The sequence below is a fragment of the Heyndrickxia coagulans DSM 1 = ATCC 7050 genome, from assembly GCF_000290615.1.
In the GTDB taxonomy this organism is placed as follows: domain Bacteria; phylum Bacillota; class Bacilli; order Bacillales; family Bacillaceae_C; genus Weizmannia; species Weizmannia coagulans.
The window spans coordinates 1-47,955 of the sequence record NZ_ALAS01000070.1 but is presented as its reverse complement, the minus strand read 5'-3'; the positions used below and the strand labels follow the sequence as shown (position 1 = coordinate 47,955).

The window sequence follows — 47,955 nt, the reverse complement described above, 5'->3', positions numbered from 1 at the left end:
GCAAGTGAAGCACGGTAGTCGAAAGTGTACAAAAAGAGTGTCTTGGAATACCCGATATTTAAACCTTGTCGAGAAAAACTTGACACATACTAATGATGGCAGATAAGGACAGATTCCTGTAAACGTGTTATACTATTGTCTTGCATGGTTGTGTGAATGAAGGCGGTGATTACGATCGAATTAACGAAAAGGCAGGAACAGATTCTCGAGATCGTCAAAACGAACGGGCCGATTACAGGCGAGCACATCGCCGAAAAGCTGAATTTAACGCGGGCAACGCTCCGGCCGGATCTTGCTATTTTGACAATGGCAGGTTATTTGGATGCACGCCCGCGCGTCGGCTATTTTTATACCGGAAAAACGAGCACGCAGCTTCTTACGGAAAATTTAAAACATATTTACGTAAAAGATTACCAGTCTCTGCCGGTCGTGGTTAACGAGAATATGTCCGTGTACGATGCCATCGTAACGGTTTTTCTTGAAGATGTCGGCACGCTTTATGTCGTCGACAATGCATCCCATCTGATCGGTGTTCTGTCGCGGAAAGATTTGTTGCGGGCAAGCCTTGGAAACAAAGACTTATCCGCATTGCCGGTGCATATCATTATGACAAGAATGCCGAATATTACCTGCTGCAAAAAAGATGATCTTCTGGTTGATGTGGCAAAAAAACTGATTGAAAAACAAATTGACTCGGTGCCGGTTGTGAAAGAAACAGAAACCGGGCTTGAAGTGACCGGACGGATAACGAAAACGAATATCACGAAAGCATTCGTTGAACTTGCAGACGGCGATTAAAAAGGAAGTGATCACTTTTGGCAAAACCCTATATTTACATTGTTTCAGACTCGGTCGGAGAGACGGCGGAGCTCGTCACAAAGGCGGCCATCAGCCAGTTTGAAAACCAGGACGCAGAATTAAAACGCTTCCCGTATGTGGAAGATACGATCCATATTGATGAAGTGGTTTCGCTTGCATCTATGAATTACGGCATGATCGTTTATACGCTTGTGAAGCCGGAAATGCGGAAATACATGAATGACCAAGCCGTAAAACACGGCCTTGCTGCTGTCGATTTAATGGGACCTCTCATGGACCGGCTGCTCGAATTGTATGAATCCAAACCGCTCTATGAACCGGGGCTCGTCAGAAAATTGGACGAAGCTTATTTTAAAAAGGTGGAAGCAATCGAATTTGCGGTGAAATATGATGACGGCCGGGATCCGCGCGGCATTGTCCGGGCGGATATTGTCCTGATCGGTGTTTCCCGTACATCCAAAACGCCGCTTTCACAATACCTGGCGCATCACCACTATAAAGTTGCGAATGTGCCGATTGTGCCGGAAGTGGATCCGCCGGAAGAACTTTTTCGTATTCCTTCCAAAAAGTGTATCGGTTTAAAAATTGATCCCGACACATTGAATCATATCCGGAAAGAACGGCTGAAAACACTCGGGCTTGATGGTTCGGCAAGTTATGCGACCATTGAGCGCATCAAATATGAACTGGATTATTTTAACCAGATAGCGGAGCGGCTTGACTGCAAAGTGATTGATGTTACCAACAAAGCGGTTGAAGAAACGGCAAATATTATTATGGATGAAATGAGAAATTAAAAGCGGCCAAAGGCGCGGGGAGCGCGCGCCTTTTTCGCGGCATCGGCCGGATGAAAATAAACCATTTGAAACGGGGGAAGCAGGCTAAAACGGTCTTTGTTTCCGCCCGTTTTTTTAGAATTTTCTTTTGAAAAAACGAGGCATATTTTTTTCTGCTTTTCAGTATTTATTTATAGTCAAAATGAAGCAAGTGTACTATAATAAAAAATTGTGATAAAAATGTATGATACGGGTTTAGAGTAGGCTATTAGGGAATAAACTATTTATAGTAAATGTCAAGTCTGAATTTGAATAAATTTCGACAGGGCCAAAAAAATTATGGGAAGAAGCGCAAAACATGCAGGATTCTGTGGAGCGATGTAGAATATTTGATGTAGAATATTTTAGGATGAAAAGAAAAACAGCAAACGAAAGCATGCATTGCCCGCATCCCGGATGAAATGCTGTTGAATAAAGGTGGAGCAGAAGGGATTGTTTGATGACAGGGATGATTCCGAATGAAAAAATTGATGAAATCCGCCGGTCTTCCGATATTGTGGAGGTCGTGAGCGATTATGTACAGCTCAAAAAAAAGGGACGCAATTACTTCGGCCTGTGCCCGTTCCACGGCGAGCATACGCCGTCATTTTCCGTATCCCCCGACAAGCAGATTTTTCACTGCTTTGGATGCGGCGCAGGCGGCAATGTGTTTACTTTTCTCATGGATATCGAAGGCATCTCTTTTCAGGAAGCGGCAGAAAAACTGGCACAAAAAGCGCATATCGAGCTTGGCGTCGTTTTACGGCACGAAGAGCAGAAAAACATCGATCCGAAGCGCCGGCAGATGCTGGAAGCACACGAACTGCTACAAAAATTATACCACCATTTGCTTTTGCATACAAAAGAAGGGGAACCTGCGCTAAAGTACCTTCGCGGGCGCGGGTTTACAGACGAAGCAATCGAAAAGTTCGGGATCGGGTATGCGCTGCCTGCCTGGGATTTTGCCGCCAATATGCTGCAAAAGCGCGGTTTTCCCCTTTCCGTGCTGGAAGAAAGCGGGCTTGTCATCCGCAATGAAAAGGACGGCAAATATTTTGACCGTTTCAGGGACCGGATCATGTTTCCAATCATGGATGAAAAGGGAAACGTGGTAGCATTTGCCGGAAGAGCTGTCCGGAAAGAGGAACACCCGAAATATTTGAACAGCCCTGAGACGCCGCTTTTTAACAAAAGCAAGCTGCTTTTTAACCTGAACCGGGCAAGAGGGCCGATCCGCAAAAAACAGCAGGCGGTCATTTTTGAAGGCTATGCAGACGTGATCTCCGCCGACCGTGCTGGCGTTGAAAACGGCATTGCCACAATGGGCACATCGATTACAGCGGAACACGTCCGGATGATAAAAAGGCTCACGGACGGCGTCGTCATTTGTTACGACTCGGACCAGGCCGGCTTCACTGCGGCTTTCCGTGCAGGGAAAATGCTCAGTGAAAACGGCTGTGAAGTGCGGGTTGCGCAAATGCCGGACGGACTGGACCCTGATGACTACATAAACCGGCATGGCGGAGAAAAATTCCGCAGGGATGTAATAGGGGCCAGCCTGACTTTTATGGCTTTTAAAATGCAATATTTCCGCATGAATAAAAATCTCCAAAATGAAGGAGAAAAGCTGGCGTATATAGAAGAAGTCATTCAGGAAATTGCCAAGCTGGAGAATCCGGTGGAGAAAGATCTTTACTTGCGCCAGCTGTCCGAAGAATTTTCGTTGTCTTTGGATGCCCTGAAAGAGCAGGAAAGGCAATACGGTTCCCGTGAAACCGGAAACCGGAAGAGAAGCCGGCCTGCAGGGAATCCGGCGCCTGTGCATGAAGAAGCCCGGATGCTGCCTGCCAATATGACCGCGGAGAGAAGGCTGCTTTGGCATATGCTGCGGGACGGGGAAGTTGCCTATAAAGTGAAAGATTTCCTTGGCGAAAACAGCTTTTACGGGGACGAACACCAGGCCATTTTTACTTACCTGCTTGGCTGGTACGAAGAAGGGAATCCGCCTGATACGAGCGCTTTCCTTTCTTATTTGCCCGATTCAAAATTGCAGAGGATTGCTGCCGAAATCGAAATGATGACGGTAGGCGGGGAGCTGACGGATGAGGAATTGGAAGATTATGTGCAGTATGTACTGAAACACCAGAAATTGTTGCGCATTCAGGAAAAACTGAGGGCACAAAAAGATGCCGAACGGCAAAATGATTTCCAAAAAGCGCTGCAATTGGCGGGTGAAATCGTGGCACTGAGAAAGTCCATGACCTGAAATCTCTGCTTTTTATAAATGATCAAGCTGCTGTTGGATCATTGAGTGTGTTGAAATTGTCGGAAGGAGGGGAACATATGGCTGAAAAGTCAGCACGTTCCAAAGAAGTAGAAGAAAGTGAGTTTACAGTGGAAAAAGCAAAAGAGCAACTCGTTGAACGCGGAAAAAAGCGGGGGGTTCTCACTTATGATGCCATTTCCGAAAAACTCGGCCATTTTGATTTAACATCCGACCAGATGGATGAATTTTATGAATTGCTCGGCGAACAGGGCATCGATGTGACAGATGAGGCCGGCGACGAGGATGCACCTTCCCATCTCGAACTGGAAAAAGAGAATGACGAAGAGTTTGACCTGAATGATTTGAGTGTTCCCCCGGGTGTGAAAATCAATGATCCGGTACGCATGTATTTGAAAGAAATCGGGCGGGTCGACCTTCTTTCCGCAGACGAAGAAATCGAACTGGCCAAAAGAATCGAACAGGGCGATGAAGAGGCAAAACGCCGGCTCGCTGAAGCCAACTTGCGCCTTGTTGTCAGCATTGCAAAACGGTATGTCGGCCGCGGCATGCAGTTTCTGGATTTGATCCAGGAAGGCAATATGGGCCTCATCAAGGCGGTTGAAAAATTCGATTATCGAAAAGGCTACAAATTCAGCACCTATGCCACATGGTGGATCCGCCAAGCCATCACGCGCGCGATTGCAGACCAGGCGCGGACGATCCGGATTCCGGTCCATATGGTAGAAACGATCAATAAACTCATCCGCGTGCAACGGTCACTGCTTCAGGATTTAGGCAGGGAACCAACACCGGAAGAAATTGCTGAAGAAATGGATATTTCTCCGGATAAAGTCAGGGAAATCATTAAAATCGCCCAGGAACCGGTTTCACTTGAAACTCCGATTGGCGAAGAAGATGATTCGCATCTTGGAGACTTTATTGAAGACCAGGATGCCACATCGCCTTCTGACCATGCCGCTTATGAGCTGCTGAAAGAACAGCTGGAAGATGTGCTTGATACATTGACCGACAGGGAAGAAAATGTGCTCCGCCTCCGGTTCGGGCTTGATGACGGGCGCACCCGGACCCTTGAAGAAGTCGGCAAAGTATTTGGCGTCACAAGGGAACGGATCCGGCAAATTGAAGCAAAGGCTTTGCGGAAACTCCGCCATCCGAGCAGGAGCAAACGCCTGAAAGATTTCCTTGAATAAGCCGGAAAAGAAACAGGCACGGCGCTTGTGCATCTATTTTTACAGGCGCCTTGTTTTCAGTTTACTTCCTCGGGAAGTAAACTTTTTTCTTGTAAAAAAAGGATTTTCCACCCGCCTGTCGAATAGGTTACACAGGATGTGTTGAAAAATGGACGATAAGAGAAAACAAATCATTGTCAACGAAATTAAAATGTGGAAAGAGACCAAAATGATTCCACAAGAATACTGCGATTTTCTGCTCGCGATCTATACGGAGGGAACTGAAGGCAATACCCGCAAACAAAACGGCGCAGGGAAATCCGTTAAAAAACAAGCTGCGGTTTCTGCTTTCATTCTTGCACTCGTTGCAATCGCTGTATTTGTCATTTATTTTACTGAATTACATTTTATTTTGCAAACAGGGATTTTGACAGCTTTTGTCGGATGCTTACTTTTTCTGGGAATTCATTATGCTAATAAAGAAATTTTTTACCCGGTTTTCTTTGTTGGCGCTGCGCTTATTTTGCTTCTTTTCAGTGTGTTTTTGAATGAAAAGTTATTTGGAAATCACCGCTATACTTTATATTTGCTGCTTTTTGCCAACTGCGGGCTCTGGCTTGCCGCCGGAAAGGCATACAAACTGCTGTATTTTACCCTGTCGGGGCTTCTCGGTCTTGCCATCTTGCTGGTCTCTATTGTAATATAATATATAATTTTCAGTTTTCCTGCTGCTTTTTTCCGGCTGCCAGCAATTGTATCATTTTATTGAATTTTTTGCCGCTTTTATTATAATACAAGATGAAAGCGCATTCAAGGTGTTATTTTTGAATGGGAAGGCTTTCTTTCGAAAGAATTTTCAGTTAAAATGAAAGAGATGGGCGCGGTAAATACGCTGGAGAAGCGGAAAAACAAGGGGGGGAACGCATTGAAAAGAAATCCTGTCATCCCATATGTGCTGATTATGGCATTCGGGCTTGCCCTTATCTTTTTTCTTTCCGTGAAAGGGATCGGGGATGCGAAGGAAGTGGCCAAAGAAAAGGAGCATCCAAAGCAAACCGAAACCGCTTCCTCGGAAAAGTTTGATCCGGAGAGCTTTGCCAAAAAGACTTGCGTGACCTGCCACGGGAACAATTTGCAAGGCGGGGCCGGGCCGAATCTCCATGGCATCGGCAAGAAATTGCCCAAAGATAAGATTAAAGATGTACTCAGGAACGGCACGAGCGGTGGCATGCCGGCCGGACTTGTCGAAGAGGACCATATTGATGAAATGGCGGACTGGGTATCAAAGCTAAAATAAGAGGCAGGTTCGCCGTACGGGGGGCATCCCCCTTTTTTTTATGGCAAAAAGTGGCTACAATAGAAGTATCACATGTAAAGTGGTGAAGAAATGAACAGTGGGAAACTTTCAAAAAGGCTTGAGTCGGTGGCGGCTTTTATTCCGGCCGGCACTGTATTGGCAGATATCGGGTCTGATCACGCTTATTTGCCCGTATTTTGCGTGAAGTGCGGCAGCGTAGCAGAGGCGGTTGCCGGGGAAGTGGCGGAAGGGCCGTATCATTCGGCGCAAAAACAAGTGGAAAAAGCAGGGCTGGCCGGAAAAATCAGCGTCCGGAAAGGAGACGGGCTTGAAATCCTGGCTCCAGGGGAAGCGGGGTGCATTACGATTGCCGGGATGGGCGGCGCGTTAATTGCCTCCATCCTTGATCGCGGAAAAGCAAAACTAAACGGCAAAGAAACGCTCATCCTGCAGCCGAATACCGGATCGCACATTGTCCGCGGATGGCTGGCGGAAAACGGATGGGCCATTACAGGAGAAGACATTCTCGAGGAAGACGGAAAAATATATGAAATTATTGCAGCAGAATATGCGGGCGCGCTTGTGGCGCTCACGGAAGCGGAACGCCTGGTGGGCCCGGTTTTAATCAAAAACCAAAATGAAGCTTTCCGGAAAAAATGGCGCAATGAAATCAAAAAATGGCAATCCGTGCTCAGCCATCTGGAGCAGGCAGGCGCAAGCCCGGAAATTGAAGAAAAAAAGGGCGTCTATCGCCATTTGATTGCTTTGGTAGAGGAGGTTTTAACATGAAGCATGCGAACGGGCATGATGTCATCCAGCTATTTGAGCAGTTTGCACCGAAAAAGTTTGCAATGGACGGGGATCCGGTCGGGCTCCAAATCGGGCAGTTAAACGGGCCGGTGAAAAATGTGCTGGTGGCGCTTGATGTTTTGGAAGATGTGGTGGATGAAGCGATTGAAAAGGATGCCCAGCTGATTATCGCCCACCATCCTGCCGTTTACCGGCCGTTAAAAAACATGGCGACGGATACCCCCCAGGGGCGGCTGATTGAAAAATGCATCAGCCACGGGATTGCTGTATATGCCGCCCATACAAACCTTGATATTGCAGAAGGGGGCGTGAACGACTTGCTGGCGGAGGCGCTAGGGCTCCGTGATACGGAAGTATTATCGCCTCTTTTTGAAGACAAATTGAGGAAACTGGTTGTTTTTGTCCCGGTATCCCATGAAGAGGCTGTAAGAACGGCGCTTGGGAATGCCGGCGCGGGGGCGATCGGGAATTACAGCCATTGTTCTTTCTCCGCCCGCGGTACCGGCCGTTTTCTGCCGGGGAAAGGGACAAACCCGTTCCTCGGGGAAGCGGGCAAACTCGAGGCAGCAAGTGAAACAAGGGTTGAAACGATTTATCCCGCATCGATTGAAAAACAGGTGCTCGCCAGCATGTTTGAGGCGCACCCGTATGAAGAGGTTGCCTATGATATTTATCCGGTCGTAAATGAAGGCCGGAAGTTCGGGCTAGGCCGGATCGGCGAAATCGAACGGGAAATGGCACTGCGGGAATTTGCGGAACATGTAAAAAAAACGCTCGAAGTTCCGGCATTGCGCGTCGTCGGAAATTTGGACGAAAAAGTGAAAAAAGTGGCTGTTCTCGGCGGAGACGGCAACAAATATTTTGCTGAGGCAAAAAGGGCGGGGGCCGATGTGTTTGTCACCGGGGATTTTTATTACCATAACGCCCACGATGCACTGGCGCTCGGGCTGAATGTCGTAGACCCCGGGCATAACGTGGAGAAGGTGATGAAAAAAGGGGTTGCGGCCTATATGCGAAAAGCATGCAGGGAGCATCAGCTCGATGTCCGCTTTATTGCATCCGAAGTAAACACAGACCCGTTTCAGTTTCTTTAAGAAAACGCCGGGGCCGCTGAAAGCAGGGAAAAGGCGGCCTTTTTTAACCCGGGCCGCGTTATCCTTTAAAGATTGCGATGGCTCATTTTCATTCTTTTTGCCGGTGCCCCGTTGCATCCCGTATGGATGCCTTCCTGAAAATACGTGCCAACGGGTATTCATTTTCATTCCGGTGCTGCAGTCGTTCCAGCATGGATAGTTAAAGGCAAAAGGGCGGATGCCCACCGGACTCCGCCCTTTTGCCTTTATTACTTTTCCGGCCGGAAGCGTTCCAACCGGGTTTTTATGCTTTTTGGCCGGAAGAAGGGTGCGGCGCTTTGACTTTCGGCAAAATTTTGTTTAATGGTACGTTCCGCTTTCGTTCCCAGGTTGATTCGTCTTCCGGGTCGAATTTCTCAAGAAATGCAATGACTTCACGCACGATCGGCGTCGGCGTCGATGCCCCTGCCGTTACGGCAACTTTTTGTACACCTTCAAGCCATGCCAGCTCAATTTCTTCGACATCGGCAATCCGGTATGCTTTTGTGCCGGCGATTTCTTCCGATACTTGCGCGAGGCGGTTTGAATTGTTGCTGCGCGGGTCGCCGACTACAAGCAGCAAATCGGCCTCCCCGGCCTGCCTGGCAACGGCTTCCTGGCGAATTTGCGTGGCATGGCAGATTTCATTGTACGTTTCCGCATGCGGGTATTTCTTTTGGATGTGTTCCATCAAATCCGCCACGTCCCATTGGCTCATCGTCGTCTGGTTTGTTACAATAATTTTATCATTGCGGATATCGAGGGCTTCCACGTCTGCTTCCGTTTCGACGAGATGGACAATCGCGGGTGCGACACCGGCTGCCCCCTCGGGTTCCGGATGGCCTTTTTTTCCGATATAAATGACATCATAGCCTTCTTTTTCTTTTTCGCGGATTAAATCATGGGTTTTCGCCACGTCCGGGCATGTGGCATCAATGGCCGTCAAGCCTTTTTTTCGGGCAAGTTCGCGCACTTCGGGGGAGACGCCGTGCGCGGTAAAAATAACGGTGCCTTTTTCCACCTTTTCGAGAATTTCTTTGCGGTTTTTGCCGTCGAGCGTAAGGATCCCGTCTTCTTTAAAGGCATCCGTCACATGCTGGTTGTGGACGATCATGCCAAGGATATAGATGGGACGCGGCAAAGTTTTATCCATTGCGGCGTTGCGGGCAATGACCATTGCGTCAACAACGCCGTAGCAGTAACCCCTGGGGGAAATTTTCAGCACTTCCATCGCGATCCTCCTAACAGGGTGCCGGAACGCCGGCATCCGGGCTGGGAAATGAGTCTATTACATTTGTATTATATCGGAATGCGGCAAAGAATACAAAACGGGTTTTTGCACAGCCGGCCGTGCCTGAAATAGGGCGCGCTTCCCCGGAAGGATGGAAACGCACGGGCCGGTGCCAGCTTTTAATAGAAAAAACCGTCTGCACGCGGGTACAAACGGTTTTGGCGTCTTAAATAAACAATTTTGGCACGGAAGCCCCTTTTTCCGGGCGTTTTTCGCCATTTGTGCTTTCTGCGGGTTGAGATGATGCGTTACGACCCGCCTGCCGGTTGCTTTTTTTCTCTTTTGCCGGTTCAGTTTTTTTCTCTTTGCTGCTTAATTCGCGGTTCTCCTGCCCCTCCTCTTCCGGGGCATTTTTCAGGCCGCGGTACAATTTCCACATCGCCGGCAGATTTTTGACGAGCGGGCCGACCTGCTGGATCTGCTGGATCATCGGGCCGACCTGTTGCGCGGTTTTCAGGACGTTTTGTGTATTGTTTAAAAACGAACTGATCGAAGAAGGATTTGTGATGGATTTGAAAAGTGATCCGCCTCCCCCGGCGGTACCCCGCTGGAAGGCGGCTGCCGGGTTGGCGGCTGCTGTTTGCCCGCCCCTTTGGAACAGTCTGGATAAAAACCCTCCGCCCCGTCCTGCAGTTGCGCCCGCTCGGCCCGGAAATCCCGGCATTTGCCCTCCGGCTCTGAATTGCCCGGGCATGCCCGGCCCGCCCAGGCGGTTCCCGGCAAACAGACTACGCTGCATTCCGCCGAACGGGGGCGGGTTTTGCCGGCCGAAAACCGGCGGCATATTTCTTGGCGGCATCCATTTGACCCCCTTTCTGTTTGGCTTTTGCGTTCAATATTACAATATGCAGGCCAAACGGAAACGTCTGGCATGCAAAAAAAGTTTCTTTCTGCCCGTAAACGGCACAAAAATTTCCATTTGCATACCGGGGCATGCGGAAATTGGCATTTTTCTCGGATGTTGATTATAATAACAAGACGTTCTGCTGCATGAGAGAAGGAGTGGAAACATGAACGGAACAAAATGGAAAGATTTCGGTTTTAAACCATTTATCGAAAAAGCGATCGAACATAAAGGCTTTGCCGAACCGACGGAAATACAGCGAAAAATGATCCCGCTTGTTTTGCGTGGGGAAAGTGCCATTGGACAGTCGCAGACGGGAACGGGGAAAACACATGCTTATGTGCTACCGCTCTTGCAAAAAACAGACCCGTCTCTTGCGGAAGTCCAGGCGGTGATTACGGCCCCGACGCGGGAACTGGCGGCACAGATTTACCATGAAATTCAGGAAGTATTAAAATGGGAAGAAACAGGCCGGATAACCGCCAAACTGTTTATCGGCGGAACGGACAAGCAGCGTGATATCAGCAAACTGAAAAAACAGCCGCAAATTGTAGTCGGCACGCCGGGCAGGGTGAATGATCTTGTGAAAGAGCAGGCGTTGTTTGTCCATACAGCAAAAACGTTTGTTGTCGATGAAGCGGATATTATGCTCGATATGGGCTTTATCGTGGATGTCGACCAAATTGCGGGGAGGATGCCTGAAAAACTGCAAATGCTCGTGTTTTCGGCAACCATTCCCGAAAAATTAAAGCCGTTTTTAAAAAAGTATATGGAAAATCCGAAATTCGAGCAGGTAGCGCCGCGGCAAATCGCAGCAGAAAAAATTGAACATATTCTGATCCCGAAACGCGCGCGGGAGAAAATTGACGTGTTGCATGATGCCCTCGAGGCGTTTAACCCGTACTTGGCGATTGTATTTGCAAACACAAAAGCGATGGTGGAAGAAATTGCTGCAGGGCTCTCGGCAAAAGGGATGAAAACGGCCCGTATCCACGGAGACCTCTCGCCGCGGGAACGGGCGAAAACGATGAAACAAATCAAAAACCTGGAATACCGGTATATCATTGCCACTGATCTGGCCGCGCGCGGGATTGATATCGAAGGGGTCAGCCATGTCGTAAACTACGAGCTGCCAAAAGATTTGACGTTTTACGTCCACCGCGCCGGCAGAACGGCCCGCGCCGATCTATCGGGCATATGCGCAACCATTTACGAACCTTCCGATGAGTTTGCCCTCACGCAGCTTGAGAAAATGGGGATTGCCTTCATCTACCGTGATGTGCGCCGCGGCGAATGGGTGGAACTGGGCGACCGGAACCGCCGCAAAAAGCGTGTGAAAAAAGCGGATAAAACGGAAACCGCGGCGAGAAAGGCAATCGGCAGGCCGAAAAAAGTGAAGCCGGGCTATAAAAAGAAAATGGAACGGCAGATCGAAATGCTGAAAAAACGGCAAAGGAAATTGCAAAAACGGAAATAAAAGGGGAGAAACACCATGCTTAAAATTGGTTCACATGTCTCGATGAGCGGCAAAAAAATGCTGCTTGCGTCAAGTGAAGAGGCGGTTTCATACGGCGCCAACACATTTATGATTTATACCGGCGCACCGCAAAATACAAGGCGGAAGAAAATTGAAGACTTGAACATTGAAGCAGGCCTTGCCCATATGAAAGAACATGGCATAGAGGAGATTGTCGTCCATGCGCCGTATATTATCAATATCGGCAACACAACAAATCCTGCGACATTTGAACTCGGTGTCCGTTTTTTGCAGTCGGAAATTGAGCGGACGGAGGCAATCGGGGCGAAGCAGATCGTTTTGCATCCGGGCGCCCATGTTGGAGCAGGGCCGGAAAAAGCGATCAAGAAAATCATTGAAGGGCTGAATGAGGTGCTCGTTCCGGGGCAAACCGCCCAGATTGCGCTTGAAACGATGGCCGGCAAAGGATCCGAATGCGGCAGGACGTTTGAGGAACTGGCGGAAATCATAGACGGCGTCAAATACAATGACAAGCTTTCCATTTGCTTTGACACTTGCCATACCCATGATGCCGGCTATGATGTGAAAAACCGGTTTGATGAAGTGCTGGATGAATTTGACCGGATCATCGGCATCGGTCGCCTGAAAGTACTGCATATCAATGACAGCAAAAATGAAGCCGGCTCGCACAAAGACCGGCATGAGAATATCGGGTTTGGCCATATCGGATTTGAAGCCCTTGACTATATCGTGCATCACCCGGCGCTTCAGGACATCCCGAAAATTTTGGAAACCCCTTATGTCGGCGAAGACAAAAAGAACCGCAAGCCCCCGTACAAATACGAAATCGCCATGCTTAGAAACAGGGAATTTGACGAAAATCTGCTGGCCAAAATTGTGGAACAGCCCGTTTGAATCCCGGCCGGGTTTTAAAGCCGCTGAAAAAGGCCAAATAAAAACATAAAAACGGCGGGACACCACCATTCATCGTGCCCCGCTGTTTTTTTGCATCTATACCGTTTCAAAGCTTTTGGTTTTGCCTGGATTTGTTAAAAATAAACCTCCATTTTCAAAATGAAATAAAACTGTAATCTATTTGCCAAAGAATGAATGATATAATCAGAAATATCAATAGATTAATAGAACGGGAGCTTCACATAATGGGGAAAAGCCGGTACATAGCAATGGAGGCGTTAAGGTGAACAGGAAGTTTTTGTCGTTAACCGCTGCTGCATTTATCGCAGGCAGCGCTTTCGTCCCGCTTAGCAAAGCATCCGCAGAAACCGCTGCCAAAAGCATTCAAAACGAGGAGTCGGCCGTGCAGGAAAGCATTTCCGGCAAGCAAAACGAGATTGCGAAGATTGCAGAAAACGAGAAACAGCTTCAGTCGGATATGGATAAAATTTCGGCTAAGATCCGCCAGACCAATCAGAAAATCAGTGAAAAAACGCAGGAAGTGTCAAATGCGCATGACGAAGTTGCATCGTTAAATGCAAAAATGAAAGAAACGCAAAAAAGAATAGAAGAACGCAACAACGTACTTGCCCGACGTGCGCGTGACATTCAGCAAAACGGCGGGCTGGACAGTTACCTGAATGTGCTGCTTGAATCCGGCAGCCTGAGCGATTTTGTCAGCCGAGCAGCGGCGTTAACGACGTTTGTCCAAGCAGACCGCGCCATTTTAAAAGCGCAGGAAAAAGACAGCCAAACATTAAATGCAGCAAAAGCTGAAGTGGAAAAGAAGCTTCAGAAAGTGCAGTCGGATTTATCCGAGCTGCAGGAGCTGAAAGAAGAAAACAAATACCGGTTTGCAGACCAGAAAAGCCTGAAAGCAGCGCTCAAGGAGCAAAAACAGGCTGTTGCAGCTGAGTTGGCCAGGCTGAAAGACAAAGAAGCTTCCTTAAACGCAGAGGAAAAAGCAGCGCTCGCTGAACTTGAAAGCAAGCAGGCCGCGGCCGCGCCATCTGATGCGGCAAAACCTTCCGCTCCTCAAGACCGGGAGCAAGAGGATTCCGCCTCTTCCGGCACGGGCGCCGGAAGAGGCCCGGATGGTTCAAACGGAAAAACCGCGGCACATACACAGAAGGAAAAGGCAAAGCCCGGATCCCGCGCAAAACATGTTGCGCGCGTATCTTCCTTTTCTGATTCCGGCCGCTCTTCAAATAACGCTTCCGGAACGGTTGAAAAAGCGATCAGCGCCGGTTCGGCTTTAATCGGGCATACCTCCTATAAAATGGGCGGCGGAAGGACGAAAAGCGACATTGCAAACGGGATTTTTGACTGCTCCTCCTTTGTTCATTGGGCATATGCGCAGGTAGGCGTGGATCTGGGCGGCTCCGGCGCGAATACGGATACGCTTGCCGGTCTTGGACAGGTGGTTAGTGCTTCGCAAATGAAACGGGGGGACCTCGTCTTCTTTGATACTTATAAGTACAACGGCCATGTCGGCATTTACCTGGGCGGCGGCAAATTTCTTGATTGCAACAGTTCAGATGGCGTTTCCATTGACAACATGAGCAGCGGCTACTGGAAAAAGTGCTTTAATGGCGTTGTCAGGCGTGTAGTTAAATAAGGAAGAACCGGCCGAAAAGCTGTTTTTCGGCCGGTTCTTTTCTATTTTGCCAATAAGACAAACACCCGGTTGATTTCTTTTGCGGTGAGCGGGCTCGTAATTTTTGCAATGTCCTTCAGCGCTTTGCTGCGGGCCTGGTCATCAAAGATGTCCAATTGTTTTCCCCGCACATAATCCGCGATTTTTTCCGCATCTTCGCGGCTGATTTTCACGTTAAACTGCCGCGCGTATTTAAAAAGTTCCGCGCCGGTAATGATATTCACCTTATAATTGACCATATTTTGAATCAGTTTCAATATCCATCACTCTCCCCGTTTCATGTATATGCGGGCCGGGAAGAAATGTTTCGGATGGGGCATTGCGCCGGAAGCAGAAAAGCGGCAAGAAGGCGGCAACCGCCGGCATTTCACCGCGAACCGCCACCCTTTACAATCTTCCGGAAAGCGGGTATAATGTTTAAATCGGAATGATTCTGATTGAGGAGTTGCGTATGGAAGAATACATTGTGGAAGTTTCAGGCCTCTCTTTCCGTTATGACCGGAAGAATGTGCTGGAACAGATCGATTTAAACATACCAAAGGGAGCGTTTCTCGGCATCATTGGCCCGAACGGTTCCGGAAAATCAACACTGTTAAAGCTCATGCTCGGGCTGTTAAAACCGCAGGAAGGGGAAATCCGCCTTTTCGGCACGCCGCTCAGCCGCTTTAAAGACTGGAGCCGGATCGGTTTTGTTTCGCAAAAAGCCAATGCATTTAATACCGGTTATCCTGCGACTGTTTTGGAAGTGGTCGAAAGCGGCCTGGTGAAAAAAACCGGCCTGTTCCGCTTCCTTGGCCCCAGCGCCAGAAAGGAAGCAATGGAAGCGATCCGCTCAGTCGGGATGGAGGCGTACGCCCATCAAAATATTGGCGAGCTAAGCGGCGGCCAGCAGCAGCGTGTGTTTATCGCGCGGGCCATTGTCAGCAAGCCGGAGATTTTGATGCTGGATGAGCCGACAGTCGGTGTGGACCAGCACCATGTCCGGTCTTTTTACGAAATGCTGGAGCGGCTGAACAGGGAATGGGGCATTACCCTGATTCTTGTCACACATGATATCGACGCCGTTTCCGACGAGGTGACGCATGTTGCGTGCCTAAACCAGCATTTATACTTCCATGGCGACATCCACGCGTTTCAGCAACTGGATGAAGAAAAACGTTCATTCTGGTACGCCCGCGATGCCCGGTTGCTGGCACATGAATATGGGTGAGAAGGAGAAACCGAATGATTGCTGCACTTTTTCATTATCACTTTTTGCAAAATACATTTTTGGCCGGGATTTTAATCGGCCTTATTGCCCCTTTGATCGGCAGTTTTATTGTCGTGCGCCGTTTGTCGCTGATTGCGGACGCGCTCAGCCATGTCACATTGTCCGGGATTGCTGTCAGCCTGTTTTTAAGCAGCAAGCTTCCTGTTCTTGCCGGGCTGAACCCGCTTTATATCGGCACCGGCTTTTCCGTGCTCGGATCCGTGCTGATCGAGCGGCTGCGCGGGGTTTACCGGCATTATGAAGAACTTGCGATTCCGATTATCATGTCGGGCGGGATTGGCATCGGGCTGATCTTTATTTCTGTGGCCGGCGGGTATAATGTAGATTTGATGAATTACCTGTTCGGCAGCGTAAGCGCGGTAAGCCGGGCTGATCTTTGGCTCATTCTGGGGATTGCCGTCATTGTGGCGGCTGTGATCCTTTTGCTGTACAAGGAACTTTTCCTGCTTTCTTTTGATGAGGAATATGCTAAAGTGTCCGGCATCCCTGCGAAAACGATCCACCTGCTGTTTATGGTGCTGATTGCGCTTGTAATTTCGGCCGCGATGCGGATCGTGGGGATTATGCTTGTATCTGCGCTGATTACGCTCCCGGTAGCGGCCAGCATCCGCATCAGCCGGGGATTTAAACAGACCATTTTGTTTTCCGTTCTTTTTGGTGAAATTTCCGTTTTGGGCGGGCTGGTCACGGCGTTTTATCTGAATTTGCCGCCCGGCGGTACAATTGTGGTGATTTCCATCGCTATTTTGCTTTTGGCGGTTTATATGAAACGATTCCGGCCTGGTGCCGGTTTGAACAAAATGAAGGTGTGAACATGCTTTTGGATGAGGCAATTGAAATCTTGAAGGAAAACGGCTATAAGCATACAGGAAAAAGAGAAAAAATGCTCGATTTGTTTTCGGAGAGCAATAAGTATTTGACGGCAAAAGACGTGCTCGTGTGGATGAAAGATGATTATCCGGGCCTCAGTTTTGACACGATTTACAGGAATTTATCGCTTTTTGCCGAACTTGGCATTCTGGAAGTGACAGAGCTGTCCGGTGAAAAGCATTTCCGTTTCAAATGCTCGACAAACCACCACCATCACCATTTTATTTGCTTGGCGTGCGGGAAGACGAAAGAAATCCCGGATTGCCCGATGCCGACGGTCAGCGGTTTGGAAGGGTATGCCATTTCCGGCCATAAGTTTGAAATTTACGGCACGTGCCCGGAATGCATGGCGGATGAAACGCGGCAAAATATTTAACAAACCCTGCTTCCGGCAGGGTTTGTTAAATACTTGGAAATTTTCACACATGCATTTTCAAGAAATAAGCCAAGCGGGCGGCGCACAGGTCACCCGCAAAAAGCGCACCCCCAATCCGGCCTGCCCCTTACAGAAAGAAGGAGCCCTTTAATCGTGTGCGGCGCGGCCGGATTGGGTGATCCAGCGCCTGACCCAGTCGTCCGCTTCTTTCCAGTTTTTCACCCGGTACACATTTTCCGGGACGGGATCCCGGTTGTACGGGGTGTCAAACAGAAGGACGGGGATGCCAAGGGTCTGTGCAATGGCAGCCGCATTGTCATGTTTGTCTTCCAAAAACAGATCAACGCTGTATTTTTTTGCGGTTTCCACTTTATGATGCGTGCCGATCAGCTCGATATGATGGTATTTCAGCTGTTGTTTTGTAAACCAGTTTTTGGTCACATCAAGCAGATGGGATGCGCGTGCACTGATAAAATACAGCTCAAACCGGTCTGCCCATTTGTTTAACACTTCTTTTGCCCCTTTTGCCACCGGGGATTTTGCATAGATCACAGGCTCCGACCGGATAAACCAGTCGGCAAATGTCCCGGCAGGAATATCGACGACATCTGTGATCTCATACTTCGTTAAGTCTTCATATTTCAGGCCAATGTGAAAGGCATCGTTAATGAACGGAATAAGCGTTTCAGGGTCTGTCACAGTCCCGTCAATGTCAATGCCGAAACGGTATTTTTTCACCATGGTGCGCCTCCTTTGTGTTTTGAATGTGAAGCGATCGTGCTGCCTGTTACCCGGGCCCGTTTGCAAGGGCCGGGCCGGCAGGATAAACATTGCCGCGCATGAAGAAACACCGGCTTGTTTTACGCCGGTGTTTCGGTCAGACGGGGTTCGCGTTTTGCGCAGCCTGTTTTTGGTAATACGCTTCGGCAAGCATGTCGATTTCTTTTTTCAGTTCTTCCACCATTTGATCTTCCGGCACTTTCCGTATGATTTTCCCTTTGCGGAACAGGAGGCCTTCCCCGCGTGCGCCGGCGATGCCGATATCCGCTTCTCTTGCTTCGCCGGGGCCGTTGACGGCGCAGCCGAGGACTGAAACTTTAATCGGCGCTTTAATGGTCTGTAAATATTCTTCGACTTCGTTTGCGATGCTGATCAAATCGATCGCAATCCGGCCGCAAGTCGGGCATGAAACGAGCGTTGGGGCATTGGAGGAAAGCCCGAATATTTTCAGCAGCTCGCGCGCGACTTTCACTTCTTCCACCGGGTCGGCGCTTAAAGAAATGCGGAGCGTGTTGCCGATTCCCATATTTAAAAGCGCCCCAATCCCTGCGGCACTTTTGATGGTGCCGGAAAACAGCGTCCCGGATTCGGTAATGCCGAGATGGAGCGGGTAGTCAAATGTCCTTGCCGCTTTCTCGTACGCTTCGATGGCAAGGCGGACGTCCGAGGCTTTCATGGAAACGATAATGTCGTGAAAATCCAGGTCTTCGAGAATCCGGATATGGTGCAGGGCGCTTTCGACCATGCCGTCTGCTGTAGGGTATCCGTATTTTTGCAAAATTGGTTTTTCAAGGCTTCCTGCATTGACGCCGATCCGGATTGGGATGCCGCGCTCTTTTGCCGCTTTCACGACCGCTTCGACTTTTTCACGCTTGCCGATATTGCCCGGATTAATCCGGATTTTATCGACGCCGCCTTCAATCGCGATTAACGCAAGCCGGTAATCAAAGTGGATATCCGCGACAAGCGGGATATGGATTCTTTTTTTTATGTCGGGAATAGCCCTTGCCGCCCGTTCATCCGGGACAGCAACGCGCACGATCTGGCAGCCTGCTTCTTCAAGCCGCTCAATCTGGCGGACGGTTGCATCGGCATCATGTGTTTTCGTCGTCGTCATACTTTGAATGAATAGTTCATTGCTGCCCCCGATCGTCAAGTTTCCGACCTTGACAGGGCGCGTTTTTGTACGGTGTATGATCTCACCCAAGGATATTCGCTCCTTTAATGATCTGTCAGTCCATAAACATTTTACCAACTTACATTTTAACAATTGACTGCCCCGATTGACAAGCCATTGTCCGCATTTTACCGGGATTCGCCGTAAATGGGAAACCGGTACGTTTGTCCGATCTGGATGTCTTCCGGTGCAATTCCGCCGTTCAGTTTGCTGAAATCACGGATCGCTTTTTCAATCGAAGGCGCCGGCCCGCCCGATATTTGTTTGATAATCGTAAGCACCGTGTCACCGGAATGGACTTTGGCTGTGACATACGGGCGGTGCGTTGTTTGCGGTTGTACGGCAACGGTTTTTCCGGCTGTTTCTTTTGCATTCGTCGGGATTGTGCCTGCGTGGAGATCGTAGTAGATGCAGTAAGAGATAAGGGCAGCGAAAAAGAGCACAGCGATTTTTTTCAACATGGACATTCCCTCCTTTATGAGTGCTACCAGTATATGCCGGTATTCTGCAATTAGAACCCGGGGGGATTCAGAAAAATGCAGGCGTAAAATTTGCCATCTATCAACCGGTTTTGGTACATTAAATATGACAAATATTTGAATCTTTCCGGTTCAAAACATTACATAAAGGAGGAATAAAGATATGACGTACACTTTACCGCAATTGCCGTATGCGTATGATGCACTGGAGCCTTATATTGACAAGGAAACGATGAACATCCACCATACGAAGCACCATAATACTTATGTCACCAACTTGAACAAAGCGCTGGAAGGCCATGACGATCTTGCTTCCAAATCCGTTGAGGACTTAATTTCGGATTTGAATGCGGTTCCGGAAGAAATCCGTACAGCGGTTCGCAACAACGGCGGGGGGCATGCCAACCACTCGCTGTTCTGGACGCTGCTTTCGCCAAATGGCGGCGGCGAACCTAAAGGCGCGCTGCTTGACGCGATCAACAGCAAATTCGGCAGCTTTGAAAAATTCAAAGAACAATTTGCAGCTGCTGCAGCAGGCCGTTTCGGTTCCGGCTGGGCATGGCTTGTTGTCCATAACGGCGAGCTCGAAATTATGAGCACCCCGAACCAGGACAGCCCGCTTTCCGAAGGCAAAAAACCGGTTCTTGGCCTTGATGTTTGGGAACATGCTTACTATTTGAAATACCAAAACCGCCGTCCGGAATATATTTCTGCATTCTGGAATGTTGTAAACTGGGACGAAGTGGAAAAACTGTACGAAGCAGCGAAATAATCGCGATCCATTTAAAAAAGGGCGTGCCGCGCAATTTGCGTGCACGCCCTTTTTGCATGCACCCGTGCATAAACGCCCCCGTTTTTCAAAACAATATAGGGGAATGGGGGGAGTTTTGATTTATGAAGCGTGTGCAAAAATGGTTCGGAGATATAGAACTGTCAAAAGATCTGCTGCTGCTGCTTGCGATCGGCGGGCTTTATTCTTTAAGCGTTTCGCTGTCCAATTCTTTCGTTAACATATATTTATGGAAGCAGACAGGGAAGTACATAGATCTGGCGGTATATAATTTATCGGTTGTCATCCTGCAGCCGCTCACTTTTATCATTGCGGGAAGATGGGCAAAAAAAGTGGACAGGGTCATGGTGTTCAGGATCGGGGTTGCCTTTTTGGCGCTGTTTTATTTATGCGTGCTGTTTTCGCGGGGGCATGCCGGCGATTTTATCGTTTTGCTTGGCGGGCTGCTCGGTATCGGCTACGGCTTTTACTGGCTCGCCTACAATGTACTGACGTTTGAAATTACGGAGCCTGAGACGAGGGATTTTTTTAACGGCTTTATGGGGGCATTCGGTTCCATCGGCGGCATGGCCGGGCCGTTTGCCGCAGGGCTGATCATTTCAGCAATCGGAAAAACCGGTTATACGGTCGTTTTTGCCCTCTCCCTGATCCTGTTTGCCCTTGCCGTCGTCCTCAGTTTTTTTATTGCGCCGCGCCCTGCACACGGCCGTTATTTGTTTAAGCAAATCGTAAAGGAACGACACCGCAACCCGAATTGGAAACGGATTACAAGCGCCCATTTTGTCCAAGGTTTAAGGGATGGCACGTTTGTGTTTATGATTTCCGTTTTCGTGTTCCTTTCTACGGGGAGCGAGCTTTCTCTCGGCACGTTCGGGCTGATCAATTCTTGCCTGCAGTTTCTCGGGTACACGCTCGTTGCCCGTTATATTAAAATCAAGCACCGCCAGCGCTCGATTTTTTTGGGCGGGCTGCTTCTGTATGCGGCCGTGTTTTTGTTTGTTTTTGAAGTCACCTATCCGAGAATGCTGCTTTATGCCGCAACGATTGCGATTGCTTACCCGCTTCTGCTTGTCCCGTATAATTCGATGACATACGATGTGATCGGCAGGGCATGGAAAGCAGCGGAAGCACGGATTGAGTATGTTGTCGTGCTTGAAATATTTACCAATGCCGGCAGAGTTGCTTCAATTTTACTTTTCATTGCAGCCGTCACTTTTTTCAACAGCCAGGTGAGCATCCGCGTGCTGATGCTAGTCATTGGGGCAGGGCATTTGTGCATTTCGCTTTTTACAAGGAATATCCGGATTGGGGATATGTAGGGCCGCCGTTTCCAAAAATGGCGGTATTTTTTATAGCCATGTCCGCATTTTTTCGCTAAAATGGAATGTATAGCCGATGGCGAAGGGAGGAGCAGAAAAAGGTTGAAAAAAAAGAAGCGGAAAAAGCGGTCGCATATTCCATTTAGAATGAATATGCTGTTCTTTGCTGTTTTTGTGCTTTTTTCGGTCTTAGTCGTGCGTCTGGGCATTGTGCAGATTGTCTACGGCCAGGATTACAAAAAAGAACTTGAACAGACGGAAGACAAGACGATCCATACTTCTGTTCCAAGAGGAAGAATTCTTGACCGGAACTATAAAGTGATTGTGGGCAATAAAGCGCTGAAGGCGATCACATATACGAGAACCCAGGCGGATGACAACAAAAAAATGCTGAAAGTGGCAAGGAAACTCGGGGAAATCATCAAAGTGCCGGATGCGGATGTGAAACGGCTGACGGACCGGGATAAAAAAGACTTTTGGATCCTGACCCATCCGAAAGCGGCAAAGCAGCTCGTTTCCAAAGCAGAACAGGCAAAGCTCGACAACGACAGCGACAAAATATACAAGTTGCAGCTGAAGCGGATTACGAAACAGGATCTGGATTCAATGTCGCCGGAAGATCTCAATGTGCTCGCGATCTACAGCAAAATGTCGGCCGGCTATGTGCTGTCCCCGCAAATTATCAAAAACACGGGCGTGACAAATAAAGAGTATGCGACTGTGAGCGAGAATCTTTCAGCGCTGCCGGGCGTGGACATTACAACCGACTGGGAACGGAACTATGTGTTCAGAGAGGCAAACAGCAACGATTCGGTTTTAGGGTCAATCCTCGGCGATGTGACAACCGAAAAAGAAGGCTTGCCTGCCGACAAGGAGCAGTACTACACGGCCCGTGGATACAGCCGCAATGACCGCGTCGGGAAAAGCTACATTGAACAGCAGTATGAAGATGTCTTGAGCGGCGAAAAAGAAAAAGTGGAAGCGAAACAGGATAAAAAAGGGAATGTCATCTCTTCAAAAGTGATCAGCAAAGGGAAGCCGGGCAGCGACCTTGTCCTGTCTATTGACATTGACCTGCAAAAAGAAGTGGAGAAAATTATTACCGATGAAATCAAAGCGGCCCGCGCAAGCAATCCGCTTGCTGACCGTGCCTTTGTCACCGTCATGAACCCTTATACCGGCGAAGTGTTGTCAATGGCCGGCAAACAGGTGGTCACAAAGAACGGATCTGCGAAAATCAAGGACTTTGCGCTTGGGAATATGACAACCGCTTATCCTTCAGGTTCAGCGGTAAAGGGTGCGACTGTTTTGACCGGGTACCAGACCGGGGCCATCTCGCCCGGGAGTGTATTTGTTGACCAGCCGCTCCATTTTGCCGGCACCCCTGTGAAAAAATCGTGGGTTGCCAACGGTTTTGGGGCGATTAACGACTTAAAGGCCCTGCAGGTTTCATCTAACGTATATATGTTCCGGACGGTGATGGCGATCGGCGGGCAGCACAATTATGTGCCAAATGGCCCGCTCAGGATTGACAAAATGAAAACGATCCGGACATTGCGCAAATATTTTGCCCAGTTCGGGCTTGGCGTCAAAACCGGCATTGACCTTCCGGGCGAAGTCGGCGGCTACCAAACGGAAGTCCCGCCGAACAGCGGGAACGTGCTCGACTTTGGGATCGGGCAGTTTGACACGTATACGCCGCTGCAGCTTTGCCAGTATGTTTCCACGATCGCAAACGGCGGTTACCGTGTGCAGCCGCATATTGCGAAGGAAATCCGTGAACCAAGCCCGGACGGCAAGACACTCGGGCCTGTCGAGAAAGACATCGGCACGACGGTCTTAAACCGTGTGGATATGAAAGAATCATACATCAACCGCGTCAAACAAGGTTTCTATAATGTGGTGAACGTTCCCCACGGAACAGCTTACGGGCGGATTGATTCCAGCCTGAAAGTGGCAGGGAAAACCGGGACAGCCCAGGCTGTTTATGGCGGTGAACTGGTGGAAAAATACGACGCCGCAGGAAGAACACATCCTTCTCTCTGGAGCAATGCATGGAATTCCACTTTTGTCGGCTATGCGCCGTACAATCATCCGGAAATTGCCATCTCGGTCGTCGTGCCATGGTCCTATATGGGGGGAGCATCCGACCCGCACACGAATTTAAAAATTGCAAACCGTGTGTTTAAAGCCTATTTTGATCTGGAGAAAAAAGAGGAGAGCAAAGCAACAAATACGCCGGAAAAGACAGTTGCAAATGCCAACTAGGCCGTCTCCGGCTGAGGAAAAAACGGATAACAGGGGGAACCCTGTTATCCGTTTTCTGTATAAATCTATTCTGGTATTTGCATGGCACCGGAAATGATGCGTTTCACTTCGTTTACGGGGAGGGCGGACTGCCTTGCGATCTGTTCGAATGAAAGGCCCTGCCGGAACAAAGCGAGCACCTGGTTTTTTACAATTTCATTGACCGGACTTTTGCCGGACGGATCCGGAAGAAACGGATCGGCTCCGGGCATCATAAATTCTTCTTCGAGCGTCTGTAATCTTTTTTTGATCTGGTACGTTTCCTGGAAAAATTTTAAAGACAAATCTTCCAGTTCCTGTTCTACCAGATGTGCGTGGTCCTGGCGGAAAAACGAAATAAGAAACAATACCACAGAAAGCGCCAGTAACACAATCAGCGTAATAACCATCCAGTTCTCTCCTTTTTCATTGCAAAGTACTATTGTTAGTTATATCATGATTTTCCTGTGAAGTGTACCGCCTATCCGGCAAGAGGGGGCCAATTCGTGCCAGCAAAGCGGGACCGGCAGGCTTGCTTGCCCCATTCAAGTGAAAATTTCACATATATCGGCAGCCGGTGGGAAGAACGGTTTTGTTTGAAAAAACATACTGGCAATCGTACGTGAAAAATGCTATGATAGAAAAGTCGTATGCACGATCGATTGAGAAAGATGGAGGGATGAAACATGCGTGTAAACATTACACTGGCTTGCACGGAATGCGGTGAGCGTAACTATATTACAACAAAAAATAAACGTACGACCCCGGACCGTATTGAATTGAAAAAATATTGCCCGCGGGACAAACGTGCAACCGTACATCGCGAAACAAAGTAAACAGCAGGCGTTTTCCTGCTGTTTTTTCTTTTGCCACAGCGTTAGCGGATAATTTCTCCCCCGGTAGGAAAAATAGAAATGAGTTGCAGAAAATTTTTCGGGGGAGGAATCGCCATGAACAGATGGGTGAAGTGGATGGTGGTGCTGCTTCTGTTTTCAGCAGCTTACCGGAACCGTTACCGGGTATTAAACACTGTATTTGGGTACGGCCCTGCGAGAAAATTGGCGGTCACGGCGGCAATGCGGATTCCCGGATTACGGTCGCGCGTCATGGGCCAGGTTTTTCAATAGCGGTGAAAAAAGGGCGGGTGTAAAAGGCCAAACGCTTTACACTCCGCTCTTTTTTTCGATATAGTTAGGATAAAATGGATGGAAAAAGGCAGGGGAAATCGTGAACAGTAGGGCAGATGTTTTGTTTTGGGCAATCAGCCGCCATTTTGTCGTGGAACAGGAGTACCGGATCCTGTTTTTGAGTGAAAACCGGGATGAAATGTGGCTTGCCAATACAAAAAAGAAGAATTTGCCGCTTGTGCGTCTTTTGCGGTATGACATCGACTGGGGCAACTGGTTATACCGCGACATCCGCGATTGTTGCGCACAGGCTGAAGATTTATGCAAACAAATAAAGCGGCTTGCTCCGCGCGTACTCAATATTTACGTAAGCGAGTATGCGCCGGTTGACGATTATGAAATCTATTTGGATGAACCGATGCATATCAATGGCGGAAAAACGGAACTCCGCAGCGTATTGATTGAAGGGGAGAATCCTGGTCCCGGGATCAGTAAGCTGCGCCCGTTCACGGAAAGCCGGCTTGCCATTGCGCCTGAAACGATGAGCGGGGACGCCTATGCATTACAGCGGACGGTGTTCGAAGCCGAGGCGCGCCGGGAAGAGGAGGAACGGCAGCTGTTTGACGCGGGCAGGCCATTTTTTACATACGTCTTTCTGGCCGTACAGATTGCCGTGTTTATTGTTATGTCGCTTACCGGCGGGACGCAGAATACGCAAAACCTGATCCGTTTCGGCGCCAAGTACAATCCGCTGATTATGGAAGGGCAATATTGGCGGCTGATTATGCCCGTTTTTATTCATATCGGGATCATGCACCTTTTTATGAATTCGCTCTCTTTATACTATATCGGGCCGCTTGTCGAACGGATTTACGGCAAGGCGCGCTTTGCCCTGATTTATTTGTTCGCCGGGTTTACAGGCTGCCTGGCCAGCTTCCTGTTTTCACCAAGCCTTTCTGCCGGCGCAAGCGGTGCGATTTTTGGCTTGTTCGGCGCGCTTCTTTACATCGGGACGGCTTACCGAGATCTTTTTTTCCGGACAATGGGACCGAGTGTCATTACGCTCATCATCATTAATCTCGTTTTCGGTTTTTCCGTTTCCGGCATTGACAATTTCGGGCATCTTGGCGGGCTTTTCGGCGGCTTTCTTGCAGCATGCATCGTCCACTTTCCGAAACGGAAGCGCATCGGTGTGCAGCTTCCGGCTCTTCTTATTGCCGCTTTCCTCGTTTATATGGGTCTGCGCGGCATTCACCCGGCAGACTAATAAGCATGCCCCCGTTTCGGTTCCGGGCCGCTTCTTTGGCGTGCAAGTGCGGGCCTTTCGGGGGACGGATCGTGCCGGGATAAAAATTTCTCTCTTTAGGGCCGGGGGAAGCGCGCCGGTATATAGGGGCGCCGTGGGTTTCCGCGGCTATCCTTCAAAAAATGCACCGGGCAAGGTTTCACGGCGTACTTCCACGCCGGGCGGCCAAATGATCCGGCAAATTGCCGCAATTTGATGCTTGTTAGAAGTTGCACAATCGACTATACTTTTCTTGGAACAGATTTTTTATAAATGAAAGCTGGGTCGAAATGAGAACACTTTATGATGTGCAACAGCTTTTGAAAAAATTCGGCATTATTGTCTATATCGGGGACCGGCTTGCCGATCTCGAGCTGATGGAATTGGAACTGAGGCAGTTGTACCAGGCAAGGGTGCTGGAAAACAGCGAATACGAAACCGCCCTGTTGATCATCAGGCAGGAAAAACGGTTGGAAAAAGAGAAAAAAATGGAGGGTGAGCGAAATGGCTGAGAAGTGGATCATTGGCATTGATTTGGGGGGCACCACCACAAAACTGGCATTTGTGAATGAAGCAGGCGATATTGTACACAGATGGGAGATCCCGACTGTGACGGCTAACGAGGGGAAAGCGATCCTTCCGAATATCGCAAAATCGATTGAGGACGAATTGGCCCGGGCAAAGCGGGAGAAAAAAGAGATCACAGGGATCGGCCTCGGCGTACCGGGGCCGGTTGATATGGAAGCCGGCGTGATTTATGAATCCGTCAATATCGGCTGGGCGCAGCATTATCCGGTTGCCGGGACATTGCAAAAATTGGCGGGGTTAAAAGTGGTGATCGATAATGATGCAAATGTTGCGGCACTCGGTGAAATGTGGAAAGGCGCCGGGAAAGGTTCCGGGGAAATGGTCTTCGTTACGCTTGGCACCGGTGTCGGCGGCGGCATCATTACAGGCGGGGATATCGTCCACGGCGTAAAAGGGGCGGCAGGCGAAATCGGCCATATTACCGTCATCCCGGAAGGCGGGGCACGATGCAACTGCGGGAAAACCGGCTGCCTTGAAACGGTCGCTTCCGCAACAGGCGTGGTCAGGACAGCCATAGCGAAACTGGCTGCATTTAGCGGCGCGTCCCCGTTAAAAGATTTGTATGCCCGAAGCGGATCGGTAAGCGCCAAAGACGTGTTTGACTTTGCGAAAGCGGGAGATGCCCTTTCCCACGAAATTGTTGACGAAACGGCAAAATACCTCGGGCTTGCGCTGGCAAGTGTGGCCAATACGTTAAATCCGGAAAAAATCGTGTTGGGGGGAGGGGTGTCAAAAGCAGGCGAAACGCTCTTAAACCCGGTGCGCGCTTATTTTTTGAAATACGCGTTCAACACGGTCGGCCAATCGACAAAACTGGAACTTGCCACATTGGGAAACGATGCCGGCGTGCTCGGGGCAGCGTGGCTGGCGTTAAATAAAATTTAAGCGGGGCGCCCCCTTCCATGATACGCGCTGATTTTGGCATACTACAAACAGCGATATAATGAGATGAAAAAAAGCGGCATGGCGCCGCTTTTTCAGCATTAAGTAAAGGCCGGGTAGCCCGAATGGATGACGGTCATGATGGCAAACCAGCCGAAAAGGGCAAAAGAAATGATGCCGAAAATAAATCCGAGGATATTTTTGTTTTTGGCCGCAGTAATGAAACCAATCAGTGACAGTATGGAGACGAGACTGAAAATAATGACTGTACCCATGACATCCCCCTTATAATGAAAAGGTATTCAATTATCTTTATTTTACAACCGGTCTGGTGATTTGTCGAGTAAATGAACAGGCATTTTTTACGGATGAAAACATGATACAATAAGGGAGGAGGGATACGAATGAAATGGAAACAATTGCCGGTCGGGCCCATTCAGACGAATTGCTATATCCTGTGGAACCACGAAAAAGACTGTTTGATATTTGACCCCGGAGCGGAATTTGAAAGGCTGCACGCTTTTATCGGGGAAAATGCGCTGAACCCGCTTGCGGTGCTTTTAACGCATGCCCATTTTGACCATATTGGCGCCCTTGATGCGGTAAGGGATGCGTACAAAATCCCGGCCTATATCCATCAAAAGGAAGAGATGTGGCTCGGGGATCCAGGGCAAAACGGCTCCCATTTTTTCGGGATGGGAGAAATCAGCGCGCGCGGGGCGGAAAAGCTTATCGCCGGGGAAGACATGTTGAAAATCGGCTCTTTTTCGCTTCAAGTGCTGGAAACGCCGGGCCACTCCCCGGGGAGCGTTTCGTACTGGCTGCCTGATCACAACATTGTCTTTTCAGGGGACGCCCTTTTTTCCGGCAGCATTGGGCGGACCGATCTTCCGGGCGGGAACCATGGCGTTTTGCAGGAAAGCATTCATACAAAGTTACTGGTTTTGCACCCGGATACAATCGTGTTCCCGGGACACGGGCCGCAGACAACGATCGGGGCCGAAAAAAGTTCCAACCCGTTTTTGGGGGGATAAAAAAACCGGCAGCGAATGCCGGTTTTTTTAGTGCAAGGAAAAAGCAAGCAGATTTTTAAGAGGAACAGGTTATTCGCCGAAGCCGGGTGTGAGTATAAACGTGGTGTAGTACGTAAAGCCGGCGAAGAAAATTGTTAAATAAGCCCCAAAGATGTACATATACATGCGTTCGGACAGTTTCAAGTAGCTGACAAGCACAAAGAAACCGGTCTGGGCCAGAAACAGTAAAGCGGTTTCTTTCATGCCGCCAAGGAAAAACATGACTGCCATTACACCAGTCCAGAAACCCAATACGCGGTACATACGATCCAAATGAACCACCCCTTCTTTTTATGTCCATCAAGTTATATTATAAAGGAACAAAGAAGGGGTGTAAACACAACCGGTACTTAATTCGCAACTTTAGCAACTTTAGCAACTTTCACATGATAAATGCATTCGCTGCAATCATGAAGCATGGTTTCCTGCTGGTTGATGTCGAAATCGTCAAACAACGCTTCAAACAACCCGTGAATATAAGCAACATGCATCTCGCAAACATCCGCCGAGTGATGGATTAATTCCCGGAACGGACAGTTGTATACATGGTAATCGAGTTCGTTCTTGTCTGTTGTTTCCAGCGTTTCGATGCAGTATCCGTCCACGGTGGACACGCTTGCGAGCACAGATAATTTTTCATTAAATGTCAGCTGGTCTTTTGTTTTATTCATGTTTTTTAAGATGTTTTCGATGATCCGTTTTCCGTACTCCCGGCCGATCTCTTTCAAAAGGCCTGCATCTGCCAGTTTCATTTTGTTGATGGCTTCAAGCAAAATGTTGGACAGCAATTTGTATTCACGGTGCGGGAAGGAGAGTTCCACCACTTGTTCAGAGCTTTTATACAGCCTTGCCGGGCGCCCGCCTTTTCCGGTTTTGTTCAGTTCGGATGAAATTATCTTTACATCTTCGAGCTTCGACAAATGGAGCCTTGCCACATTTGGATGAATATGAAATTCATTGGCCACTTCCTGGACGGATACTTCGCTCCGTTTCTTCAGTACAAATTGGTAAATCGAGTAGCGGGTCGGGTCAGAAAGGGCGTTGATCACTTTTAATGTTGGTTCCATATTAAACACCTCTATATTTTTTATCCTATCTATATTATAAATGATAACAACGCCAAAATTTGTGACAAAAATCACACACTTTTTTGCGGCTGAGAGAAAAAAATAGCGAAAAAATTTTTGCTTTCAGCAGGAATTTTGAAAGCCGTGTCGAAATGAGAGAATATCCCAAAAGAAAGGTGGTATGTGATGGATTATGTCGGTAGAAAAAATCGCGGAACTATTGATTGGACAGGCGGTGAAAAACAATGTGACCGATGTCCATATCGTTCCGAAAGAGAAGCATTACCATGTCCAGTTCCGGCAGTACGGAAGGCTGTACCCCCACCGCAACCTTTCCGCGAAAGCCGGGGAAAGGCTGATATCCCATTTAAAATTTATGTCTTCCATGGATATCAGTGAAAAACGAAAGCCCCAAAGCGGGTCGTTTGCCATAAACGTTTTGCAGCAAGCGGTCTCCTTAAGGATTTCGACGCTGCCAACCTCTCTTTCCAAAGAGAGCCTCGTCATCCGGATTTTGCCCCACGAAGAACAATTCCAGCTCAGCCAAATTTCACTTTTTCAATCGAGCACGAAAAAATTAATGGCGCTATTAAACCATTCGCACGGCATGCTGATTTTCAGCGGTCCGACCGGAAGCGGCAAGTCGACGACGATGTATACGCTTGTTGAGCACTGCGCAAAACGGTTTTTACGGAATGTAATTACACTGGAAGACCCTGTTGAAAAACAAAGCGATTCGTTTTTGCAGGTGCAGGTGAATGAAAAAGCAGGCATTACTTATAGCACAGGGCTGAAAGCAATTTTGCGCCATGATCCGGATATTATCCTGGTGGGGGAAATCCGCGATGCCGAAACAGCAAGAATTGCGGTCCGCGCATCGCTTACCGGCCATCTTGTCCTGACGACTTTGCATACGCGTGACGCAAAGGGCGCGATTTACAGGCTGATGGAATTCGGCGTGAGCATCCACGAAATGGAGCAGACTTTGCTCGCTGTCAGCGCACAGCGGCTGATTACATTGCGTTGTCCGGTATGCGGCGGCATCCGCTGCCCGCATGATTGTCCCGGCAGCCGGAAAAAGCGGCAAACCGCGGTATATGAGCTGCTGTACGGGAAAAATTTGCAGCGGGTGCTGAAAGAAGCAAAGGGGGAACAGGTCCGCTACCATTATCCGACGCTGAAAGAATGGCTCAGAAAGGGGATTGTGCTTGGATACATTTCTGAAGAAGAGTATCACCGCTGGATTGCCGAAGAGGAAGAAGCGGATAAGCCTCAAACAACAGGGGCGCTTTCTTACCCGGGTCGGTGAAATGCTCGAAAACGGATTTCCGATTGCGGATGCTATTGATTTTCTCGGGCATGTGGACGGCGAACTGAATGCGCGTTCCATGAACAAACAGCTGCAAAACGGAACGCCGCTCCATGACGTGCTGCTGAAACACCGGTTTGATGCCAACGCATGCATGCAAATTTATTTTGCCGGGCGGCACGGGGAGATGGTTGCTGCCCTTAAAGAGGCAGGTGCTTACTTATTGAAAAAGCACGAGGACGCCCTTGCCTTTTGGAAACTGATCCGTTATCCGCTCATACTGGCAGCCGCGCTATTTATCGCCACGGCTTTTGTGAGAAACGTGCTGCTGCCGCAATTTGAACATATGTATGTCGCAATGGATTACAAGCCTTCGCGAAATCTCCGGCTGTTCCTGGCCATCATGGAACAGGCCCCGCATGATATCCTGGTTTTAAGTAATTTTCTCTTCCTGTTTTTCACACTCTTTTTTCTCTATTTTAAAAGAAAAAAACCGCTCGTGCAGGCGGCATGGCTTTCGCGGCTGCCGGTATCCCGTTTTTACTATACCAGTTACTACAGCCAGTTTTTGGCGAGAGAATGGAGCTTTATGCTGAAAAGCGGTTTTTCCGTCTATGAAATTCTGCATGTAATGGAATCGCAAAATTTCAAGCCGCTTTGGCGCGATACCGCAAAATATGTGCGCGAAAAACTGCTTGCCGGCGAGACATTTTCCCACGCTCTGGCCTCTGTCCCGTTTATCGAGCCGCAGCTGGTCATTTTGGTGCGCCACGGGGAGAAAAACGGGCGCCTTGATCAGGAACTCTATTATTACAGCCAAATTAGCTTGAAAAGAATGGAAGAGAAAATCCAAAGCCTGTTCGGGCTGATTCAACCGGTTATATTTATTTTCATCGGTTTCTTTTTGGTTGCCATTTATTTGTCGATCATGCTGCCGATGTTCCAGATGATTGACGCGGTTTAACCGGGGAAGGCTTGCCGGGCGGCGGGGCTTAAAGCCTTCCCCCCAGAAAAAGAAAGGAGAAATTGCCCATGTCTTTAATCAAAAATCAAAAAGGTTTTACGCTGATCGAAATGCTGATTGTTTTGCTCGTTATTACGGTTCTCTTGTTTTTGATGATTCCGAACATTTCCAAACATACCGATGCGATCAATAACAAAGGTTGCGATGCGTTCATTGCCATGGTGCAGGGTCAGGTGCAGGCGTATGAAATGGACCACAATGAATATCCGTCATCCATCAGCCAGTTGAAAGACGGCGGCTATGTGTCGAAAACGAGCTGCCCAAATGGAAACGGAGTGAACATCGGGGCGGACGGGAAAGTAACGGAGGTTGCAAAGTGAAGCGGCCAAAAAACGAAGCCGGTTTTACCTTTCCGGAAATGCTCGTTGTTTTGTTGATTGTATCCGTGATCACCGCCCTTGCGTTTGCCGGATTTAAGCCGGTGAAACATACGACCGTCAAAAAAATGTTCATCAACCAGCTTGAAAATGATTTGTACCTGGCGCAAACGGACGCGATTTCCCGCCAGACGAACGTATACGTCCAATTTTTCCGCCAGAACAATATGTATTCCATTTTTGAGGCGAGGAAAAATGCGGCGATTGTAAAAAGAAAGCTTCCGGAAGGCATCAAAATGTTCGAAAACGGCAGCTTTCATTCCTATACGATCGGGCCGGACGGGAATGTTACCCAGTTCGGCACGCTCTATTTCCAGTCCGGCGGAGAACAAATCAAGCTGGTTACGCATATTGGAAGCGGGCGGTTTTATGTCGAAGAGTGAACGGGGCTTTACTTTTCCGGAAGTCATCGCTGCGTTTGCCGTATTTTGCCTGATGGCGGCCTGCTTGTTCCCGCCGTTTCTCCATATGCTTGGCCAGATCAAAGAGACAAAACAGGAGATGGAGGCAGCCCGTTTTTTATACGAAAAAACGGAGGAATGGACTTTTACCGGAAAAGTCGTTGAAAAAGAAAAAAAGGCCGGCGGGGCCACGTGGACATTTCAAATCAAAGACAATGGCAGAAAGGCATGTGTCAAACATGAGCAAAACAAGACTTGTGTTTCGCTCCGGCAATGAAAAAGGCTTTACGCTGCTTGAAAGCGTGTGCGTGCTGTTTCTCGTCACTTCCTTGTTCTCACTTTTTCCCCTGGCAGTGAAAACATTCGGGACAGCCGGGGAAGCATTCCGGCCGGAAGAAGATGAAGAGTGGAATCTTTTTCTCATGCAGTTGCGCAAAGAAATCCGGGTGAGCAGCTCGTGCCAGGCAGCCCAAAATACTTTGAAACTGAACGAGGCAGGAAGGACGGTTACGTATGAACCGTACCAGAACAGTTTGCGGCGGAGAGTGGACGGTGAGGGGCATCAAATTGTGCTCCAAAATGTGCGGTCCATCCAATTTGCGGCAACAGGAAACGGGGTCAAAGTGTCCGCTGTTTATCCGAATGGCGCGGAAAAAACAGCGGAAATGACCTTTCTTTCCCGCCATGCGTTCTTCGGCCAAACGGAGGGCAATGCCCGATGAACAGGCAAAAAGGGTTTATTTTGCCGGTAGTGCTGTTTTTGGCGCTTGCCGCATGCAGTATGGTCATTTCGGGAACAAATATTTACCTAGGCGAAAAGAAATATGCCGTGCTGGTGAAGGAATATTATTTGCGGAATACCATGTCGCTTTTCGCCATCAGGGAGGCGGCGCAAAAATTGGAAAAAGGCGACAAAAGCCCGGGGGAACTCCGTTTTTCAGACGGATTGGTGTCTTACAATATCAAACAGGACGGGGATACTGCAGTGATTTCCTTAACTGCGGAAAATGGCAGTGGTGAACTGTTTAAAAGTACGATACGATATAATCAGGCAGAAAAAAAGGTGCTTCAATGGGAGGAACAATGAACAAAAGGATCTATTTGACCGGGTTTATGGGTGCCGGAAAAACGACTGTCGGCCATGCGCTCGCCTCGCTTTTGGGCAGTGCGGCGACGGATCTTGACCGCTGGATTGAAGATGAGGAAGGAATGCCGCCCGCTGCCATTTTTGCTGTAAAAGGGGAAGCCTATTTTCGCCGGAAAGAAACAGAAATGCTGAAACGGGCCGCATCGCTTGCAGGGGTGATCATGACAGGCGGGGGGATTGTCATGCGGGAAGAGAACGCCTGTCTATTAAAACGGGACGGCGTGACGGTTTTTCTGGATTGCGATCCGGAAATCCTGGTTTCACGCATTCAAAATGACCCCTCAAGGCCTGTCGCAACAGGAAGGACAAAGGAGGAGATCATCGCCCTTTACAAAAAAAGGCGGCCGTTTTACCTTTCGTGTGCCGATTTGGTTATTGATACGACGGGAAAATCGGTTGCGGAGATTGTTGCGGAAATTTCCGGCCGCATAAAAACGGAAGCTTTCGGTTATACTGGCGCCTGTAAGGATGGTGGCGCCAATGTCGACAAATGATTATGTCAAATTGCTGGCACAAACATGGATGCAGTATATGAGCACGCCAAAAAGCGAGCGGCAGAAAAAGCGGAACGAGAAAAAGGAAGAGATGCCGCCTTTTGCCGAAAGATGGTTCGGCATTCTTCCTTATTTTTTTCTCTTTTTCAAAAGAAAACAGTAGCAGAATCAGGCAGCCTTTTTGGGGCTGCCTGATTTATATAAACGCATCCTTTAAATAAAAGAGGCCGCCGTTTAGGACATGAACGGTAATTTTCGGCTCATACTGTTCCTTCAGCGCCTGTTTTTCAATTTCATACGATTCCGGGCGCTCTTCCATATCTTCGTAAAAATGGTCCAACAGCGCGAGATCCTGGTGCCACCGTTTTACCGCTTCTTCCGCCCAATGATGCGGTTCTTTCGACAAGCCTTGCCGGATATACTGTTCAATCCTGGTGACGGCGCTTTTCGGCATGATAATCGGCGTCAGTGTAAAACAATAATCCGGAATTTTCGGCGTCAGTGCCCGTTGTTCCAGCAAGTCCTGAAAATTTTCAGCCATTGTGCCGTGGATTAAATTCAACCCGATCGAGCGGAATACATCTTTTTTTAAATCACAGCGGTACGAAATTTTGGCGTTCATCCCAAGCCAAGGGTAAAGTGGCACCTGTTTTTGCCCGGGGCGGACGTCTTCAAACAGGCGGATATAGCGGGAAAACTGCTTTGCCGTCTCGAAAATCTGGTTCAGACGGGGGCTTCCAAAATGGACCGGTTCCCCTTTTACCGTATCCGGTGCTTTTTCCTGGTCCGTAATGAACGTGACGGTCATCGGATTCGGGATGCCGCCTGTTTTTTCAAGATAGGACCAGTAAAACGGCCGGTTCATTAACGCCTTATCCAGTTCAACCGTCAGCTGCACCGTCATCCAGCCGGGGCGGTTTTCAACCAATACAGCGCCGTTTGCTTCAAAAAAGCGTTCAAGATATTGATGTATTTCTTCCTGCAGCATCCGCATTTCCCTCCTCTTTCCGTACCGCTTCCGCAAATTCGATCATTTGGGTGAGATTTTCCATTTTGATGTTCATTTCGCCTTCCGATTTGGAGTTTTGGAAGACATCCAGCAGGTGGTCTTCCAGTTTTCCGAATTCGAGCCGGGTCAGAATTTCATCGAGTTCCCCGATTACCCGCTCAAACAAATGGATTTTTTCGTACAACAGTTTCATGATATGTTCTTCAACCGTATTTTTGGTTGCGAAATTATAAATATGCACATCCTTTTCCTGGCCAAGGCGGTGGACACGCCCGATCCTTTGCTCGAGCCGCATCGGGTTCCACGGCAGATCAAAATTGATCATATGGTGGCAAAATTGCAGGTTGATCCCTTCACCGCCCGCTTCTGTCGCAATGAGCACCTGGGCGCGGTTTTCAAACAGCTGCCGCATCCAGTCTTTTTTGCCGCGCTTAAAGCCGCCGCGGAACGGGACGGATGAAATGCCGTGTTGTTTTAAAAACCATTGCAGGTAAAGCTGTGTTGCCCGGTATTCCGTAAAAATGATCACTTTATCATCAATGTTTTGGATAAGCTCGAGCGCTTTTTCCGCTTTTGAATTGGTTTTTATCGCTTCAATTTTCTGGATCAGCGCAGCAACGGTTTCTTCTAAAACGGGCGAGGGCTGTTCCGTTTTTTTCAGCAGGTTTTTTAAGGTTACAAAAACGGCTTCCCGGCTCGAACACGCCTCACGCTGCAGCGTCAATAGCGAGAAGCCGGCGCGGCTGTACGATTCGCTGCCTCTGCGGATCGTTTGCAGCGCGTCATACAGTTCGCGCTCTTCTTTGCTGAAGTCAATCAGCACCGTTTCAACGCGCCGTTTTGTCCATTCCACCCCGGTGTTTGTGCGCCGGTTCCGGATCATCACTTTGCTGACCAGCTTCCGCAAATGTTCGTCTTCCTTCACCTGCCTGTCCCCATTTTTATATTTTTTGCTGAAATTCGATTCGCTGCCTAAATGGCCGGGTTTCAGCAGGGAGACAAGGTGGAAGATTTCATCGATCCGGTTTTGGATCGGTGTCGCCGTCAAAAGCAGGCAGAATTTCTTCTTTAAGCCCTGGACAAATGCGTAGTTTTTTGTATTCGGATTTTTCAGCTTGTGCGCCTCGTCAATAATAATCATGTCGTACTGCTGCTTGTAAATGATGTCGCGGTGCGGGCTTCTTTTTGCGGTGTCAATGGAAGAGACAACACAGTCATACTGCTCCCACATATAACTTTTCTTCTGCCCGACAGCGGGAATATGGAATTTGCTGTTCAGTTCCGCGACCCATTGCGACACGAGCGATGCCGGGACCAAAATGAGCACTTTTTTTGCAAGCCCGCGAATCATATATTCTTTTAAAATAAGGCCGGCTTCAATCGTTTTTCCAAGCCCGACTTCATCCGCCAAAATGGCTTTGCCGTTCATCTTTTCAACCACCTGGCGGGCCGCTTCCAGCTGGTGCGCAAGCGGTTTGACATTGGCCAGATGCTTTGGCGCCTGCAACCCTTCAAATTCCGGAATGACCAGCCGTTTTTCCATTTCCACTGCAAGCTTATAAAGTTCCCATTTTCCCCACGGCCCGTCCTCCTGATAGCGTTCCATCAATTCCGTTTCCCACGAGCGGTCAAATTCAATGTTGACTTCCATGCTGCCTGCACTCCTTTTCCAATCGTCCCCGATGCATCGTTTTCCAGTTCTTACAGCCGCTTTTTATTTTAAAAAATTCAATTGATTTTCAGAATGGTGTCATGATACGATGAAACTGACCAAGCGTTTTTACAGGGTTTACAGGGAAAATCGTATGGAACAGCCTGCATCAGGCATTTTAATTTTAGTATGCCCGATTTTGAACTGAATATTGGCGGATGAGAATAAGAGGAGAGACTGCATTTTTTGTAGCGCCGACGGAGCAAGCGGAAACGTGAATCTCTCAGGCAAAAGGACTCTTAATTTGACGCATCTCTGGAGAGCGCTTCTTTTTTCGGGAAGCCACCAAAGGGGAAAACCGTTTTTCGGTAAACTTTCAGGTGCAAGGACAGGGAATATTTCGTGAAGCAGGCGGAATATTCCCTGTTTTTTTGCTCCCGGATCCACATCCGGATAAAAAGCAGAATGGAGGGGTACTAATGCCGGAATTAAAACGGACGCCATTATATGATGTTTACCGGAAATACGGCGCAAAAACGACCGGTTTCGGCGGTTGGGAACTGCCGGTGCAATTTTCGGGCATTAAAGCCGAACACGAAGCCGTCCGCACACGGGCAGGCCTGTTTGATGTTTCGCATATGGGCGAAATCCTGGTGGAGGGGCCGGAAAGCCTTGGCTTCCTTCAAAAAATGATGACGAACGATGTGTCCAAATTGAAGCCGGGTGCTGCCCAATATACCGCCATGTGCAATGAAGCCGGCGGCACAGTCGATGATTTGCTGGTTTACCAATTGGGCGAAAACCGGTATTGGCTCGTGGTGAATGCCGCCAATACGGAAAAAGATTACAAATGGCTTGTTTCACACCGGACGGAGGATGTTTCTATAACGGACATCAGCGTAAACGTTGCCCAGCTCGCGCTCCAGGGGCCGCTTGCTGCGGAAGTAATGCAAAAACTTGCGCCAGAAGCGGATGTTTTTACCATTCCATCGTTTTCATTTATTGAAAACGCAAATGTTGCCGGTTGTAAAGTGCTGCTTTCGAGAACCGGTTACACGGGCGAAGACGGCTTTGAAATTTACTGCCGCAGTGAAGATGCGCCAAAGCTGTGGGACGAAATATTGGCGAAGGGCCGGGAAAAAGGCGTTTTGCCGTGCGGGCTCGGGGCGAGGGATACGCTCCGCTTTGAAGCCGGGCTCTGCCTTTACGGCCAGGAATTGGCAGAAGACATTTCCCCGCTTGAAGCCGGCATCGGGTTTGCTGTAAAGCTTAAGAAAGAAGCGGATTTTATCGGGAAACAGGCGCTCCTTGCACAGAAAGCAGAAGGCCTGAAACGGCGCCTTGCCGGCATCGAAATGACCGGCCGCGGCATTCCGCGCCACGGATACAGCGTTTATGCAGGGGATGAGCGGATTGGCATGGTGACAACCGGGACACAGTCGCCGACTTTAAAGAAAAATATCGGCCTTGCCCTTTTGCGTGTACCGTGGGACGCGCCCGGCACCGAAGTAGAAGTGGATGTCCGTTCCAAAAAGATCAAAGCCGTCGTTGTCCAAACACCGTTCTATAAAAAGCAAAAAAACGGGGAGGGGGAAAAGTGATGCACCGTTACCTGCCGATGACGGAAGAAGATAAACGCGAGATGCTGGATGCGATCGGGGTCCGAAGTGCCGGGGAACTGTTTTCCGACATCCCCGAAAAAGTGCGGTTTAAAGGGGATTACCGGATCAAAAAAGCAAAATCGGAAACGGCGCTGTTAAAAGAACTGTCAGAACTTGCCGGGAAAAATGCCAATTTAAAAGAATATGCTTCTTTTTTGGGGGCGGGGGTTTATGACCACTATATTCCAACGGTCGTGGACCATGTGATCTCAAGATCCGAATTTTATACGGCCTATACCCCTTACCAGCCGGAAATCTCGCAAGGGGAACTGCAGGCCATCTTTGAATTCCAGACGATGATTTGCGGGCTGACCGGCATGGATGTGGCCAATTCCTCGATGTATGACGGCGGCACGTCCATGGCTGAAGCGGCCATGCTTGCGGCCGGGCAGACGAAGAGGAAGAAAATATTGGTTTCAAAAGCTGTCCATCCGGAATACCGGGCCGTTTTACATACGTATGCCAGGGGACAGGGCATCACCGTGGAAGAAATACCGCTCGCAGACGGCTGTACCGACCTGGAAGCGGCCAAAAAACAAATAGACGGCGGGACAGCTGCCGTCATCGTCCAATACCCGAACTTTTTCGGTTCGCTTGAACGGTTAAAAGAAATCGGCGAACTGGCCCATGGCGAAAAAGCTTTGTTTGTTGTATCCGCCAATCTGCTTGCCTTAGGGGTGCTTGCGCCGCCGGGCGATTTCGGCGCCGATATCACAACCGGCGACTGCCAGGTCTTCGGCATTCCGGCTGCATTCGGCGGCCCGCATTGCGGCTACTTTGCGACAACGTCAAAACTGATGCGGAAAATACCGGGCCGGCTTGTTGGCGAAACAGTCGATGAGGACGGGAAAAGGGGGTATGTGCTGACGCTCCAGGCGCGCGAACAGCATATCCGCCGCGACAAAGCGACGTCCAATATTTGCTCAAACCAGGCGCTCAATGCCCTTGCCGCATCGGTGGCCATGAGCGCCCTCGGCAAAAAGGGCGTAAAAGAAATGGCACTGGCCAATATTGCAAAAGCACAGTACGCGAAAAGGAAATTGGCGGAAAAAGGGTTTGAAATCCCGTTTTCGTCTCCTTTTTTCAATGAGTTTCCCGTGAAATTGCCAAAAAGCGTTCAAGAAGTAAATGAACATTTATTACAGAAAAAAATCATCGGCGGCTATGATGCGGGCAAGGATTACCCGGAATTTGCCGGTTGCATGCTGATTGCCGTGACGGAATTGCGGTCAAAAGAAGAGATTGACCAATTGGCTGAAGAAATGGGGGTCGTGTGCTATGGCAAATGAAGAAATGTCGCTGATTTTTGAACGATCCAAACCAGGCCGGATCGCGTATAGCCTGCCGGAAATGGACGTGCCGGAAGTGGATGCTGCTGGCCTTTTTCCGCCTGAATACATCCGCAAACAGGATGCGGAACTGCCGGAAGTGTCGGAACTGGATTTAATGCGGCACTACACAAAGCTGTCAGAAAACAACCACGGCGTCGATTCCGGTTTTTACCCGCTCGGATCCTGCACGATGAAATACAATCCGAAAATCAATGAAACGGTTGCGCGCTTTCCGGGATTTGCCCATATCCATCCGCTTCAGGATGAAAGCACCGTCCAGGGGGCGCTCGGGCTGATGTATGACCTGCAGGAACATTTAAAAGAGATTACCGGCATGGATGAAGTGACCTTGCAGCCTGCTGCCGGCGCCCACGGGGAATGGACCGGGCTGATGCTGATCCGCGCTTTCCATGAAGCAAACGGGGATACAAAGCGGACAAAAGTGATCATTCCCGACTCCGCCCACGGCACCAACCCGGCTTCCGCGACCGTTGCCGGCTTCGAAACGGTCACTGTGAAGTCGAATGAAGAAGGGCTTGTGGATCTCGACGACTTAAGAAAAATTGCCGGGGAAGATACCGCAGCACTCATGCTTACCAATCCGAATACGCTCGGGCTGTTTGAAGCGCATATTCTTGAAATTGCAGAAATTATCCATGAGGCGGGCGGCAAACTGTATTATGACGGCGCCAACCTGAATGCCGTGCTTGCGAAGGCGCGCCCGGGCGATATGGGATTCGATGTTGTCCACCTGAATCTTCATAAAACATTTACAGGCCCGCACGGCGGCGGCGGCCCGGGTTCGGGTCCGGTCGGCGTCAAAAAAGAGCTGGTCCCGTTTTTGCCGGTGCCGGTTGTTGCGAAAAAAGGCGGCCGCTATTATCTGGATGAAGACCGGCCGCAATCAATCGGCAGGGTGAAGCCGTTTTACGGCAATTTCGGCATCAATGTCCGGGCCTATACGTATATCCGTTCAATGGGGCCGGACGGCTTGCGGGAAGTGACCGAGAATGCGGTGATCAATGCCAATTATATGATGCGGAAGCTGGCGCCGTACTACGACCTACCATATGACCGCCATTGTAAGCATGAATTTGTGTTAAGCGGCAGGCGCCAGAAAAAACTCGGGGTGCGGACGTTTGATATCGCCAAGCGGCTGCTTGATTTTGGCTTCCATCCGCCAACCGTGTATTTTCCGCTCAACGTGGAAGAGTGCATGATGATTGAGCCGACGGAAACCGAGTCGAAGGAAACGCTGGATGCCTTTATTGATGCGATGATCCAAATCGCAAAAGAAGCGGAGGAAAATCCGGAAATCGTCCAGGAAGCCCCGCATACAACCATTGTCAAACGCCTGGATGAAACGCGGGCGGCGCGAAAACCGGTTTTGCGTTATGTGAAAAAATAAAAGGAAAAATGCCGCGGCAAAGCCGCGGCATTTTTTTATTTCCCTGATTTGATTTTGCCTGTCCAGTTTTTAAAGCCGCCTTTCAACTGGTAAAGGTCGCGGCAGCCGTTTTTATAAAGCATTTCAGCGGCGCGCCCGGTGCGCGTCCCGTTCTGGCAATATAAATAAACCGGTTTATCGGTCCGGATCTCTTTTAATCTCATTTTCAGCTGAGACAGCGGAATATTGCGGGCGCCTAAAATATGTCCGTTTGCAAATTCATTCGGTTCGCGCACATCAATGAGCTGCGCTTTGCGGTAACCCGCCTTGAATTCTTCTTCCGTCAAGCTTTTCAGGATTTTTTTCTGCCGGTAGTATCTGGCGAGTGTATACGCCGCTACCGCAACAATAACAATGATGACTGTGTACCACGATTGTGACATCTGCATGCCCCCTTTCTTACCTGATGCGCTATCTACTATTATATTCGTGTTGCGCTTTTGAATCAAAATCTTTTTTTCAGAAAGCCATGTCACCGCTATTTTTTCAGTTTTTCCGCCTGAAAAGCCTGTAGCCCTTGATTTTTTATGTTAGCGGAAAAACCGGCACAAATGTGAGCGGGGCTTTGCCGTTTTTCGTCGTTTTTTGGTAAACTGGTAAAGTGATATTTTTAAGAAGAGGGGTTCATATGGGAAAAGAAACCTGGTTGTTTGTAGATTCAGGCCACTGTCCGCCGTTTTTTAACATGGCGCTGGATGAGGCCCTGCTCGACTGGCACAGCAAAGGGGAGATCCCGCCCGCCATCCGCTTTTACGGCTGGGATCCGGCCACCCTTTCAATCGGGTATTTCCAGCGGGCAAAACAGGAAATCGATCTCGAAGCGGTAAAACGATACGGGCTCGGCTTTGTCCGGCGTCCGACAGGGGGAAGGGCTGTTTTGCACGAGCACGAGCTGACCTACAGCGTGATCGTATCGGAAGCGCATCCGGATATGCCGAAAACGGTCACGGAAGCCTACCGTGTGATTTCGGAAGGGCTTGTCAGGGGATTTCGTGCGCTCGGCCTTGAGGCGTATTTTGCGGTGCCGCGGACGGAAGCAGAACGGGAGGCGCTAAGATCCCCGCATTCTTCGGTTTGTTTTGATACGCCGAGCTGGTACGAACTGGTCGTGGAAGGGAGAAAAGTCGCCGGCAGCGCGCAGACGCGGCAGAAAGGCGTCATTTTGCAGCACGGCTCGATTTTGCTCGATATGGATGAGGAGAAGCTGTTCAGCCTGTTTAAATATCCGAGTGACAGGGTGAGGGAAAGAATGCAGCGGAGTTTTAAGCAGAAGGCGGTTGCAATCAATGAACTACGCACCGTTCCCGTCACATACGGGGAAGCAAAAGAGGCTTTCCATAAGGGGTTTGAAGAAGGGCTCGGCATCCGGCTGGAACCGTACACCTTGACGCCGGCGCAACAGGCGTATGTGGAAGAACTGGCAGACAGGCGGTACAGGTCGGATGAATGGAATTTTAAGAGATAAATGAACATTTGTTTTTTTAGCGGCCAGAGGCATGCTTTTTCGCTATTTCCTTTTGTGCCACGCTTTTTATGGCTGCTTTTTTGATGCAAGCGGCAAATTTTTTCGTTATGCCCGGATTTGCCTGCTTTTTCGGGGGATTTCTCGCATTTTCAGCATGTCTTATTCTTTTTTTTATTTGACAAAAAGAAAGAGGTTTGACCTAACTACAATATATGGTATATAAAAACAAAATGTCAATACAATATCTAGTGTTTTTGCTTGCAATTTTTGCCTGCGGTGTGCTATTTTAAAGGAGGCAGAACCACCAGAGAATTTGCATGGAGAAATAGAGAAGGAGTTGTCGTTATGTCTGTTGCTTCGACAGAAAAATTATGGGATGTGGAGAAGCTGAACGAAGATATCCGCTTATTTCCGCAGGTCCATCCGATTACACCGGATATGAACATCACGTACAAAGGCGTTTCAAGGCTTGTCATGATTGACAGATACGCGTTTAAAGACACGGAAAAAGTCACATTGGGCAAGGGCGATTTTGTTGTCCTCACGATTAAAGAAGACCCGAAATTTCCGGCCAGGGGGCTCGGCGTCATCAAAGAAATCGACTGGGAAAAAAATGAAGCGGAAGTCTTAATTGAAGAAGATTACCGCCAGGCCCTGGAACACCCGGATGAAAGAGAAACAGGGGTCATCAAAAGGCCGCTTGATATCATTGAGAAGCCGCTTGAAGTCTACTACGAACAAATCGCAAAACGGAATGCAACCGGCTTAGCGGCAGTGGAAAAAACAGAAGAGAAACGGAAAGAATGGTTTGGGAAGTTTTACAATGAACTGAAAAACTTAAACTTCATCCCGGCAGGCCGCGTCCTCTACGGCGCAGGGTCGGAAACGGAAGTTACTTATTTTAATTGTTATGTGATGCCGTTTGTACCGGATTCGCGGGAAGGCATTTCCGAACACCGCAAACAAGTGATGGAAATTATGAGCCGCGGCGGCGGGGTTGGGACAAACGGTTCGACGCTGCGCCCGCGCAATACGCTGGCAAGGGGCGTCAACGGCAAATCAAGCGGCTCTGTCTCATGGCTCGATGACATCGCCAAACTCACGCACCTGGTCGAACAGGGCGGCAGTCGCAGGGGAGCACAAATGATCATGCTGGCTGTCTGGCATCCGGACATTGTCGAATTTATCATTTCGAAAATGCAGAATCCGCGGATTTTGCGTTTCCTGATCGAAAATACGAACGATGAGTGGATCCGCAAGCTAGCCCACGACAAATTGAAATTCACGCCGCTTTCCGAAATGGAAAGGCAAATGTACCATGGGATTGTGAACTACAAACATATTCCGGGACAGGGCGGCTTTACGGACGAAGTCATGAAAGAGGCGGAAGAAAAACTGGCAACAGGCGGGCATTACACCGTCCATAATCCGGAATTTTTAACCGGCGCCAATATTTCCGTCTGCCTCACAAAAGAATTTATGGAAGCAGTTGAACAAGACGCGGAATTCGAACTGAAATTTCCGGATGTGGAAAATTACAGCGAAGAAGAAATGCGCATATATAATGAAGAATGGCATAAAATCGGCGATGTGCGCGAATGGGAAAAACTCGGCCGCAAAGTGCGCGTCTACCGCAAAATCAAAGCAAAAGAACTTTGGAATTTGATTAACATCTGCGCGACTTACTCGGCGGAACCGGGCGTCTTCTTTATCGACAACGCCAACGACATGACAAACGCAAAAGCATACGGCCAGAAAGTCGTCGCAACGAATCCTTGCGGAGAGCAACCGCTCGCGCCCTATTCCGTCTGCAACCTCGCAGCGGTCAATCTTGCAAAAATGGTCGACAAAGAAACGAAAGAAGTGCGCTGGGACCAATTGAAACAAACCGTCCATACCGGCGTCCGCATGCAGGACAATGTCATTGACGCGACCCCGTACTTCCTGAAAGAAAACAAAAAACAGGCGCTCGGGGAACGGCGTGTCGGCCTTGGCGTTATGGGCTTAGCCGACCTTCTCATTTATATGGAAAAAGAATACGGATCCGAAGAAGGCAACAAACTTGTCGACAAAGTGTTTGAAACAATCGCGACCGAAGCATACCGTGCATCCATTGAGATCGCAAAAGAAAAAGGGAGCTTCCCATTTTTAACGGGGGAAACCGAAGAAGAGACAAACCGCCTGCGCCGTGCATTCACGGAAACCGGTTATATGAAAAACATGCCGGAAGACATCCGCAAGGCAATTTTAAAACACGGCATCCGGAACTCCCATTTGCTGACCGTTGCACCAACCGGATCCACCGGCACCATGGTTGGCGTTTCCACCGGGCTTGAGCCGTATTTTTCCTTTTCCTATTTCCGCAGCGGGCGCCTCGGCAAATTTATCGAGGTCAATGCGGACATCGTCCAGGAATATCTGGATCAGCATCCTGAAGCGGACAAAGACCATCTGCCGAACTGGTTTGTAACCGCGATGGATCTTGCACCGGAAGCCCATGCCGATGTCCAATGCGTCATCCAGCGCTGGGTGGACAGCTCGATTTCGAAAACGGTCAACGCCCCGCGCGGTTACACGGTTGAACAGGTGGAAAAAGTGTACGAACGCTTGTATAAGGGCGGCGCGAAAGGCGGAACCGTTTATGTGGACGGCAGCCGGGATTCGCAAGTCCTGACATTGAAAGCAGAAGAACCGCAGGAAGAAAAACAGGAAAAAGCGGAAGTGAAACATGCGAAACAGCATGTCGTCCTGGTTGATACAATCCCGGATATCCGGTCAACAAACGTCACATACGGCAACGAAATCGGCGATACCTGCCCGATCTGCCGGAAAGGGAAAGTGAAGGAAATCGGCGGCTGCAATACATGCGATAACTGCGGCGCGCAATTAAAATGCGGCTTGTAAGCGGAATAGTTGAGAAAAAACGGAGCAAAGCGATGCTCCGTTTTTTTCTGCTTACAAAACACCGGTTAAAAGAATAATCGGAAAAATGGTTAAAAAATTTTAATTCGAATATTGACAGCAAAAACGTGATGAAAAAGATTGGATTGAATTTTGATAAGAATGCGATTGTCGTAGATTCGGCGATGCGGACAAACATCGAAGGCATATTTGCGGCGGGCGATGTAACAACGTTTGACGGCAAGGTAAAGCTGATCGCCACGGGATTTGGAGAAGCAGCGACAGCCATTGCAAGCGCAAAAGTTTATCTCGATCCGGCCGCACTCGGCGGTTTCAAAGTCAGGCTGGTAGATGTTCGGCCTGACATCCTGCATCAAGCGGAAAACATAATCGGATCCGACATGGAAAAAGGGCTGGCGAGGGGGAAAATCAACGGGGCAGACGCTGAAAGGATAAAGGCAAATATCGAATATACCGTTGATTTGCCGGCAGTAGCCGGTTCTGCAGATGTGATCATCGAGGCAGTGCCGGAAAACGGCTATCCGAGGGGAAATCTGGAAATGTTTGACACAACGATCGGATGGAGATTTGTAAATGAAAAATTGAAGAAAATGTACGGGACAGACAGCATGCCGGAAACAGCGGAAAATGTCGCAAAGCAATTCCACATCAGCCGGGAAGCGCAGGATGCCTTTGCTTTTACGAGCCAAATGAGGGCGAAAGCGGCCATGGAAGCAAACCGCTTTCAAGATGAAATCGTGCCTGTCGTGTATACGGATCAGAAGGGGGAATCCGTATCTGTCATCCGGGATGAGCATCCCCGCCCCGATACTACGCCGGAAAAACTGGCAAGGTTGAAACCGCTTTTTGTAGGGGGCCAAATTGCCGGCCTTATTGAGGACTGCCCGTCTGTTGCCCAATTATTAGAAGAAATGGTAAAAGAAGCACGGGCTGTGCTAACCAGGAGCATGGCGCGGTTATAATCCCGTATGAACTCTTTGTTCTAATTCCTTTCCTTATGCGCTAAAATAATAAAAAAGCATTTTTTTCATCTTTCGTTCAAGCGGGGCATCCTGCCAACATTCCGCATTTTTTCTGACCAACAAACCGAAACGCCCGGTGCAAATCCAAGGGTGGATTTCCATGGAGATTGACGCGGTGTTTTCCGGCGGAGGCATAAAAGGCCTTGCGCTCATCGGGGCATTGGAAGTTTTGGAAAAAAAAGGATTTACGTTTAAACGGCTGGCCGGCACAAGCGTCGGCTCCGTTTTTGCAGGGCTGCGGGCTGCAGGCTATACAAGCGGCGAAATGAAGCAAATGCTTGCGGAAACAGACACGGCCGCGTTTCTTGACCAGCGAAAACCGCTGCTGCCGGTGCCGTTTGCGAAATGGCTGCTGCTGTATTGGCGGCTCGGGTTGTACAGGGGCACCGCGTTTGAGGAATGGATCGGGGAAAAACTCGCATCTAAAGGTGTGTACACGTTCAAAGATGTTCCAAAAGGCTCCCTTTATTTCACGGCATCCGATCTTACCCATAACCGGCTTGTTGTTTTGCCGGATGACCTGGAACGTTACGGGGTTCCATGGCAAACCTTTCCGGTGGCAAAGGCCATTCGGATGAGCTGCAGCATTCCATATTTTTTCGAACCGGTACGGTTGCGCTCGCTGGAAGGCACAAGCCTCATTGTAGACGGCGGGGTATTAAGCAATTTTCCGATGTGGTTGTTTGTCAAACCGGAAGAAAAAAAGGTATGTGTCAAGTTTTTCTCGACAAGGTTTAAATATCGGGTATTCCAAGACACTCTTTTTGTACACTTTCGGCTACCGTGCTTTACTT

51 protein-coding genes, 2 pseudogenes and 1 riboswitch are annotated in these 47,955 nt (G+C 49.1%); of the genes and pseudogenes, 40 read left to right on the top strand and 13 right to left on the bottom strand.

The window, feature by feature from the left end; all coding sequences use genetic code 11:
* Positions 1-156 precede the first annotated feature (156 nt).
* The 8 genes from ccpN (at position 157) to IC21_RS03080 (ending at position 8,291) form a co-directional block, all read left to right on the top strand.
* Entirely contained in the window at positions 157-798 is a 642-nt protein-coding gene (ccpN, locus tag IC21_RS03115; protein ID WP_029143042.1) for a transcriptional regulator CcpN, read from the top strand.
* A gap of 17 nt (positions 799-815) precedes the next feature.
* Positions 816-1,616, top strand: coding sequence for a pyruvate, water dikinase regulatory protein (locus tag IC21_RS03110; RefSeq protein ID WP_029143043.1), 801 nt, complete (start codon positions 816-818; stop codon positions 1,614-1,616).
* 478 nt (positions 1,617-2,094) lie between these two features.
* Positions 2,095-3,900: a DNA primase gene (dnaG, locus tag IC21_RS03105; RefSeq protein WP_029143044.1), complete on the top strand. Its 1,806-nt coding sequence runs from the start codon at positions 2,095-2,097 to the stop codon at positions 3,898-3,900.
* A 77-nt stretch (positions 3,901-3,977) separates the two neighbouring features.
* Positions 3,978-5,111, top strand: coding sequence for an RNA polymerase sigma factor RpoD (rpoD, locus tag IC21_RS03100; protein ID WP_019720565.1), 1,134 nt, complete (start codon positions 3,978-3,980; stop codon positions 5,109-5,111).
* A 148-nt stretch (positions 5,112-5,259) separates the two neighbouring features.
* The gene (locus IC21_RS03095; RefSeq protein ID WP_035180437.1) at positions 5,260-5,796 is read left to right on the top strand and encodes a hypothetical protein; all 537 of its coding nucleotides are present in this window, start codon (positions 5,260-5,262) and stop codon (positions 5,794-5,796) included.
* A 219-nt stretch (positions 5,797-6,015) separates the two neighbouring features.
* Entirely contained in the window at positions 6,016-6,387 is a 372-nt protein-coding gene (gene cccA / locus IC21_RS03090) for a cytochrome c550 (RefSeq protein ID WP_013859675.1), read from the top strand.
* A 90-nt stretch (positions 6,388-6,477) separates the two neighbouring features.
* The gene (locus IC21_RS03085) at positions 6,478-7,176 is read left to right on the top strand and encodes a tRNA (adenine(22)-N(1))-methyltransferase (RefSeq protein WP_013859674.1); all 699 of its coding nucleotides are present in this window, start codon (positions 6,478-6,480) and stop codon (positions 7,174-7,176) included.
* Positions 7,173-8,291, top strand: a complete 1,119-nt coding sequence (locus IC21_RS03080) for a Nif3-like dinuclear metal center hexameric protein (RefSeq protein WP_029142050.1) — start codon at positions 7,173-7,175, stop codon at positions 8,289-8,291. The genes IC21_RS03085 and IC21_RS03080 overlap by 4 nt, the downstream gene beginning before the upstream one ends.
* Before the next feature lie 283 nt (positions 8,292-8,574).
* Here IC21_RS03080 and IC21_RS03075 read toward each other — a convergent pair whose 3' ends face one another.
* Positions 8,575-9,540: a 4-hydroxy-3-methylbut-2-enyl diphosphate reductase gene (locus IC21_RS03075; protein WP_029142051.1), complete on the bottom strand. Its 966-nt coding sequence runs from the start codon at positions 9,538-9,540 to the stop codon at positions 8,575-8,577.
* 226 nt (positions 9,541-9,766) lie between these two features.
* A complete protein-coding gene (vrrA, locus tag IC21_RS03070; RefSeq protein WP_029142052.1) occupies positions 9,767-10,399 on the bottom strand; it encodes a VrrA/YqfQ family protein in 633 nt (210 codons plus the stop codon).
* 211 nt (positions 10,400-10,610) lie between these two features.
* On the opposite strand from vrrA, the gene IC21_RS03065 reads away from it, so the two are divergent.
* From IC21_RS03065 to IC21_RS03055, 3 genes are all read left to right on the top strand, one after another.
* Positions 10,611-11,921 carry a DEAD/DEAH box helicase gene (locus IC21_RS03065; RefSeq protein WP_013859669.1) on the top strand — a complete coding sequence of 437 codons (1,311 nt, stop codon included), beginning with the start codon at positions 10,611-10,613 and terminating at the stop codon, positions 11,919-11,921.
* Positions 11,922-11,936: 15 nt separating this feature from the next.
* Positions 11,937-12,836, top strand: a complete 900-nt coding sequence (locus IC21_RS03060) for a deoxyribonuclease IV (RefSeq protein ID WP_029142053.1) — start codon at positions 11,937-11,939, stop codon at positions 12,834-12,836.
* 283 nt (positions 12,837-13,119) lie between these two features.
* On the top strand, positions 13,120-14,493 hold the full coding sequence (locus tag IC21_RS03055) for a C40 family peptidase (protein WP_029142054.1): 1,374 nt from the start codon (positions 13,120-13,122) through the stop codon (positions 14,491-14,493).
* Positions 14,494-14,534: 41 nt separating this feature from the next.
* Here the strand turns inward: IC21_RS03055 and IC21_RS03050 are convergent, their stop codons facing one another.
* Entirely contained in the window at positions 14,535-14,789 is a 255-nt protein-coding gene (locus IC21_RS03050; RefSeq protein WP_013859666.1) for a DUF2624 domain-containing protein, read from the bottom strand.
* A gap of 194 nt (positions 14,790-14,983) precedes the next feature.
* Between IC21_RS03050 and IC21_RS03045 the strand changes: the two genes are divergently transcribed.
* Genes IC21_RS03045 through zur form a run of 3 tightly spaced genes read left to right on the top strand, consistent with a single transcriptional unit; the run spans position 14,984 to position 17,048 of the window.
* Positions 14,984-15,742, top strand: a complete 759-nt coding sequence (locus tag IC21_RS03045) for a metal ABC transporter ATP-binding protein (RefSeq protein WP_029142055.1) — start codon at positions 14,984-14,986, stop codon at positions 15,740-15,742.
* Between the two features lie 14 nt (positions 15,743-15,756).
* Positions 15,757-16,614: a metal ABC transporter permease gene (locus tag IC21_RS03040; RefSeq protein ID WP_019720577.1), complete on the top strand. Its 858-nt coding sequence runs from the start codon at positions 15,757-15,759 to the stop codon at positions 16,612-16,614.
* Positions 16,615-16,616: 2 nt separating this feature from the next.
* Positions 16,617-17,048: a zinc uptake transcriptional repressor Zur gene (gene zur / locus IC21_RS03035; protein ID WP_029142056.1), complete on the top strand. Its 432-nt coding sequence runs from the start codon at positions 16,617-16,619 to the stop codon at positions 17,046-17,048.
* 147 nt (positions 17,049-17,195) lie between these two features.
* Here the strand turns inward: zur and IC21_RS03030 are convergent, their stop codons facing one another.
* The 3 genes from IC21_RS03030 to yqfZ all read right to left on the bottom strand — a co-directional run bounded on the left by IC21_RS03030 (position 17,196) and on the right by yqfZ (position 19,466).
* Positions 17,196-17,789, bottom strand: a complete 594-nt coding sequence (locus IC21_RS03030) for a 5' nucleotidase, NT5C type (protein WP_013859661.1) — start codon at positions 17,787-17,789, stop codon at positions 17,196-17,198.
* Between the two features lie 136 nt (positions 17,790-17,925).
* Positions 17,926-19,026, bottom strand: a complete 1,101-nt coding sequence (gene ispG, locus IC21_RS03025; protein WP_142236779.1) for a flavodoxin-dependent (E)-4-hydroxy-3-methylbut-2-enyl-diphosphate synthase — start codon at positions 19,024-19,026, stop codon at positions 17,926-17,928.
* 107 nt (positions 19,027-19,133) lie between these two features.
* Positions 19,134-19,466, bottom strand: a complete 333-nt coding sequence (gene yqfZ / locus IC21_RS03020) for a protein YqfZ (RefSeq protein ID WP_029142057.1) — start codon at positions 19,464-19,466, stop codon at positions 19,134-19,136.
* A 181-nt stretch (positions 19,467-19,647) separates the two neighbouring features.
* On the opposite strand from yqfZ, the gene sodA reads away from it, so the two are divergent.
* The 3 genes from sodA (at position 19,648) to IC21_RS03005 (ending at position 23,861) form a co-directional block, all read left to right on the top strand.
* Complete coding sequence (gene sodA, locus IC21_RS03015; protein WP_013859658.1) at positions 19,648-20,256, top strand: superoxide dismutase SodA; 609 nt, start codon at positions 19,648-19,650, stop codon at positions 20,254-20,256.
* Between the two features lie 122 nt (positions 20,257-20,378).
* The gene (locus tag IC21_RS03010) at positions 20,379-21,593 is read left to right on the top strand and encodes an MFS transporter (RefSeq protein ID WP_019720582.1); all 1,215 of its coding nucleotides are present in this window, start codon (positions 20,379-20,381) and stop codon (positions 21,591-21,593) included.
* A 102-nt stretch (positions 21,594-21,695) separates the two neighbouring features.
* Positions 21,696-23,861, top strand: coding sequence for a peptidoglycan D,D-transpeptidase FtsI family protein (locus tag IC21_RS03005; protein WP_029142058.1), 2,166 nt, complete (start codon positions 21,696-21,698; stop codon positions 23,859-23,861).
* A gap of 65 nt (positions 23,862-23,926) precedes the next feature.
* On the opposite strand, the gene IC21_RS03000 is transcribed toward IC21_RS03005, so the two are convergent.
* Entirely contained in the window at positions 23,927-24,289 is a 363-nt protein-coding gene (locus IC21_RS03000) for a hypothetical protein (RefSeq protein ID WP_029142059.1), read from the bottom strand.
* A gap of 276 nt (positions 24,290-24,565) precedes the next feature.
* Here IC21_RS03000 and rpmG point away from each other — a divergent pair, with 276 nt between their 5' ends.
* The 5 genes from rpmG to IC21_RS02980 all read left to right on the top strand — a co-directional run bounded on the left by rpmG (position 24,566) and on the right by IC21_RS02980 (position 27,764).
* On the top strand, positions 24,566-24,715 hold the full coding sequence (gene rpmG / locus IC21_RS02995) for a 50S ribosomal protein L33 (RefSeq protein WP_014098013.1): 150 nt from the start codon (positions 24,566-24,568) through the stop codon (positions 24,713-24,715).
* A gap of 114 nt (positions 24,716-24,829) precedes the next feature.
* A complete protein-coding gene (gene yqgO, locus IC21_RS16965) occupies positions 24,830-25,006 on the top strand; it encodes a protein YqgO (protein WP_168940082.1) in 177 nt (58 codons plus the stop codon).
* Between the two features lie 100 nt (positions 25,007-25,106).
* Complete coding sequence (locus IC21_RS02990; protein ID WP_029142060.1) at positions 25,107-26,273, top strand: rhomboid family intramembrane serine protease; 1,167 nt, start codon at positions 25,107-25,109, stop codon at positions 26,271-26,273.
* A gap of 308 nt (positions 26,274-26,581) precedes the next feature.
* Entirely contained in the window at positions 26,582-26,803 is a 222-nt protein-coding gene (locus IC21_RS02985) for a YqgQ family protein (protein WP_029142061.1), read from the top strand.
* On the top strand, positions 26,796-27,764 hold the full coding sequence (locus IC21_RS02980) for an ROK family glucokinase (protein ID WP_029142062.1): 969 nt from the start codon (positions 26,796-26,798) through the stop codon (positions 27,762-27,764). The genes IC21_RS02985 and IC21_RS02980 overlap by 8 nt, the downstream gene beginning before the upstream one ends.
* Before the next feature lie 98 nt (positions 27,765-27,862).
* Here IC21_RS02980 and IC21_RS16080 read toward each other — a convergent pair whose 3' ends face one another.
* Positions 27,863-28,036, bottom strand: coding sequence for a DUF2759 domain-containing protein (locus IC21_RS16080; protein ID WP_019720590.1), 174 nt, complete (start codon positions 28,034-28,036; stop codon positions 27,863-27,865).
* A gap of 129 nt (positions 28,037-28,165) precedes the next feature.
* Between IC21_RS16080 and IC21_RS02970 the strand changes: the two genes are divergently transcribed.
* Positions 28,166-28,795, top strand: coding sequence for an MBL fold metallo-hydrolase (locus IC21_RS02970; protein WP_013859649.1), 630 nt, complete (start codon positions 28,166-28,168; stop codon positions 28,793-28,795).
* Between the two features lie 69 nt (positions 28,796-28,864).
* Here the strand turns inward: IC21_RS02970 and IC21_RS02965 are convergent, their stop codons facing one another.
* Together IC21_RS02965 and IC21_RS02960 are read right to left on the bottom strand one after the other, a co-directional pair.
* Entirely contained in the window at positions 28,865-29,107 is a 243-nt protein-coding gene (locus IC21_RS02965; protein WP_014098019.1) for a DUF2626 domain-containing protein, read from the bottom strand.
* 77 nt (positions 29,108-29,184) lie between these two features.
* Positions 29,185-29,901 (bottom strand): helix-turn-helix transcriptional regulator, encoded by a 717-nt coding sequence (locus tag IC21_RS02960; protein ID WP_029142063.1) that lies wholly within the window; start codon positions 29,899-29,901, stop codon positions 29,185-29,187.
* A gap of 193 nt (positions 29,902-30,094) precedes the next feature.
* On the opposite strand from IC21_RS02960, the gene comGA reads away from it, so the two are divergent.
* From comGA to IC21_RS16075, 9 genes are all read left to right on the top strand, one after another.
* A complete protein-coding gene (gene comGA / locus IC21_RS02955) occupies positions 30,095-31,210 on the top strand; it encodes a competence type IV pilus ATPase ComGA (protein ID WP_029142064.1) in 1,116 nt (371 codons plus the stop codon).
* 1 nt (position 31,211) lies between these two features.
* Positions 31,212-32,174 (top strand): competence type IV pilus assembly protein ComGB, encoded by a 963-nt coding sequence (comGB, locus tag IC21_RS02950; RefSeq protein ID WP_029142065.1) that lies wholly within the window; start codon positions 31,212-31,214, stop codon positions 32,172-32,174.
* Between the two features lie 68 nt (positions 32,175-32,242).
* Entirely contained in the window at positions 32,243-32,554 is a 312-nt protein-coding gene (gene comGC, locus IC21_RS02945; RefSeq protein ID WP_029142066.1) for a competence type IV pilus major pilin ComGC, read from the top strand.
* Complete coding sequence (comGD, locus tag IC21_RS02940) at positions 32,551-32,994, top strand: competence type IV pilus minor pilin ComGD (protein ID WP_029142067.1); 444 nt, start codon at positions 32,551-32,553, stop codon at positions 32,992-32,994. Before comGC ends, comGD begins: the two co-directional genes overlap by 4 nt.
* Positions 32,981-33,289 carry a type II secretion system protein gene (locus IC21_RS02935; RefSeq protein WP_029142068.1) on the top strand — a complete coding sequence of 103 codons (309 nt, stop codon included), beginning with the start codon at positions 32,981-32,983 and terminating at the stop codon, positions 33,287-33,289. The genes comGD and IC21_RS02935 overlap by 14 nt, the downstream gene beginning before the upstream one ends.
* Positions 33,252-33,734 (top strand): competence type IV pilus minor pilin ComGF, encoded by a 483-nt coding sequence (gene comGF, locus IC21_RS02930; protein WP_029142069.1) that lies wholly within the window; start codon positions 33,252-33,254, stop codon positions 33,732-33,734. The genes IC21_RS02935 and comGF overlap by 38 nt, the downstream gene beginning before the upstream one ends.
* Positions 33,731-34,099, top strand: coding sequence for a competence type IV pilus minor pilin ComGG (gene comGG, locus IC21_RS02925; RefSeq protein WP_029142070.1), 369 nt, complete (start codon positions 33,731-33,733; stop codon positions 34,097-34,099). Before comGF ends, comGG begins: the two co-directional genes overlap by 4 nt.
* Positions 34,096-34,653: a shikimate kinase gene (locus IC21_RS02920; protein WP_029142071.1), complete on the top strand. Its 558-nt coding sequence runs from the start codon at positions 34,096-34,098 to the stop codon at positions 34,651-34,653. Before comGG ends, IC21_RS02920 begins: the two co-directional genes overlap by 4 nt.
* Positions 34,640-34,816, top strand: a complete 177-nt coding sequence (locus IC21_RS16075) for a YqzE family protein (RefSeq protein WP_073193839.1) — start codon at positions 34,640-34,642, stop codon at positions 34,814-34,816. Before IC21_RS02920 ends, IC21_RS16075 begins: the two co-directional genes overlap by 14 nt.
* Positions 34,817-34,849: 33 nt before the next feature.
* On the opposite strand, the gene IC21_RS02915 is transcribed toward IC21_RS16075, so the two are convergent.
* Entirely contained in the window at positions 34,850-35,641 is a 792-nt protein-coding gene (locus IC21_RS02915; protein ID WP_029142072.1) for a YqhG family protein, read from the bottom strand.
* Positions 35,610-37,313: a DEAD/DEAH box helicase gene (locus IC21_RS02910; RefSeq protein ID WP_029142073.1), complete on the bottom strand. Its 1,704-nt coding sequence runs from the start codon at positions 37,311-37,313 to the stop codon at positions 35,610-35,612. Before IC21_RS02910 ends, IC21_RS02915 begins: the two co-directional genes overlap by 32 nt.
* 218 nt (positions 37,314-37,531) lie before the next feature.
* A riboswitch (glycine riboswitch) is annotated at positions 37,532-37,622 on the top strand.
* A 170-nt stretch (positions 37,623-37,792) separates the two neighbouring features.
* On the opposite strand from IC21_RS02910, the gene gcvT reads away from it, so the two are divergent.
* The 3 genes from gcvT to gcvPB are packed head-to-tail and all read left to right on the top strand — an operon-like array spanning position 37,793 to position 41,713.
* Positions 37,793-38,914: a glycine cleavage system aminomethyltransferase GcvT gene (gcvT, locus tag IC21_RS02905; RefSeq protein WP_029142074.1), complete on the top strand. Its 1,122-nt coding sequence runs from the start codon at positions 37,793-37,795 to the stop codon at positions 38,912-38,914.
* Positions 38,911-40,263 carry an aminomethyl-transferring glycine dehydrogenase subunit GcvPA gene (gene gcvPA / locus IC21_RS02900; RefSeq protein ID WP_029141284.1) on the top strand — a complete coding sequence of 451 codons (1,353 nt, stop codon included), beginning with the start codon at positions 38,911-38,913 and terminating at the stop codon, positions 40,261-40,263. Before gcvT ends, gcvPA begins: the two co-directional genes overlap by 4 nt.
* Entirely contained in the window at positions 40,253-41,713 is a 1,461-nt protein-coding gene (gene gcvPB, locus IC21_RS02895) for an aminomethyl-transferring glycine dehydrogenase subunit GcvPB (protein ID WP_013859634.1), read from the top strand. Before gcvPA ends, gcvPB begins: the two co-directional genes overlap by 11 nt.
* Before the next feature lie 35 nt (positions 41,714-41,748).
* Here the strand turns inward: gcvPB and IC21_RS02890 are convergent, their stop codons facing one another.
* Positions 41,749-42,135, bottom strand: coding sequence for a rhodanese-like domain-containing protein (locus IC21_RS02890; RefSeq protein WP_019720600.1), 387 nt, complete (start codon positions 42,133-42,135; stop codon positions 41,749-41,751).
* A 245-nt stretch (positions 42,136-42,380) separates the two neighbouring features.
* On the opposite strand from IC21_RS02890, the gene lipM reads away from it, so the two are divergent.
* From lipM to IC21_RS02870, 5 genes and pseudogenes are all read left to right on the top strand, one after another.
* Positions 42,381-43,217, top strand: coding sequence for an octanoyltransferase LipM (gene lipM, locus IC21_RS02885; RefSeq protein ID WP_017553551.1), 837 nt, complete (start codon positions 42,381-42,383; stop codon positions 43,215-43,217).
* A gap of 345 nt (positions 43,218-43,562) precedes the next feature.
* A complete protein-coding gene (locus IC21_RS02880; RefSeq protein ID WP_029142075.1) occupies positions 43,563-46,121 on the top strand; it encodes a vitamin B12-dependent ribonucleotide reductase in 2,559 nt (852 codons plus the stop codon).
* Between the two features lie 128 nt (positions 46,122-46,249).
* Positions 46,250-46,375: pseudogene (locus IC21_RS17655) on the top strand (FAD-dependent oxidoreductase); the annotation flags it as partial.
* Positions 46,370-46,997 (top strand): annotated as a pseudogene (locus IC21_RS17650) (thiolase family protein); the annotation flags it as partial. The pseudogenes IC21_RS17655 and IC21_RS17650, both read left to right, overlap by 6 nt.
* A gap of 264 nt (positions 46,998-47,261) precedes the next feature.
* A partial coding sequence (locus IC21_RS02870) for a patatin-like phospholipase family protein (RefSeq protein WP_235801097.1) occupies positions 47,262-47,955 on the top strand: 694 nt, incomplete at its 3' end.

What these genes read in the sequence shown, in the direction of transcription:
- IC21_RS03095 (WP_035180437.1), top strand. Translation starts at nt 5,260, where the DNA reads ATGGACGATAAGAGAAAACAAATCATTGTCAACGAAATTAAAATGTGG.
- yqgO (WP_168940082.1), top strand. Translation starts at nt 24,830, where the DNA reads ATGAACAGATGGGTGAAGTGGATGGTGGTGCTGCTTCTGTTTTCAGCA.
- IC21_RS02985 (WP_029142061.1), top strand. Translation starts at nt 26,582, where the DNA reads ATGAGAACACTTTATGATGTGCAACAGCTTTTGAAAAAATTCGGCATT.
- IC21_RS03085 (WP_013859674.1), top strand. Translation starts at nt 6,478, where the DNA reads ATGAACAGTGGGAAACTTTCAAAAAGGCTTGAGTCGGTGGCGGCTTTT.
- lipM (WP_017553551.1), top strand. Translation starts at nt 42,381, where the DNA reads ATGGGAAAAGAAACCTGGTTGTTTGTAGATTCAGGCCACTGTCCGCCG.
- IC21_RS02910 (WP_029142073.1), bottom strand. Translation starts at nt 37,313, where the DNA reads ATGGAAGTCAACATTGAATTTGACCGCTCGTGGGAAACGGAATTGATG.
- IC21_RS03080 (WP_029142050.1), top strand. Translation starts at nt 7,173, where the DNA reads ATGAAGCATGCGAACGGGCATGATGTCATCCAGCTATTTGAGCAGTTT.
- IC21_RS16080 (WP_019720590.1), bottom strand. Translation starts at nt 28,036, where the DNA reads ATGGGTACAGTCATTATTTTCAGTCTCGTCTCCATACTGTCACTGATT.
- IC21_RS02980 (WP_029142062.1), top strand. Translation starts at nt 26,796, where the DNA reads ATGGCTGAGAAGTGGATCATTGGCATTGATTTGGGGGGCACCACCACA.
- IC21_RS03075 (WP_029142051.1), bottom strand. Translation starts at nt 9,540, where the DNA reads ATGGAAGTGCTGAAAATTTCCCCCAGGGGTTACTGCTACGGCGTTGTT.
- IC21_RS02880 (WP_029142075.1), top strand. Translation starts at nt 43,563, where the DNA reads ATGTCTGTTGCTTCGACAGAAAAATTATGGGATGTGGAGAAGCTGAAC.
- zur (WP_029142056.1), top strand. Translation starts at nt 16,617, where the DNA reads ATGCTTTTGGATGAGGCAATTGAAATCTTGAAGGAAAACGGCTATAAG.
- comGF (WP_029142069.1), top strand. Translation starts at nt 33,252, where the DNA reads ATGAGCAAAACAAGACTTGTGTTTCGCTCCGGCAATGAAAAAGGCTTT.
- sodA (WP_013859658.1), top strand. Translation starts at nt 19,648, where the DNA reads ATGACGTACACTTTACCGCAATTGCCGTATGCGTATGATGCACTGGAG.
- IC21_RS03060 (WP_029142053.1), top strand. Translation starts at nt 11,937, where the DNA reads ATGCTTAAAATTGGTTCACATGTCTCGATGAGCGGCAAAAAAATGCTG.
- IC21_RS03040 (WP_019720577.1), top strand. Translation starts at nt 15,757, where the DNA reads ATGATTGCTGCACTTTTTCATTATCACTTTTTGCAAAATACATTTTTG.
- gcvT (WP_029142074.1), top strand. Translation starts at nt 37,793, where the DNA reads ATGCCGGAATTAAAACGGACGCCATTATATGATGTTTACCGGAAATAC.
- comGB (WP_029142065.1), top strand. Translation starts at nt 31,212, where the DNA reads ATGCTCGAAAACGGATTTCCGATTGCGGATGCTATTGATTTTCTCGGG.
- IC21_RS16075 (WP_073193839.1), top strand. Translation starts at nt 34,640, where the DNA reads ATGTCGACAAATGATTATGTCAAATTGCTGGCACAAACATGGATGCAG.
- vrrA (WP_029142052.1), bottom strand. Translation starts at nt 10,399, where the DNA reads ATGCCGCCAAGAAATATGCCGCCGGTTTTCGGCCGGCAAAACCCGCCC.
- gcvPB (WP_013859634.1), top strand. Translation starts at nt 40,253, where the DNA reads ATGGCAAATGAAGAAATGTCGCTGATTTTTGAACGATCCAAACCAGGC.
- IC21_RS03045 (WP_029142055.1), top strand. Translation starts at nt 14,984, where the DNA reads ATGGAAGAATACATTGTGGAAGTTTCAGGCCTCTCTTTCCGTTATGAC.
- IC21_RS02915 (WP_029142072.1), bottom strand. Translation starts at nt 35,641, where the DNA reads ATGCTGCAGGAAGAAATACATCAATATCTTGAACGCTTTTTTGAAGCA.
- comGC (WP_029142066.1), top strand. Translation starts at nt 32,243, where the DNA reads ATGTCTTTAATCAAAAATCAAAAAGGTTTTACGCTGATCGAAATGCTG.
- IC21_RS03010 (WP_019720582.1), top strand. Translation starts at nt 20,379, where the DNA reads ATGAAGCGTGTGCAAAAATGGTTCGGAGATATAGAACTGTCAAAAGAT.
- IC21_RS03030 (WP_013859661.1), bottom strand. Translation starts at nt 17,789, where the DNA reads ATGGTGAAAAAATACCGTTTCGGCATTGACATTGACGGGACTGTGACA.
- IC21_RS02960 (WP_029142063.1), bottom strand. Translation starts at nt 29,901, where the DNA reads ATGGAACCAACATTAAAAGTGATCAACGCCCTTTCTGACCCGACCCGC.
- IC21_RS02935 (WP_029142068.1), top strand. Translation starts at nt 32,981, where the DNA reads ATGTCGAAGAGTGAACGGGGCTTTACTTTTCCGGAAGTCATCGCTGCG.
- ccpN (WP_029143042.1), top strand. Translation starts at nt 157, where the DNA reads ATGAAGGCGGTGATTACGATCGAATTAACGAAAAGGCAGGAACAGATT.
- IC21_RS02890 (WP_019720600.1), bottom strand. Translation starts at nt 42,135, where the DNA reads ATGTCACAATCGTGGTACACAGTCATCATTGTTATTGTTGCGGTAGCG.
- comGA (WP_029142064.1), top strand. Translation starts at nt 30,095, where the DNA reads ATGTCGGTAGAAAAAATCGCGGAACTATTGATTGGACAGGCGGTGAAA.
- IC21_RS02920 (WP_029142071.1), top strand. Translation starts at nt 34,096, where the DNA reads ATGAACAAAAGGATCTATTTGACCGGGTTTATGGGTGCCGGAAAAACG.
- yqfZ (WP_029142057.1), bottom strand. Translation starts at nt 19,466, where the DNA reads ATGTTGAAAAAAATCGCTGTGCTCTTTTTCGCTGCCCTTATCTCTTAC.
- dnaG (WP_029143044.1), top strand. Translation starts at nt 2,095, where the DNA reads ATGACAGGGATGATTCCGAATGAAAAAATTGATGAAATCCGCCGGTCT.
- IC21_RS02970 (WP_013859649.1), top strand. Translation starts at nt 28,166, where the DNA reads ATGAAATGGAAACAATTGCCGGTCGGGCCCATTCAGACGAATTGCTAT.
- rpoD (WP_019720565.1), top strand. Translation starts at nt 3,978, where the DNA reads ATGGCTGAAAAGTCAGCACGTTCCAAAGAAGTAGAAGAAAGTGAGTTT.
- comGG (WP_029142070.1), top strand. Translation starts at nt 33,731, where the DNA reads ATGAACAGGCAAAAAGGGTTTATTTTGCCGGTAGTGCTGTTTTTGGCG.
- rpmG (WP_014098013.1), top strand. Translation starts at nt 24,566, where the DNA reads ATGCGTGTAAACATTACACTGGCTTGCACGGAATGCGGTGAGCGTAAC.
- IC21_RS03000 (WP_029142059.1), bottom strand. Translation starts at nt 24,289, where the DNA reads ATGGTTATTACGCTGATTGTGTTACTGGCGCTTTCTGTGGTATTGTTT.
- IC21_RS03065 (WP_013859669.1), top strand. Translation starts at nt 10,611, where the DNA reads ATGAACGGAACAAAATGGAAAGATTTCGGTTTTAAACCATTTATCGAA.